Source organism: Microcoleus sp. T3_A4 (assembly GCF_036700465.1).
In the GTDB taxonomy this organism is placed as follows: domain Bacteria; phylum Cyanobacteriota; class Cyanobacteriia; order Cyanobacteriales; family Microcoleaceae; genus Microcoleus.
In genome coordinates, this window is record NZ_JAUBOY010000002.1 from 116,129 (window position 1) to 173,799 (window position 57,671).

Annotated in this window: 44 protein-coding genes and 1 pseudogene (2 of these 45 running past the window's edge); 17 read left to right on the forward strand and 28 right to left on the reverse strand. The window is 45.9% G+C overall.

All coding sequences use genetic code 11. From position 1 onward, the window contains the following. Nucleotides 1–3: the beginning of a pentapeptide repeat-containing protein gene (locus QUA07_RS01740; RefSeq protein ID WP_333322032.1), read on the reverse strand. It extends 522 nt beyond the left edge of the window; the window shows 3 of its 525 coding nt (coding positions 1–3); it begins with the start codon at nt 1–3; its stop codon lies beyond the left edge, outside the window. Between the two features lie 14 nt (nt 4–17). Between QUA07_RS01740 and QUA07_RS01745 the strand changes: the two genes are divergently transcribed. Beyond that, the gene (locus tag QUA07_RS01745; protein WP_333199168.1) at nt 18–647 is read left to right on the forward strand and encodes a YraN family protein; all 630 of its coding nucleotides are present in this window, start codon (nt 18–20) and stop codon (nt 645–647) included. Nucleotides 648–845: 198 nt separating this feature from the next. On the opposite strand, the gene QUA07_RS01750 is transcribed toward QUA07_RS01745, so the two are convergent. Next, nucleotides 846–1,235: a hypothetical protein gene (locus QUA07_RS01750; protein WP_333057186.1), complete on the reverse strand. Its 390-nt coding sequence runs from the start codon at nt 1,233–1,235 to the stop codon at nt 846–848. A 157-nt stretch (nt 1,236–1,392) separates the two neighbouring features. Between QUA07_RS01750 and queA the strand changes: the two genes are divergently transcribed. Continuing rightward, a complete protein-coding gene (queA, locus tag QUA07_RS01755) occupies nt 1,393–2,532 on the forward strand; it encodes a tRNA preQ1(34) S-adenosylmethionine ribosyltransferase-isomerase QueA (RefSeq protein ID WP_333322034.1) in 1,140 nt (379 codons plus the stop codon). A 42-nt stretch (nt 2,533–2,574) separates the two neighbouring features. Here queA and rpmF read toward each other — a convergent pair whose 3' ends face one another. After that, nucleotides 2,575–2,748: a 50S ribosomal protein L32 gene (gene rpmF / locus QUA07_RS01760; RefSeq protein ID WP_006632406.1), complete on the reverse strand. Its 174-nt coding sequence runs from the start codon at nt 2,746–2,748 to the stop codon at nt 2,575–2,577. 180 nt (nt 2,749–2,928) lie between these two features. Then, nucleotides 2,929–3,405 (reverse strand): TM2 domain-containing protein, encoded by a 477-nt coding sequence (locus QUA07_RS01765; protein WP_333322036.1) that lies wholly within the window; start codon nt 3,403–3,405, stop codon nt 2,929–2,931. A gap of 393 nt (nt 3,406–3,798) precedes the next feature. Here QUA07_RS01765 and acsF point away from each other — a divergent pair, with 393 nt between their 5' ends. Beyond that, nucleotides 3,799–4,875, forward strand: coding sequence for a magnesium-protoporphyrin IX monomethyl ester (oxidative) cyclase (gene acsF / locus QUA07_RS01770; protein WP_333322249.1), 1,077 nt, complete (start codon nt 3,799–3,801; stop codon nt 4,873–4,875). A gap of 273 nt (nt 4,876–5,148) precedes the next feature. Here acsF and QUA07_RS01775 read toward each other — a convergent pair whose 3' ends face one another. Then, a complete protein-coding gene (locus QUA07_RS01775; protein WP_333322038.1) occupies nt 5,149–8,775 on the reverse strand; it encodes a CHAT domain-containing protein in 3,627 nt (1,208 codons plus the stop codon). A 21-nt stretch (nt 8,776–8,796) separates the two neighbouring features. On the opposite strand from QUA07_RS01775, the gene QUA07_RS01780 reads away from it, so the two are divergent. The 3 genes from QUA07_RS01780 to QUA07_RS01790 all read left to right on the forward strand — a co-directional run bounded on the left by QUA07_RS01780 (nt 8,797) and on the right by QUA07_RS01790 (nt 11,098). Continuing rightward, entirely contained in the window at nt 8,797–9,060 is a 264-nt protein-coding gene (locus QUA07_RS01780; RefSeq protein WP_333322040.1) for a hypothetical protein, read from the forward strand. Nucleotides 9,061–9,083: 23 nt separating this feature from the next. Further along, nucleotides 9,084–10,598 (forward strand): phospholipid carrier-dependent glycosyltransferase, encoded by a 1,515-nt coding sequence (locus QUA07_RS01785; protein WP_333322042.1) that lies wholly within the window; start codon nt 9,084–9,086, stop codon nt 10,596–10,598. Nucleotides 10,599–10,711: 113 nt separating this feature from the next. After that, nucleotides 10,712–11,098 (forward strand): hypothetical protein, encoded by a 387-nt coding sequence (locus QUA07_RS01790; protein ID WP_333322044.1) that lies wholly within the window; start codon nt 10,712–10,714, stop codon nt 11,096–11,098. Here the strand turns inward: QUA07_RS01790 and trmB are convergent. The 3 genes from trmB to csaB form a co-directional block, all read right to left on the reverse strand. Next, on the reverse strand, nt 11,049–11,681 hold the full coding sequence (trmB, locus tag QUA07_RS01795; RefSeq protein ID WP_333322047.1) for a tRNA (guanosine(46)-N7)-methyltransferase TrmB: 633 nt from the start codon (nt 11,679–11,681) through the stop codon (nt 11,049–11,051). The genes QUA07_RS01790 and trmB overlap by 50 nt on opposite strands. A 159-nt stretch (nt 11,682–11,840) precedes the next feature. After that, on the reverse strand, nt 11,841–12,593 hold the full coding sequence (locus tag QUA07_RS01800) for a Uma2 family endonuclease (RefSeq protein WP_333322049.1): 753 nt from the start codon (nt 12,591–12,593) through the stop codon (nt 11,841–11,843). A 22-nt stretch (nt 12,594–12,615) separates the two neighbouring features. Further along, nucleotides 12,616–13,653, reverse strand: coding sequence for a polysaccharide pyruvyl transferase CsaB (gene csaB / locus QUA07_RS01805; RefSeq protein ID WP_333322051.1), 1,038 nt, complete (start codon nt 13,651–13,653; stop codon nt 12,616–12,618). Nucleotides 13,654–14,052: 399 nt separating this feature from the next. On the opposite strand from csaB, the gene QUA07_RS01810 reads away from it, so the two are divergent. After that, nucleotides 14,053–14,367: a DUF2499 domain-containing protein gene (locus tag QUA07_RS01810; RefSeq protein WP_242715849.1), complete on the forward strand. Its 315-nt coding sequence runs from the start codon at nt 14,053–14,055 to the stop codon at nt 14,365–14,367. Between the two features lie 16 nt (nt 14,368–14,383). Further along, on the forward strand, nt 14,384–14,803 hold the full coding sequence (locus QUA07_RS01815) for a lysozyme inhibitor LprI family protein (RefSeq protein ID WP_333322057.1): 420 nt from the start codon (nt 14,384–14,386) through the stop codon (nt 14,801–14,803). 73 nt (nt 14,804–14,876) lie between these two features. Here the strand turns inward: QUA07_RS01815 and QUA07_RS01820 are convergent, their stop codons facing one another. Further along, nucleotides 14,877–15,740: a DUF4037 domain-containing protein gene (locus QUA07_RS01820; protein ID WP_333322060.1), complete on the reverse strand. Its 864-nt coding sequence runs from the start codon at nt 15,738–15,740 to the stop codon at nt 14,877–14,879. A 260-nt stretch (nt 15,741–16,000) separates the two neighbouring features. On the opposite strand from QUA07_RS01820, the gene QUA07_RS01825 reads away from it, so the two are divergent. Next, on the forward strand, nt 16,001–19,900 hold the full coding sequence (locus tag QUA07_RS01825; RefSeq protein WP_333322063.1) for a DNA polymerase III subunit alpha: 3,900 nt from the start codon (nt 16,001–16,003) through the stop codon (nt 19,898–19,900). Here QUA07_RS01825 and QUA07_RS01830 read toward each other — a convergent pair. The 3 genes from QUA07_RS01830 to QUA07_RS01840 form a co-directional block, all read right to left on the reverse strand. Beyond that, nucleotides 19,877–21,961 carry a protein kinase domain-containing protein gene (locus tag QUA07_RS01830; RefSeq protein WP_333322067.1) on the reverse strand — a complete coding sequence of 695 codons (2,085 nt, stop codon included), beginning with the start codon at nt 21,959–21,961 and terminating at the stop codon, nt 19,877–19,879. The genes QUA07_RS01825 and QUA07_RS01830 overlap by 24 nt on opposite strands. A gap of 329 nt (nt 21,962–22,290) precedes the next feature. Beyond that, nucleotides 22,291–22,629 carry a DUF3593 domain-containing protein gene (locus QUA07_RS01835; protein WP_333322069.1) on the reverse strand — a complete coding sequence of 113 codons (339 nt, stop codon included), beginning with the start codon at nt 22,627–22,629 and terminating at the stop codon, nt 22,291–22,293. 297 nt (nt 22,630–22,926) lie between these two features. After that, on the reverse strand, nt 22,927–23,577 hold the full coding sequence (locus QUA07_RS01840) for an ATP-binding protein (RefSeq protein ID WP_333322071.1): 651 nt from the start codon (nt 23,575–23,577) through the stop codon (nt 22,927–22,929). A 170-nt stretch (nt 23,578–23,747) separates the two neighbouring features. On the opposite strand from QUA07_RS01840, the gene QUA07_RS01845 reads away from it, so the two are divergent. Both QUA07_RS01845 and QUA07_RS01850 read left to right on the forward strand, forming a co-directional pair. Next, the gene (locus QUA07_RS01845) at nt 23,748–23,957 is read left to right on the forward strand and encodes a hypothetical protein (RefSeq protein WP_333322074.1); all 210 of its coding nucleotides are present in this window, start codon (nt 23,748–23,750) and stop codon (nt 23,955–23,957) included. A 206-nt stretch (nt 23,958–24,163) separates the two neighbouring features. Beyond that, nucleotides 24,164–24,907 carry a pentapeptide repeat-containing protein gene (locus QUA07_RS01850; RefSeq protein WP_333322076.1) on the forward strand — a complete coding sequence of 248 codons (744 nt, stop codon included), beginning with the start codon at nt 24,164–24,166 and terminating at the stop codon, nt 24,905–24,907. Between the two features lie 102 nt (nt 24,908–25,009). On the opposite strand, the gene QUA07_RS01855 is transcribed toward QUA07_RS01850, so the two are convergent. Both QUA07_RS01855 and gatA read right to left on the reverse strand, forming a co-directional pair. Then, nucleotides 25,010–26,068, reverse strand: a complete 1,059-nt coding sequence (locus QUA07_RS01855; RefSeq protein WP_333322078.1) for an alpha/beta fold hydrolase — start codon at nt 26,066–26,068, stop codon at nt 25,010–25,012. Nucleotides 26,069–26,186: 118 nt separating this feature from the next. Then, nucleotides 26,187–27,647 carry an Asp-tRNA(Asn)/Glu-tRNA(Gln) amidotransferase subunit GatA gene (gatA, locus tag QUA07_RS01860; protein ID WP_333082744.1) on the reverse strand — a complete coding sequence of 487 codons (1,461 nt, stop codon included), beginning with the start codon at nt 27,645–27,647 and terminating at the stop codon, nt 26,187–26,189. 1,088 nt (nt 27,648–28,735) lie between these two features. On the opposite strand from gatA, the gene QUA07_RS01865 reads away from it, so the two are divergent. Beyond that, a complete protein-coding gene (locus QUA07_RS01865) occupies nt 28,736–29,191 on the forward strand; it encodes a helix-turn-helix domain-containing protein (protein ID WP_333082743.1) in 456 nt (151 codons plus the stop codon). A gap of 202 nt (nt 29,192–29,393) precedes the next feature. On the opposite strand, the pseudogene QUA07_RS01870 reads toward QUA07_RS01865, so the two are convergent. Together QUA07_RS01870 and tnpA are read right to left on the reverse strand one after the other, a co-directional pair. After that, nucleotides 29,394–30,242: pseudogene (locus QUA07_RS01870) on the reverse strand (IS630 family transposase). A gap of 90 nt (nt 30,243–30,332) precedes the next feature. Further along, nucleotides 30,333–30,731: an IS200/IS605 family transposase gene (gene tnpA / locus QUA07_RS01875; RefSeq protein ID WP_333322080.1), complete on the reverse strand. Its 399-nt coding sequence runs from the start codon at nt 30,729–30,731 to the stop codon at nt 30,333–30,335. A 105-nt stretch (nt 30,732–30,836) separates the two neighbouring features. On the opposite strand from tnpA, the gene QUA07_RS01880 reads away from it, so the two are divergent. The 3 genes from QUA07_RS01880 (at nt 30,837) to QUA07_RS01890 (ending at nt 34,230) form a co-directional block, all read left to right on the forward strand. After that, a complete protein-coding gene (locus tag QUA07_RS01880) occupies nt 30,837–31,925 on the forward strand; it encodes a transposase (RefSeq protein WP_333322082.1) in 1,089 nt (362 codons plus the stop codon). Nucleotides 31,926–32,035: 110 nt separating this feature from the next. Beyond that, nucleotides 32,036–33,337 carry a serine hydrolase gene (locus QUA07_RS01885; protein WP_333322084.1) on the forward strand — a complete coding sequence of 434 codons (1,302 nt, stop codon included), beginning with the start codon at nt 32,036–32,038 and terminating at the stop codon, nt 33,335–33,337. A gap of 56 nt (nt 33,338–33,393) precedes the next feature. Further along, nucleotides 33,394–34,230 (forward strand): alpha/beta hydrolase, encoded by an 837-nt coding sequence (locus QUA07_RS01890; RefSeq protein WP_333322086.1) that lies wholly within the window; start codon nt 33,394–33,396, stop codon nt 34,228–34,230. 128 nt (nt 34,231–34,358) lie between these two features. On the opposite strand, the gene QUA07_RS01895 is transcribed toward QUA07_RS01890, so the two are convergent. From QUA07_RS01895 to carA, 5 genes are all read right to left on the reverse strand, one after another. Next, a complete protein-coding gene (locus QUA07_RS01895; RefSeq protein ID WP_333322088.1) occupies nt 34,359–34,637 on the reverse strand; it encodes a DUF1816 domain-containing protein in 279 nt (92 codons plus the stop codon). A gap of 293 nt (nt 34,638–34,930) precedes the next feature. Further along, nucleotides 34,931–36,334: a 23S rRNA (guanosine(2251)-2'-O)-methyltransferase RlmB gene (gene rlmB, locus QUA07_RS01900; protein WP_333322091.1), complete on the reverse strand. Its 1,404-nt coding sequence runs from the start codon at nt 36,332–36,334 to the stop codon at nt 34,931–34,933. Between the two features lie 263 nt (nt 36,335–36,597). Beyond that, a complete protein-coding gene (locus tag QUA07_RS01905) occupies nt 36,598–37,044 on the reverse strand; it encodes a ribonuclease III domain-containing protein (RefSeq protein WP_333322093.1) in 447 nt (148 codons plus the stop codon). 383 nt (nt 37,045–37,427) lie between these two features. Further along, entirely contained in the window at nt 37,428–37,784 is a 357-nt protein-coding gene (locus QUA07_RS01910) for an STAS domain-containing protein (RefSeq protein ID WP_333037230.1), read from the reverse strand. A 181-nt stretch (nt 37,785–37,965) separates the two neighbouring features. Continuing rightward, nucleotides 37,966–39,123: a glutamine-hydrolyzing carbamoyl-phosphate synthase small subunit gene (gene carA, locus QUA07_RS01915; RefSeq protein ID WP_333322095.1), complete on the reverse strand. Its 1,158-nt coding sequence runs from the start codon at nt 39,121–39,123 to the stop codon at nt 37,966–37,968. Nucleotides 39,124–39,554: 431 nt separating this feature from the next. On the opposite strand from carA, the gene QUA07_RS01920 reads away from it, so the two are divergent. Next, nucleotides 39,555–40,199: a retropepsin-like aspartic protease gene (locus QUA07_RS01920; RefSeq protein ID WP_333322097.1), complete on the forward strand. Its 645-nt coding sequence runs from the start codon at nt 39,555–39,557 to the stop codon at nt 40,197–40,199. Between the two features lie 162 nt (nt 40,200–40,361). Here the strand turns inward: QUA07_RS01920 and trpD are convergent, their stop codons facing one another. Next, nucleotides 40,362–41,477, reverse strand: a complete 1,116-nt coding sequence (gene trpD / locus QUA07_RS01925; RefSeq protein ID WP_333322099.1) for an anthranilate phosphoribosyltransferase — start codon at nt 41,475–41,477, stop codon at nt 40,362–40,364. Between the two features lie 875 nt (nt 41,478–42,352). Between trpD and QUA07_RS01930 the strand changes: the two genes are divergently transcribed. Next, the gene (locus QUA07_RS01930; protein ID WP_333322101.1) at nt 42,353–45,334 is read left to right on the forward strand and encodes a PAS domain S-box protein; all 2,982 of its coding nucleotides are present in this window, start codon (nt 42,353–42,355) and stop codon (nt 45,332–45,334) included. Nucleotides 45,335–45,519: 185 nt separating this feature from the next. Here the strand turns inward: QUA07_RS01930 and QUA07_RS01935 are convergent, their stop codons facing one another. The 6 genes from QUA07_RS01935 to QUA07_RS01960 form a co-directional block, all read right to left on the reverse strand. Beyond that, complete coding sequence (locus QUA07_RS01935) at nt 45,520–47,289, reverse strand: adenylate/guanylate cyclase domain-containing protein (RefSeq protein ID WP_333322103.1); 1,770 nt, start codon at nt 47,287–47,289, stop codon at nt 45,520–45,522. Continuing rightward, nucleotides 47,286–47,681, reverse strand: a complete 396-nt coding sequence (locus tag QUA07_RS01940; RefSeq protein WP_333322105.1) for a response regulator — start codon at nt 47,679–47,681, stop codon at nt 47,286–47,288. Before QUA07_RS01940 ends, QUA07_RS01935 begins: the two co-directional genes overlap by 4 nt. 627 nt (nt 47,682–48,308) lie before the next feature. Then, complete coding sequence (locus tag QUA07_RS01945) at nt 48,309–53,936, reverse strand: AAA family ATPase (RefSeq protein WP_333322107.1); 5,628 nt, start codon at nt 53,934–53,936, stop codon at nt 48,309–48,311. Between the two features lie 214 nt (nt 53,937–54,150). After that, entirely contained in the window at nt 54,151–54,837 is a 687-nt protein-coding gene (locus QUA07_RS01950) for a ribonuclease HII (RefSeq protein ID WP_333322109.1), read from the reverse strand. Nucleotides 54,838–54,839: 2 nt separating this feature from the next. Further along, nucleotides 54,840–57,194: an Rne/Rng family ribonuclease gene (locus tag QUA07_RS01955; protein ID WP_333322111.1), complete on the reverse strand. Its 2,355-nt coding sequence runs from the start codon at nt 57,192–57,194 to the stop codon at nt 54,840–54,842. A gap of 408 nt (nt 57,195–57,602) precedes the next feature. After that, on the reverse strand, nt 57,603–57,671 hold the 3' portion of the coding sequence (locus QUA07_RS01960; RefSeq protein ID WP_333082727.1) for a hypothetical protein. It continues 60 nt past the right edge of the window; 69 of the gene's 129 nt are visible here — the last part of the coding sequence; its start codon lies off the right edge, out of view; its stop codon occupies nt 57,603–57,605.

The window sequence follows — 57,671 nt, forward strand, 5'->3', positions numbered from 1 at the left end:
CATACAAGTTCAAGCTAATGGGCAGTCGTGACAGTTCAGAATTGAATTCTACCAGAAAGCGCGTCAAGCGTAGCTATCCCGTAGGGAATCGCCCGCTCGCCACGGCTGACTCCAATTCCCCCCAATCCCCAAACTCTAGGGATATCGGCACATTGGGAGAAAACTTAGTCGCCGAGTGGTTGCAGCAGCAAGGCTGGGAAATTTTGCACCGCCAGTGGCACTGTCGCTGGGGAGAGATTGACATCATCGCACTCGGAAGAGATGAAGAAAGCGAAATCAACAGAGGTAACGAAAATTCCCCATTCCCCATTCCCCATTCCCCATTCCCCATTCCCCATTCCCAAACATTAGCATTTGTAGAGGTAAAAACTCGCCGCCGGGGAAATTGGGATGCGGGTGGAATGTTGGCTATTAATACCACAAAACAAGCCAAACTTTGGCAAACAGCCGAAATATTTTTAAGCACTCATGCAGATTTAGCCAATAATTATTGTCGCTTTGATGTGGCTTTAGTCAGGTGCGAACCTTTACAACAAAACACTAAGCAAATATTACCACCATTAACTGCAGCGCATTCTCAATCCGCCGTTGCAGGTAACTACCGACTCACCCTGCAAGAATACATTCGCTCGGCTTTTAGCATTTAAAAATATATAATTAAAATTTAGAGGGTAAAATCTCAAACCAATGCCACTAGGTAATTTTTAATTGTTAACTTGCCTAGGCTGTCGCGCATTTCTCTCTTGAGCTTTAACGGAGCTGAAAAAAGCGTTAAATCTGCTCCCGCTTTCCCCTTCTCTCCCTCTCCGGTTCTGTCATCACAGTTAATGTATATGCGTAGCAATCTAGGCCAGAGTTTCCGGGCAATATCCCAGACCCTTGACAAACTGCTGGCGAAACGCTTCAATTTCTTTGCGGTCAGGGCAGCCGTGACAAACCACTGCCACCTGGTAGCGGCGCATCACGCTCAGTGGCGACTGTCCGGTTTCCAAGCTCCAAAGCGCCATTTGCAAGCGAATTTCAGGATCGTAAGGAATCCCGAGTTCGTTCATAAAAGCCCGAAAATCCCCGTGCATTTCGGGAGTTAAATATTGGCTCATTTTCACCTTTACCACCCATCCGTCAATTTGGTGAATAACAGTGATAAATTGCAAGGGAAGATGATGAGCCGTGCGTAGGTAATCCACGACTCTCAGAGTAAGGCTAGTATTGGCGATGTAGTAGAGGTATTCCATAACGATCCTTATGAGCCTTATGAGCAAAGCTGATGCTATACCTCTATCGTCGCGGACTCTACCCGCCACCACAAGGGGAAAAGCACCCGACTTTGAATGGGGGTTTTTACCCAATTTGTTACCCAGTTGACAGATCGATCGCACAGGAATTCACTCGATGACAGAGATGGACTGGTCTTTGGACGGCTACGACTACGAACTCCCGCCCTCGCGCATTGCCCAAAATCCCGTAGTGCCGAGGGACAGTTCTCGCTTGCTGGCTGTAGATTCTCCCAGCAGCCACCAACACCGGATTTTCCGGGATTTACCCGATTTGCTGCAACCAGGCGACTTGCTGGTACTCAACAACACCCGCGTGCTGCCAGCGAGGCTCTACGGGCACAAACCCAACGGCCCGGCTGTGGAGATATTGTTGATGGAAGAACGGCAGCACAACTGTTGGCTGGCTTTGGTTAAACCGGGGAAACGCTTAAAGTTGGGAGCAAAAATTGAGTTTGATCCCATCGCCCCTGCCTGTGAGGACTCTACCACAGCTCCTTGCTGTTGCCTTCCGGATGCCACGATGGCCGATCGTCGTCGATTGACTGCGACAGTTATAGAGAGGGACGACGCCACAGGGGGACGGCTGTTGGAGTTTGACATCCCCGCAGATGAGAATCTGGTGAAGTTTTTGGACGAATACGGCCACGTACCCTTGCCGCCCTACATAGACCATTCCCAAGCTTCAGCGGAACAGTACCAGACTGTTTATGCCGATCGGCTTGGGGCGGTGGCGGCCCCCACAGCAGGCCTGCACTTCACCGAAGAATTGTTCAGCCGCTTGGAACAGCGGGGAATCGAAAAAACTTTTGTCACCTTACACGTCGGAGTAGGGACGTTTCGCCCGGTGGAGGTGGCAGACGTGACGGCTCACAAAATGCACGGCGAATGGGTGGAAGTACCCCCCGCCACCGTTGAGAAAATCCGGGAAACTCAAGCCAGAGGCGGGCGGATCATTGCTGTGGGTACAACAGCAGTGCGAGCTTTAGAGGGAGCCGCCGCCGCGAGTGGCGATTTTTCCTTGCAACCTTTTTGCGGCCCGACCAATTTGTTTATCTACCCTGGTTACAGGTGGCGGGTTGTAGAGGGGATGATTACCAATTTTCACTTGCCCCGCTCTACTTTGATGATGATGATAAGTGCGATGATTGGAAGGCCTCGGCTGTTGGATTTGTACCGAGAAGCGATCGAGCAACAGTACCGCTTTTATTCCTTTGGCGATGCCATGCTGATTTTACCTGCGGCAAAAATCGATTGATCGATCGGGCATCGGGTTCGCCCCATGCCCGGTATTCTGTTTCTATTCTTCCTCCTCTTCTTCATTGCCGGGATACACGAAGCTGTTGGAACGCCCAGTCAGAACAGATTTGCCCAGAGACAGAGCTTTCTGAGCTGCCACGACAGCTTTGCGCTTCCATGTGGCCTTACGCATATTCTTCTTGGATTTGGAGGTTTTCTTCTTAGGGACTGCCATGACGCTAAATACTTTCTGCTTGCTTATATAGACAAACAAACATTCTAGCCGATTTTGCCGGTAATGCTTACTCGAAAAACGGCAACAACTGCTCGGTCAGCAATATCAAGTAGTAGGGTGCGTCAGCGATTAGCTTCTGGAAAAATAGACAAAATCCCCTAGGCAACGCACCCGCAGCAGCTAAAGTTCGTGAAAGTGGTAAATCACGACGCCCGTTACGGCATCGTTCTCGATACTCACATAACCGGTTTTCAGCATTGCTGTGAAAGCCTCTTCCACTTCGGCAAAAGTAGCGCCGGTTGCCATCACCCCTTGGGTGACAGATAATCTTCCGTTCTTGGTATAAGCTGCCTTCAGGAGTTTAACCCCTAACTGGTCTGGAGTTGGCTTGGGGTATGTCGCGGCGATCGCCCCGCTGCTGGGATATAGCGGTATACCTTCGCGAGATACGCCGAGTTTGCCCCTGAGAGTGGCATTATGTTCGTCCACCATGTTCGGCAGCAGCAGCAAGTCAAACAATTGCCCAAACCCAAACAAACCAAAGGTAAACAGCCACAGCAAACCACTACCAATCTTGCCGTTGTAGAGGCGGTGGAGTCCGAAGGGGCCGAAAAAACAAGCTGCCCATAAAAGGTAACTAACACCTAAATTGCTCATTTTCTGACCGTCCTGCCTGATTATTCTAAGAATTGGAGTCCCTTTATACATTTTGTACTTTCTATCTGCTGTTTAAACAGCTTGACATGGGAATTTATTTGTGTGGTAGCCTAATAAACTGACAAAAGGCAGTATTTGGTTTCCCCATACCTTCTGTCTCGAAGCCCATGAGTAATTTTGCGTAGCAATTCTTAACGCCAGCAACATATTTGGGCGGGCGAGAGCTTGGTAAACTGGAGGGCGTGGAAATTACAGCAGCTTAGAACTGGATTCCACACGGAGCGCCAAACCAAGCGCGCCGCCAGCGCTGGCCGGAGATACACGAGCGCGATCGCCCGCAGTACCCGACAATGGAAACAAGCAAGTAGTTATAAGCAGAAATCCAATAAAAATATGGTAGATTCCCTCAAAAAACCCACTTTTGAAGAACTGCGGCCGGGAGTGAAAGCCCCAGCCAAAGAAACTATTCTCACGCCGAGATTTTACACAACCGACTTTGACGAGATGGCCAAAATGGACATCTCGGTAAATGAAGCCGAACTAAAAGCAATTATTGAAGAGTTCCGCGTTGACTACAACCGCAACCACTTCGTGCGTGATGCCGAGTTCGATCAATCTTGGGAGCACATCGACGGCGAAAAGCGCCAGTTGTTCATTGAATTCCTGGAACGTTCCTGCACCGCAGAGTTTTCTGGATTCTTGCTTTACAAAGAGTTGGCACGCAAGCTCAAGGACAAAAATCCAGTGCTGGCCGAAGGTTTCTTGCTGATGTCGCGGGACGAAGCGCGGCACGCCGGATTCCTCAACAAAGCTCTCTCGGACTTTAATTTGTCGCTGGATTTGGGTTTCTTGACAAAGAGCCGCAGTTACACATTCTTTAAGCCGAAGTTTATTTTCTACGCGACTTACTTGTCTGAAAAGATCGGTTATTGGCGCTATATCACCATTTATCAGCACTTAAAAGCGCATCCTGAAGACCAGATTTATCCGATTTTCCGATTCTTTGAAAATTGGTGCCAGGATGAAAACCGCCACGGAGATTTCTTTGATGCGGTGATGAGAGCTCAGCCTCAGATGTTGAACGATTGGCGCGCTAAGCTGTGGTGCCGTTTCTTCTTGCTGTCAGTGTTCGCGACAATGTATCTCAATGATATCCAGCGCGCTGGTTTTTATCGATCGCTCGGTCTCGATGCTCGCGAATACGACATTGAAGTTATCAAAAAAACCAACGAAACAGCAGGCCGCGTATTCCCCGTAATGCTGGACGTGAACAATCCCGAGTTTTATGAACGGCTGGATGTTTGCCTCAAGAACAATCAGCAGTTGACTGCAATTGTTGCTTCTAATACTCCGAAATTCTTGCAATTCTTCCAAAAATTGCCTTTGTATTTGTCGAACGGATGGCAGTTGTTGAAGCTGTACTTCATGAAGACAATTGAATCACCTTCAGTTGAGGGTGCAGTCCGTTAATTTTTGATTTTTCATCCTCTGTGACGGCGGTTCTGCGACAAGCGGAGCCGCTTTTTTTTGGTATCCAGAGTCACCGCAAAAAGTTCTCGCCCGACTCAAGTCGGGCGCTACACAAACAAAGTCCCAGCAGAGGGGGACTGAAGATTGAAAAAAAACTTAGAGCAAATCCGGTGTTTAAGCATTATTTTATTTAGGCCGCGCAGGCGGACTTCGTTTGTGTAGTCGCGACTTACAGTCGCCCGGAATTGGAATTGATACTGTTTTGCCTAAATTTTATCGCCATTCCCCCTGAAGGGTAAAAGCCGCCCAATAATAAGGAGAACGCCACTCTTCCTGCTTCAACATTTCGAGTTGCGCCGCCCTCAATGCTGCCGCTGGCGTTAACCCTTTTTGCAGCATTCCCTGATAGAAACTCGACATTAAGTTAGCAGTTCCTTCATCATCCACATTCCATAAACTCACCACAACTCGCTTCGCCCCAGCATACATAAATCCCCGCGTTAATCCTACCATGCCCTCGCCTTGAATGTTCTGCCCTAATCCTGTTTGACAGGCACTTAACACTACTAAATCGGCTGCTAACTTCAGATTGAAAATATCAGTAAGTCGCAGGAATCCGTTTAAAGGGTTGCCCTTTTCATCTATCAGCGACAAGATGATTCCTGATAGTTCCGGGTTAGTGCTATTCGCTAAACCGTGAGTGGCAAAATGAATGATTTTATATTGGCTTAAGTTCTGACTGGTTGCTGCGGCGCGGCTGGCTGCAAAATCCAAGGATTGGGTGCGAGAATTAGCTGGTACTAACGCTTGAATGATTTGGGCTTCTTGGCGAGTGAATTTTAAACGGTCAAACTGTACGTTATTGTCCCCTCTGGAGCGGCTTAAACCGAGATTTACTGATTCTATTGCTTGGGGATTGGCGCTATTAGACGGGGTTCTGAGTCGTTCATCGTCACCGCTAAAAACTGGATCGGCGAGCATTGCTAAAGTCCGAGTTGGGGGTTGTCTGTCATTGTAGTTTTTTCTTAAGATTCCCAAGGTGGAAGCGGAAGGCAGCAGCACAATTTCATGGTCTACTATTAAAGGCGGATTCCGATTTTTACCGGGTGTTTCGGGGAGCGAGAGGGCGGAAAAGGGGAGGTAATTGAGAATGCCATCGCCAACAATCAGCAGGCGTTTTTGACCGAGTTGTGCTGCTACTGGCTGTAAAATAATTTGACTAAGCGTGTTGTTAGCTTCAGCAACTCGATCGGGAATGTTTCGGTAGCGCGGGTTAGTCACAGCATTGCGGAAATTGCGGGCGGCTTTTTCGATGTCAACCTGTTTGGGCAATTCATAACTGGTGATACTGGTTTTAGTCACAGCCCAGAGATAGCTACGATGTTTCCCTAAAGAATACTGGAGTAAAATGGTATTGTCATCGAGGATTTGTTGTTGAATCTGTGCCAGCGTTAGAGGTTGCGGTTGGGTGAGGGTGGCGTACCGGGGACTGGTGGAGCGGATTTGGGCTTGAATGTCCTGATATTGTCCTAGTAAAGTTTGCCGTTTTTGGTCTAATTCTACTTTTTCTGCGGGGGTATGATTGGGGCGGCTTAGAGTTTCGATTCGGCGTGTTTCTAAGGCATCGAGTTGCTGTTGTAAATTGCGTTCTTGCTGCAATAATTCCGGGGCTACACCTTGGCGAATATCGGCGTTTGCTTCTTGAAGAAGTTCGAGAAGGCTGCGGGCGCGGGAACTTTCGCTGGCTTCTAAGGCTTTGCGATCGTAACCAGAGTTGGGATTAGTTTTGTGCAGTTCCATTAACAGCTCAATGTATAACTGGTAATAGTGTTGTACGGTGGCAAAGTATGATATGCGGAGCTCGTGGTTGGTAATTTTGGTGCGGAGGTTTTCGATGATTTTGATGGAGGTTTCAAGGTCAGTGAGGGCTGCGATTAAATTGCCTCGATCGCCTTTGAGAATAGCCCTATTGTAGAGGGTGAGGGCTTCCCCAGGACGATCGCCCACAGTGCGAAACAGCGGCAGGGCTTGGTTGAAATATTCTTCTGCTTTCTCCAGTTTTCCCAATTCTGAGTAAGTATTACCTACATTGTTGAGGCTGTTGGCTTCTCCACGCCTATCGCCCGCTTTTTGTCTCAAATCGAGGGCTTGTTTGTAGTAGTCGAGGGCTGTTTGTTTTTCTCCCAAATCATAGTAGACTAAGCCAATATTGTTGAGGATAGTGGCTTCCTTAGTCCGATCGCCCATAGCCCGGAATAAGGGAAGGGCTTGGTTAAGATACTCTTTTGCTTTCTGTTTTTCTCCCAAATCGTTGTAGGCTAAGCCGATGTTGTTGAGTGTGGTGGCTTCCGCAGTGCGATCGCCCAAAGATGTATCGCTGTTTGCGGGTAGGTTCGAGATGTTGCTGAGGTTGATACTTGCTTCAGGGCGATCGCCCATTTCCCGAATTAAGGAAAGGACTTGGTTATAGTAGTCGATGGCTTGCTGTTTCTCTCCCAAAGCATAGTAGAAGGCGCCGATATTGTTGAGGATGAGGGCTTGCATCTGGCGATCGCCTACAGTCTGAGACCCAGAAAGGGCTTGCTTGTAGTAGTTCAGGGCTTGCTGTCTTTCTCCTAATCTATTACTAATCAAGCCCATTATATTCAGCGTCTCAGCTTCCTTGTCCCGATTTCTAAGCATTTGATAAAGCGAACGCGCTGCATCAAACTTTTGCAAGGCCTCCTGGTAAGATGCTGCTGTTTCCTGAGCCAATAGTCGCTTAGCTTCCTGAAGCAATCGCTCGGCTTCATCTGTTTTTTGATTTAATCGTTGTTTGTTTTTCTCAATTAATCGATCGGCTTCCCCATCCGGGATTTGATTTCTACTGAGATCGAGGGTGGTCAGATATACCAATCCCGCTAAAGGTGTGGCATCTGCGATTTGATTTCTACTGAGGTCTAGGTTAGTTAGATTTGTCAATCCCGCTAAAGGTGTGGCATCTGCGATTTGATTTCTACTGAGGTCTAGGGTGGGCAGATTTGTCAATCCCGCTAAAGGTTTGACATCTGCGATTTGATTTGATGCTAGGAAAAGCACTATCAGATTTGTCAATCCCGATAATGGTTTCACATCTGCAATTTTATTGCCACTCAAATAAAGAAAATTCAACTCCGTCATTGTCGATAAAGGTGTCACATCTACAATTTGATTAGATGCGAGGGACAGCCCTGTTAGATTAGTCAATCCCGCTAAAGGTTTTACATCTACGATTTGATTAGCTTCGAGGAAAAGCTCTGTCAGATTAGTCAGTCCCGATAATGGTTTCACGTCTGAGATTTGATTGAATTGGAGGACGAGGGATCTCAGATTAGTCAGTCCCGATAAGGGTTGCACATCTGTTATTTGATTTACACTGAGGTTGAGCCTTCTCAGATTGGTTAATTTTGATAATGGTTTGATATCGACTATTTGATTGCCAGCTAGGTCAAGTAGTGTGAGATTAGTCAGTCCAGATAATGGTTTCACGTCAGAGATTTGATTGGAAGTGAGGGTGAGAAATCTCAGATTAGTCAGTCCCGATAAGGGTTGCACATCTGTTATTTGATTTGAAATGAGGTTGAGCTCTCTCAGATTGGTGAATTTTGATAATGGTTTGATATCGACTATTTGATTGCGAATTAGGGAAAGTTCTGTGAGATTAGTCAGGGTTTTTTGAGCGCGATCGCACTCTTGTGTTTTTGCTTTTGATAGTAACACCTCCACCGTATGTCTGGTTTCAGGGGGCAAATTCTCTTTGTTTGTACAAAAATCAGCAAAAGTTTCAAATGTCTGGGGATTTGGCGCGGCGGCAGATCCCATCAGGATAGTCGCACCTACAGTTAACCCCCAACGCCCCCAAGTCGAAAGTATGGGATTCATAAGCACTCGCTCAAAAAAGACATGATTAGCTGCTATCATAATCTATCGCACCTTGTGATTCGCGCTTTTCCTTCCGGCTTGCTAATTAGATCGGGAGCATTTGGTGAAACAATAGTCCCTCCTGGTTTTCGCTGCACTCTCCAAGCATTATTAGAAACCGGGTTTAAGAAACTGAGTTTTTCCCAAAAACCCGGTTTCTCATCAAAAATTCGGTTGCTGCACAAGTCCTATTTTACGTTACTCTCAACTCAGGAATTTAAAATTAGCGATCGCCCTCAAATTTAGTATCTATTATTGGCTGCTGTTTTATGAAAATCAAGAAAAAACAATTAAACCAATCGAATGTTATTTTTTCCCTAGCAATGCTCGGTGTCTTCCTCTTTTCCTTAACTTTACGCTTTTGGGCACTAGAGCGATTTAACACTTTAGTATTTGACGAAGTTTATTACGCTAAATTTGCCAACAATTATCTCACAAAAACTCCTTTTTTCAACGCTCACCCGCCTCTGAGCCAGTACATAATTGCGATCGGAATTGCGATCGGCACTCATCTTCCCTTCGGCAAAACAGCCGTCAACAGTATGGCTGGCTCCCTGCTTTCCCCTTGGGATTACCGCTGGCTGAATGCTCTCACAGGTTCCTTTATTCCCCTAGTTGTGGGAGCACTAGCTTATCAGCTAGTTCGGCGCCGCAGTTACGCTTTTCTTGCTACTTTGTTTGCCGCCTGCGACGGTTTATTTTTAGTGGAGTCTCGCTACGCGCTGAACAACATTTATCTAATTTTGTTTGGAATTTTAGGTCAGTTATTTATTTTAAAAGCCGTCGAAGCCGAAGGCAAAAAGCGCTGGCTTTGGCTGGTACTAGCCGGGATAGGTTTCGGCGCATCTGCGGCTATCAAATGGAACGGATTATGGTTTCTTTTCGGTACTTATCTAATTTTAATCTGTGCTTGGGCAGTTCGTTTTATCCAGGGTAACAGAGGAAATGAAGAACAAAGCCGCGAGGTAGATTCACCTCTAATTCCTGCCGAAAGTCCAGTACAAAAACTGACTAAACTCAATTTTATAGAACTCTGCTTGAGTCTAGCTATTATTCCTATTCTAGTTTACAGCATCTCTTGGATTCCTCACCTGTACTTTAATCCAACTCCCAATTTCTGGCAGATGCAAACGGAAATTTTGACTTATCACCAGCGGATTAAAAGCGGGCCAGATGTACATCCTTACTGTTCCGCGTGGTACAGTTGGCCTTTGATGCTGCGCCCCATAGTTTACTTCTACAAAACTGCTAGCAGCAATGCCCAACCAGATCCGGTTTTGCCGCCTTTACCGGAAGGTGCAACTCAGGCAATTTTTGACGTTCACGCCATGGGAAATCCATTGCTTTGGTGGCTTTCAACCTTAGCTTTACTGCTAGTAATAGGAGTTTTAGTTCACCGGATTTGGGTGTGGCTGCAAACGCGCAGCGAGGCTTCTGTTGACACGATAGAACAGCAGCGGCCGATTTTGTTTCCGCCGACTGCTGAAATGTGGCTGGCGTTATATTTAATAGTTAATTGGGCCGCTAATTTGCTGCCTTGGGTGAAGGTGACTCGCTGCATATTTTTGTACCATTATATGGGCTGTTCTGTGTTTGCAGCTTTAGCACTTGCTTGGTGGGTTGACAGGTGGCTGCACAGCCCTCAAACTCGACTCCGAGGGATGGGGGTAACAATTATTTTTCTGGTTTTGGGTGCTTTTATTTTCTGGATGCCTATCTATTTGGGACTGCCTTTGTCGCAAATGGAATGGAAAATTAGGATGTGGCTGCCCTCTTGGGTTTAAGTTAGAAATAATTTTTTTATTAACGGGCTTTCCGGCCCGTTCCACAAGAAAATTAAGTTTTGTGGAACAGGCATCTTGCCTGTTCCTAAAGTTCCACAAGAAAATTAAGTTTTGTGGAACAGGCATCTTGCCTGTTCCTAACGTTCCACAAGAAAATTAAGTTTTGTGGAACAGGCATCTTGCCTGTTCCTAACGGGCTCTCCGGCCCGTTCCACAAGAAAATTAAGTTTTGTGGAACAGGCATCTTGCCTGTTCCTAACGGACAAGATGCCCGTTCCACAAGAAAAGTAAGTTTTGTGGAACAGGCATCTTGCCTGTTCCTAACGGGCTTTCCGGCCCGTTCCACAAGAAAATTAAGTTTTGTGGAACAGGCATCTTGCCTGTTCCTAACCAAGGTGCAAGATGTAAGTTATAACATTTATGACAAAGGTGAGTTTGCCAAAGCAAGCATTATTTTTGATACAGTGCTCGATAAACTGGTTCGCCCCGTTTCAGAGTAGCAATTTCTCTTTCTGTAGCCACAGGCAGGGGATTTTCTGCTAACCATTCGCCACCATTTTGACGTTTAAAACTGGGGTGAGATGAAAAGCGATCGCACATTTCGCTTTCTACTTCTTCAATATCTGACTGAATAAAAACTTCACCGCCAATTGCCAGATAAGTGGCCAATTCGTTGACTAATTCCTGCTGCACCACCCGTCGTTTGTGGTGCTTTTTCTTGAACCACGGATCGGGAAATTGAATGCTAACTCGCTGCAAAATACCTGCGGGTAAAGTTTCTAAAATTGGCTTTAGGGAACTATTAGCATTGCAAAACAAATAGTGCAAATTTCTCAAGGCTTTTTCGTCCCGCCAAAGATTCGCCTCCTCTACCAGAGGTTCCCGAATTTCTAATCCGAGAAAATTCCAGTCTGTTTGGATTTGCGCCATGTGCCACAAAAACCGTCCTCTGCCGCAGCCGATATCTAAATGCAGCGGTAAATTTAAGTCGGCATAGATTTTAGTCCAATCCGGGGGACTTGCAGATGCTTGATATCTAATTGATAGGGGATTGACGTGTTCCCGCACTCTTACTCTTGCCAATTTTGCTGTCTCCTGAATGTATTTTTTAACCGCAGATGAATGCAGATGAACGTGGATTAACGCAGATAAATATTGATTTTTGCGATGTTGTTCAATACTTTTTAATTAATGAGCAATCTTAAATTACAGAGAGACAATTTTAAACTGCTCATTATTGCATTAGGCCTCTGGTTCCATGCCTGCTGCTCTTAATTGGGCGGCTAGTCGATCGGCCCGTTCTCGTTCTTGTTCAGCTCGATGTTGAACAATTTCTATTTCTTGCCTTTCCCTTTCTACCATCTCTACTCCCCACAATAACATCTCTCCGCTCTCATCCCACCACCGCAACCAATATCCGGTTCTTTCGGCTTTTGTTCCCTGCCAAACACCCAGAAATAACCCAACTCCTGAAATCCAATAACGGCCGAAAGCATCGGGTGGTTGCACTTCATACTTTCCTGATGAATCCAAGTGGTAGACTTCTAACACTCCCGTGGCAGGTTCAAAAAGTGCATAGATTGGCACTCGCAATATTTGCTCGTAAAAATACCATTTTCCAGGCGGATAAGTTTGTTTACTAGAATATTCATCGTTGGGAGTAGCTGACAAAAATTCCATCACGATCGCCGGAATGTCTCCTTCTAAGTTGGGAGTGTAACTGCGGCGAATTTCTTGACTAGAAAGCGGTTGTACATTGCGGGCATAAAACCAATCTGGAGCTTTGATTACTAGCTTGCCGTTTAATGTAGCGCAAATTCCCATGTTTGGGGCAACTAATATTCCTGTTATAATTAGCCCTGCGATTTCTAAGATTTCCCGCAAGGCTGCAGCGAGCAAGGGTTGGTCGATATTTTCCACAGGTTCCTCGTCTAAAATGAAGTCGTCTGGCAATTTTTCCCAGGTAATTTTTAAGTCGGCTGTACTGATTGTCATTGTATTTCACCTCTAAATGAGATTACTGGAGTGCAGTTTGCAATACTTCGCGGTGAAAGAGCGATCGCCCTACTATAAATTTTATCCTGTCTGACGATAAGGCGTCGCCGTTAGCATAGTGTTCGATCCAGGTTTTGCTGATTAAATAAGGATCGTCTGGCAATTCTGATAATAAGTATCCCGGCATTTCTAGCTCTTCCATTAATTGGCTGACTTTCGGGTCGTAGCTGAGGGCAAAACAGCGGCATTCTTCCGATGCTGCCATAATTAAACTGTGGTAGCGCATCCCGATCGCCATTTCGACTCCCCGGAACACTCCTTTCAATTTTCTCGGATCGTCTAAACTGAGGATGCGACTCCTTTTCGGCAGGGCTTCGTGCAAATGTTGGGCAATTTCTAAGTCGTGAGACGCTTGAAAAGGCAGCAGCAAAATTAAGGTGCGAGTTGCTTTTTGAAAGTCAACTAAAGCTTGAGTTAAGATTGACAAACGGGCAGGAGTTAGTGTAGAATGAGAACGCAAACAAACAGCAACTCTGGGTGCTGGTAAATCCCACAAACCCGACACGGGAGAATTCTCCAAAGCCCACACAGGATCGGGCGCTAAAGTAAAGGGAATTTTCCAATCTGCAAGTAAAGTAGCTGAGCCTTTATCCCGCACGCTGACGGCGGTGCATCCAGCAAAACAGCGCTGAGATAACTTGCGAGTCATTTCGCGCTTCAAAGGGCCGATTCCCTGGGCCCAGGCAACAGTTTTTAAGCCCATCCGCTGCGCTAATCCCATCAAACCCCCATAATAGAAAGGGCTCGCTATGCTAGTAGCGTCTTGGATTAAACTACCGCCGCCCCAAATTAGCGCGTCGGATGTGCGGAGTGCTTCGAGAACTTGGAAGGCATTCATACGATCGCGCGCAGCTACCCCGTACCGCTGATTTGTCTCGACAGGATTGCCAGACAGGACGATCGGCGTCACGCCATCTGGTAACATTTGCAGTAGCGATGCCAACAGCGCCTCGTCGCCGCCGTTGCCTTTACCGTAATAGCCGCACAAAATTGCTCGCATTTCTACTCTTTTGTTTGTTTGTGATGGAGAATCTAAGTATTTTAGATTTTAGATTTTAGATTCTTTTGATATTTGAGATTTGATTTTACTACCAAAAAAATGCTACTGTCAGCAAGCTTCAAGGCTTTACGTCATCAGTCAGCTCAAATCGCAAATCTAATAAAATCTCGAATCGCTAATCTAAAATTGTATGACCAGCCCAAAAACAGGTCCAAGCCCCGACTTAAGTCGGGGATACTCCTAAAATTTTAGACCAAAGCTCAAGCTCCAAGATTCATCTGTGGAGTAAATCTACAATCTACAATCTAAAATCTAAAATCGACTGACTCATCATACTTTATATGACAGTTGCGTAAGTCCCGATCGATAAATCTTTCATCTTCGTTCACAATACAAAAAATGCACGCTTTGTCAATTCCCACCTGGATTATTCACGTCTCTAGCGTCGTCGAGTGGATTGCCGCCATCTGGTTAATTTGGACTTACGGCGAAGTCACTCAAAACCGAGCTTGGTGGGCCCTTTCCGCCGGAATGCTGCCCGCTCTCGTCAGCGCTATGTGTGCCTGTACGTGGCACTATTTTGACAACTCCCCAGCCCTAGAATGGATCGTTACCCTGCAAGCGGCGATGACTCTCTTCGGCAATTTTACTTTGTGGGCGGCGGCTTGGTGGATTTGGCGATCGGCTCAGCCAGCAGAGAAAATTAAAGATTAAAAAAGGGAGAAACTAAGTGAAAAATAGCACTATTTCGGTAAAAATTGTGGCAAGTTTTCTGTTGTTGACAGCCGGATTATTGCTTCCCAGCCAAGCCAGCAACATTCCCGTACAAGTCGCCCAACAGCCTAACTGCAAAAGTCCTCAAACCACTCTAGACATGAATGTCTGTTCCAGTCAAGAGTTTCAGGCAGCAGACAGAAAGCTCAATCAAGTATATCAGCAACTTCAGCCGAAACTCAACAGCAAACAAAAGCAAAGATTGATAGTAGCACAGCGTAGTTGGCTCAAGTTTAGAGATGAATCTTGCAATTATGAAATGGGGCAGTTTGAAGGTGGAACTTTGGCTGCTTCTACCTACGGTTATTGCAGAGCGAGGGTGACACAAGAACGAGTGAAAGACTTGGAGCGTTATTTGCAACAAGCAAGTTTGTAAAAGTTCGATCGCTATTTAGGGAGGTGCACACTGCTAACCCTAGGATATGAAACTATTGTTTTGTGGCACTTACCTAGTTAGCGAGAGAATTAGTAGCAATTAAACCTGCCTCAATCAACAATCGATCGAGACTGTCAACCAGTCCATCAAGACAATGTAAAATTTGGCGATCGCCTGCAGGTAACGAAACAGAATTAGTTAGACTATGAATTTGGCTTTCCAAATCTTCCGGCAATTTTGAACACAAAGCTTTTGCCCTTTCTACCAGACGCTTTTCGCCCGGATGAGGGATAGAATTAATAGCAAAAACAATATCAAAATAACTGCCTAAAAAAGCGGCTGTTCGATGGATAATACTTACTGAATCGCGGCGCAAAACCGCGGATTCTAGCTGGTGGCGAAATGAAAAAATCTGGTGGCGCAAAATCGGATAATTTTTGGCAATTATCGCTTGACGGAGTTGTTCGGGATAAGGTCGATCGACCTTGGCTTGCAATTGCTGAAACCAACCGTCTCTTTCATACAATGATACTGAGGTGAGAACGTTCCACCAAAAACAGGTTGAATAACCTACGGATGCTTGATGTTTGACCAGGACGCGATCGAGTTCTTCTTCGATCCATTCGGGCTGGCGGTACATAATATCTATACCGCAGCCAGTGTTAATATCTATCCACTCGTCCCCTGGTTCCCAAAATTGATTGTTGATGGCGATGCTATCGGAAAATTGTCTCGCTATCGCCTCCCGTATGTCAACAGGAATTTCCTCTTGAACATATACGTAAAAATCAAAATCCGACGACTCATCCGTAACTATAGTTGTTCGAGAACCTGCTAAAACTACGGCTACAACTTGAGGCAAACTGCTAAAATGCTCGCCAATAGTTTGAGCCAGCGGGGGCATTACTTCGAGAGCTAGTTGATAATTGTGCAGCATTTAATTACCTGGTTAGCTACTTAAAAAATAACAGCAAATGCTTAACTGTACCGCTCAAGATTTTAATCCATAACCTTGAACTCGTAACTCAACAATTGATAATTGTTAACAAATACGGCGGAGGCGAACTGATGCGCTGTGACATCAGACCCCCAACCCAAACCAGCTCAAAAGTGATATAAAATTTTGTTTTTTATTTTACCCTTTGACACGCCAATGGTGTAAAATCTAAATTCTCAAATCTTATATTTTAAATCCCTATGTCCTTCGTTGGTTTGCACATTCACAGCGATTATAGCTTACTAGATGGGGCTTCTCAGCTACAACAGCTCGCAGAACGGGCGGTGGAATTGGGGATGCCCGCGATCGCCCTTACAGACCACGGGGTGATGTACGGGGCGATCGAACTCATCAAAGTTTGCCGAAATAAAAATATTAAGCCGATTATTGGCAATGAAATGTATGTCGTCAACGGCGATATTGAAGTAAAAGTTCGAGGTAGAAGAAAATACCATCAAGTTGTTTTAGCTAAAAATACCCAAGGTTATAAAAACCTCGTCAAACTAACCACAATTTCCCACTTAAAGGGAATGCCAGAAAGAGGTATTTTTGCCCGCCCCTGCATCAACAAGGAACTGCTAAAACAATACTCCGAAGGTTTAATTGTCACCAGTGCTTGTTTGGGTGGCGAAGTTCCCCAAATGATTCTCCAAAACAAGCTAGATACTGCCCGTGAAGTAGCCAAATGGTATAAAGAAGTATTTGGGGAAGATTACTATATAGAAATTCAAGACCACGGTTCCCCGGAAGACCGGATTGTTAATGTTGAAATCGTTAAAATTGCCCGCGAACTCAAAATTAAAATAATTGCCACCAATGATTCTCACTATATTTCCTGCAACGACGTAGAAGCACACGATGCTTTACTGTGCATTAACACCAACAAACTGATTGAAGAAGACAAGCGGATGCGCTACAGCGGTACTGAATATCTTAAGTCCGCAGAGGAGATGGCGCAACTGTTTCGAGACCATTTGGATGATGAAACGATCAAAGAGGCGATCGAAAATACCCTAGAGGTCGCAAATAAAGTATCGAGATACGAGCTCACAGGAGAAGCTCGAATTCCCACAATTCCGATTCCCCCAGAACATACAGCCGATACTTATGTAGAAGAAATATCCTGGCTGGGACTGTTAGAACGCCTCAAGGCCCGCACCAGAAATGAAATCCCCCCAGTCTACAAACAGAGACTAGAATACGAACTGAAGATGCTTCAGCAGATGGGCTTTTCAGAATACTTTTTAGTAGTTTGGGACTACATAAAATATGCTAGAGATAACGATATTCCAGTAGGGCCAGGACGCGGTTCTGCGGCAGGTTCTCTAGTTGCCTACGTACTCAAAATTACCAATATAGACCCCGTACACCACGGACTACTATTCGAGCGATTTCTCAATCCCGAACGGAAATCTATGCCAGATATTGATAGCGATTTCTGCATAGAAAGGCGGGACGACATGATTAAATACGTTACTGAAAAATATGGTAGCGAGCGCGTAGCGCAAATTATTACTTTCAACAGAATGACATCAAAAGCTGTCTTGAAAGATGTTGCGAGAGTGTTAGGTATTCCCTACAAAAAAGCAGACGAAATGGCAAAAATGATTCCCGTGTCGCGGGGAAAACCGGAAAAACTTAAAGTGATGATTTCCGATGACACACCTGCACAGGAATTTAAAGACAACTATGAAAATACAATTTGCATAAATGCAGAAACTGGTACTGAAGTCCCCGTTCGTCAGTGGATTGACATGGCAATTCGCATTGAAGGAACCAACAAAACCTATGGGGTTCACGCGGCAGGTGTGGTAATTTCTTCAGAGCCGTTGGATGAAATTGTACCGCTACAGAAGAATAATGAGGGTGCTGTAATTACCCAATATTTCATGGAAGATTTGGAATTTTTGGGGCTGCTAAAAATGGACTTTTTGGGATTAAAAAATTTAACAACTCTCCAGAAAACTGTTGATTATATTAAGCAAACCCAAAATCTAATTGTCGATCCAGAAATGCTACCTTCTGATATAGAGCGCCGAGCTCAAGAGACTTTTGGCAGAATCAAAAAGTTACCCGATGATGTAGATAAAACATATAGACTTTTAGAAAGAGGAGATTTAGAAGGTATTTTTCAGTTAGAATCATCTGGAATGCTGGATGTAGTGAAAAAACTCAAACCTTCCTGTCTGGATGATATTTCTTCTATTTTGGCACTTTACCGACCTGGGCCGCTGGATGCAGGTTTGATTCCTCAGTTTATTGACTGCAAGCACGGTAAAACAGTTGAGTACGATCATCCGCTATTAGAACCGATTTTAAAAGAGACTTACGGAACGCTTTGCTTTCAAGAGCAAATTATGCGGATGGCTCAAGATTTGGCGGGCTATTCTTTGGGTCAAGCTGACTTGCTGCGGCGCGCAATGGGCAAGAAGAAAGCTGATGAAATGCAGAAGCAAAAAGAAACGTTTATCGACGGCGCAACTAAGAATGGAGTCAGTCAAAGAATTGCTGATAAACTGTTCGCGCAAATGCTACAATTCGCGGAATATTGTTTTAATAAATCCCATTCAATGGCCTATGCGTATATCACGTATCAAACGGCATATTTAAAGGCGAATTATCCTCTAGAATACATGGCTGCACTGCTGACTGCTAACAGGGGCGATCAGGATAAAGTACAGAAATATATTGCCAATTGTCTCAAGCTGGGTATTGAGGTTGAGCCGCCCGATGTTAATAGCTCTGAACTTACTTTTACACCGATGCCGAAACAGATGACTGGAGCTGCAAAGGATAAAATTTTGTTTGGAATTTCGGCTGTTAAAAATGTGGGAGAAGCGGCAATTGAAAATATTTTGGCGGCGCGCCAGGAAGGGGGTAAGTTTAAATCGCTCGCTGATTTGTGCGATCGCGTAAATCTCCATTCTGTCAACCGCCGCGCTTTAGAAGCATTAATTCAATGCGGTGCTTTTGATAAAATTGAACACAACCGCAATCAATTAGTACACGACCTCGAAGGGGTGATCAAATGGGCGCAAGATCGCAAAAGAGACCGAGAAAGTGGCCAAGGTAATCTTTTTGACTTGTTAGGTGCGAATAGCTTTGGCAAGTCGGTCAATACCTATGAGTCTGCGCCCAAATCTAAAGCGGTAAAAGATTTTGAAAAACAAGAGAAATTGCGTTTAGAAAAAGAACTGCTTGGCTTTTATGTGTCAGAACATCCCCTAAAGTTTCTCATGCAAGTAAACGAAGATCCCGATGTTGTGGCTCTCGAACAGTTAGCAAATAAAAAAGGGAAAGTATCAGTTATTGTCATGCTCAGCGCTATCAAAATGGTAGTGACAAAAAAAGGCGATTCGATGGCAATTTTGCAATTAGAAGATTTGACAGCTCAAATAAAAGCTGTGGTGTTCCCCAAGGCTTACGAACAAGTGAAACCTTACATTGTAGAGAATGCGATCTTACTGATTAGTGGAAAAATAGAGAAAGATGGCGAGGAAATTCAGATAATTGTAGACACTGCAAAGCCCGTTAAAACAGTACAGGTTGAAGAGGAATTCGAGAGGGTTCAACCGGAAACACAAAACTCTTGGGCGGCGCAACCGGAAACACAAAACTCTTGGGCGGCGCAACCGGAAACACAAAATTCTTGGGCGGCGGAACCAGTCAACGTTGTACGATCGACAAAACCTGTCGAAGTTTTAGAAATGGTGATTGTCAAGCTGACACCGCAGCAAGTACAAGACGGGAAAAAACTCAATTCTCTCAAAGCGATTTTACAAGAACTTTCCAATCGTGGAGAAGGTGCTAGCGTTTCGGTGGGCGGAATTGTTGTCGGTGAATATTCCTGTCAACCCCTTCGGATTAACCCTCAATTGTGGGTGCAAGATGGCGAGGGAACTGTTAGCCGTCTCAAGTCGGCTGGATTTGATGCTTGGGTTTTTCCTCTACACAATCGCGGGGATGCTGCGGTGTTTCGAGAAATGCGATCGCAACTTAATGTACATTCTTGGGCGAGTCGCTTACTTGACACTGACACCGATCGCCTTCACAAGTATGTCAATTATCTCGCCCAACTAAACAGACGCCCGCCAAATTAACACTTCGCCACCATCCCCACCGGTGACTAAAGTTTGACCGTCAGGACTAAAAGCCACCGGATTGCACCCAGCAAGAGAGGACAAACATTCTCCTGTTTCCAGGTTCCAGAGTTTAACCGTACCGTCTCGACTGCCGCTAGCCATAGTTTCGCGATCTGGACTAATCGCCACCGAAATTACCGCATCAGAATGCCCCCTCAAAGTATTAATCAATTCCCCTGTATCGGCATTCCACAATTTAACAGTAGCGTCGGCACTTCCACTGACAATCGTCTTTCCATCTTGACTAAATGCGATCGCATAAACCCAATCTGAATGACCCACAAAAGTCCGTACACTCTCCCCAACACCTACCAGCCACATCTTGATAGTTGTGTCAGCACTGCCGCTGGCCAGCATCATACTTTGAGGGCGAAAACTAACAGATAAAACCTTGTCAGAATGTCCCGAAAGCTTTTGAACTAATGCTCCGTTGCGCTGGTTCCACAATTTAATACTCTTGTCCCCACTGGCACTCGCAATTGCTCCAGAGTCGCAACTAAAAGCCACCGAGTACACGGACCCGTACCGATGACTGTACGGCGAACCAAAATCGCTGTAAAATTCGCGAATCATCGCCTTTTTATCCAGCTTCCACTCAATAACTTTTCTGTCAAAACTGCCGCTAACCATCATTCTTCCGTCTGGGCTGATTGCCACAGCATCAACCGTTGCGGAATGGCCGAAAAAAGTATGGATGAATTCACCTGTCTGCAGGTTCCACAGCTTAATTGTTTTATCGTCGCTGGCGCTAGCGAGAATATTGCCTTGAGGATTAATAACCACAGCATTAACCGGGGCTGAATGGCCTTGGAGAATGCGATCGCACCGCCAGTTATTAGAGGACAATAATCTCGGATCAGCGGATGGCACAACATGAATCTTCTGGGGCGGCGCGGCCGAGACGGCGGTTGCTGTATTTGGCTGCGAGTTAGTTACTGGCGAATTAATAGCTATTTTTGTTGGGGAATTATAACTGATTTGAGAGCGGGGATATTGCCCAACATTTACCAAGTCTTGCAACACTTCAGCAGCGGATTGATATCGCTCTCTTACCGAATCTTTGAGCAATTTATTCAAAATAGTTGCTAATTTTTGGCTGACTTTTATGCCTTTTTGCGCCAAGTGCGATCGCCAAATCCATTTGCATTCCAAAGCATCGAACAAATCCTTCAATACCGCCCCAGTTAGCAGGTGAATGCAGGTAACGCCCAAACTGTAAAGGTCGCTCGCCGGATACGCCTTGCCGCTGCGAATTTGTTCGATCGGCGCATAGCCAGCAGTTCCAGTTATCGTCCCAGTTTGCGCCTCAGAAAAGCCGGTAATGTGCTTAGCAACTCCAAAATCTACTAGCACAAACTGACCCCCTCTGGCCTTCCCCTGTACAGCAGGAGATTCAGCGACAATTATCCCTTTCATACCACCAGAAGATTGAGGTAAAGATGCCCCTCCTTTTCCTTTACCAGGAGTCGAGGGGCCATATCCCGCCGCCCACAAGGTTTGGGGAGTTCTCCGCACAATATTTTCCGGCTTAATATCCCGATGAATCACCTGCTGGTCGTGAACAAATTGCAAAACAGGCAACAAATTGATCAACAATTCCCAAATCTGTTCCTCGCTAAAAGCTCCCCGCTGCTGCAACTCCTGAAACAAATTATTTCCCTCGATTAACTCTTCCACAAGATAGAGACGTTTGGCTTGTTCAAAAGAAGCCAGCAAACTTGGAATCTGCGGGTGCTCTCCGAGTTCGTGCAGTCGGTGAGCTTCTTGTTTGAACAGTGCAGTTGCCTTTTCTAATTCAGCCTTTTCTTGAACTTGGGGGAAAAATTGTTTGATGGCGCAGGGAGTTTTCAACCTATCTTCATCGACAGCTAAAAAAGTTCTGCCAAATGTTCCTTCACCGATAGGTTGAATGGCGCGGTAACGCTCTTTCAGTAGCAATTTAGAGCCGCAGGCCAGACAAAAATTGGTTGAGTCAGCATTCTGCGGCTTTTGGCAATGGGGATTGAGGCAATAGCTCATCTTTTTTCCGACCTGGAGATTCCCACCACAGCTAAACTTAGCAACATGGTAGTCTGTTTCCACTCACGCCCAGAGCACCATTCTCGATAATACCTGAGAAACTCGCTTTCTTAACCAAAAATCTCGGCTCTCAACTTGATCCCGTGCCAAGAAACCAAGGTGAGGACACTAGAAGTGCTTGATGTGAGTTTCCATATATTCTAATGCTTTCCTAAAATTTTGCCGGTTGGCGGCTCACAAACTGGTATGTCAACAGTTAATTAACTGTTAACTACGGCTATTCTGGAGCATTTATTCGGAGAGTAAATACAAAACTGAGATGAGCTCGGCTATTCTCCCCCATCTAAAAGACACTCTGGCTCCTCGCCGCCCTTCTGTGAGGATGCTTTGGCTTTAATCACCGCTTCTCTAAAGCCTAAAACTAATAAAATATTGGCAAGTGTCAAGAATAGTTCCGCAGAACCGTGCAGCCAATCGACATTTGCTAGTGACTCGTTGTAGGCCACTTTTGCGTAAATTGCGGCGGGAATCGTCACCGCTACAAAAACGAGAGTGCCGTAAAATCCCATTAGAGCTAAACGGGGTGTTTTTCCCGATCGAGTCAAAAACCAGAGAAATCCCAAGTAGGGAAATAGAGACAGAACAAATAAAGTTTCTTTGGAAATCATTAGTAATTGGTGAGCGACCAGATACTATGATAAATTAAACTATCAAAAATTAGTGTTAATAATTTTTAACTTTTAATGTTGAGTTTTTAATATTTAATTAGACAGATGCACCCGTTTCTATCAAACCGCTATAGAATCACCCAAGACCATAGCTCTTAACCCAAGCCGCAGCAGGTTGGCAGTATTCAAACCCCCTTACCCACTCGGAGACAAAACCCGTTACTTTTCCCCTAACACCGTTTTTAGCATAACACATTTTTAACCGTGCCAGTCTGTTAATTGTCCCTCACTCCCAAGCTACCCAGCAATTAGAAATAGAGACTGTTCCACAGTTTTCTGTCTGGTAGGCATCAAGCAAGTATCGTTCACAACCTCTAAATCCAAGCCGTTATTTCTATCTGCTGCCAGAATTTCCTTCAGCTTAGCATTAAAATCAAAACACGGGCCGCAATCCCAAACTTTGAGTTCCAACCGTCCCTTAAATACCCTAATTTCCAGTTGAACAGGAGTTTCTACTGGCAGATTTTTGTGAGCGTGGCGAACTGCATTAGTGAAACCTTCAGCCAACGCCAACTGCAAGTTCCACCAAACTTCATTGGGGAGCGATATATCTTTCAACTGTTCAAACCACAACAAAACTTGGGTTAAAGCATTGACATCTGTGTTGACTTGCAGGCTAATATGTTGAATACAAGTTTCATTCAGCTCTTCTTCCTGCTGTTTTTCAGTCTGCCAATCCCAGGTGTTTAATAAATTCATTAACCCATCTAAAATGCTAGCTTTTTTTATATTTTGGGAGCGATCGCGATTTTCTACTTCGTAAGTTTTTCTTAGCGACAAACAGTTTCGATTGTCGAGAGTCCGGGTGTAACTGAGCTCGTCTGCAATCTGCCACATGAGTTTGATCCCCCTGCCGCCTTCTGCAAGTCGATCTATGCTGTGAGACATCTATTTTCCTCGTTTGAAAGTATTAGCTGTACCCTATTTTCCCGCCCGCCGAGACACCCGGTATCTTTTTTATACTTGCTGGCTCGGTATTATTTCGGGGATCACACAAAAATGCTATCTTTTTTATAGAAGGCAGCGCATCAGCAATATGTCTTAAGAGTCTAAGCCAATTGGCTTATTTATCGATCGCCTGTACGGAGAACGATCGCCCTCGGCAGCAAAATCCAACTGAATCGATTACAAATACTTATCCGTTGTCGGAATCGGCCACTTGTTCCAGCCGTCGCAAGCTCCCGAATCCCTGGTATTCAGGGCATCCGGCCGTTGGCCGCTCGCTGCAAAGAAGCCTTGAGGTGCGCGCTTTCATCCCCAACGTGTAAGTAATATCCGTGAGGGCGATCGAACCTTACACCGTCGAGTCGCGTCCATCCACTAGACTAGGACTTACGCAAACCACCCAGTTTCTGCTTAGAATATTGGGTTTGACAGCGAGGAATTAACGAGGAAACCGGTTTTTTTTGTCCCCCGCACGTAAGTCCAGCAGACAAATCGGTGATGAAAGGCAGTTACAGGACTTACCAAGACTATGACCAAAATCAAACTGAAAATTCTGACTGCTGCGATAATGCTACTCCCATTTTGCGCCGCACTTCCCTTACAAGCTCAAAATCTGTCTCTAGTCAAGCGGCTGCTAGAAACCAGAGGATGTCCCGGATGCGACTTATTTGGCGCTTCCTTGAGCCGTGCAGATTTGTTTGGCGCTTCCTTGAGCCGCGCCACTCTCAGCAGGGCCGACTTAGTTGATGCCGACTTGACTGCGGCTGACTTAATGGAAGCTAATTTAAACAACGCCAACATGAGAAACGCCTTTTTGGCTGACGCCGACCTCAGCAAAGCCGACATGAGCAGAGCCGACATCAGGGGAGCAAACTTAGAAAATGCTAACCTCAGCGAGAGTTTTCTGCGAGGCGCATCGCTCCAGTTGGCTAACTTAAAATGCAGTAATTTGAGCGCCGCTAAACTAAATAGAACCGACCTGAGAAATGCTGATTTAAGCGGTGCAAATCTCACCGGTGCAGACCTCAAAGAAGCCGATTTAAGCGGTGCAAATCTCAGCGGTGCCGACCTTAGATCGGCCGACTTGACGGATGCGAGATTGAACAAAGCTAATCTCACAGATGCCAATCTCTGTGGCGCCCGGATGCCGAACAGAAAAACCTCTCGGCGAGGCTGCGAAGTTAAGAAAGAACCAGCGCTCAGCACGAACAATTACTGTAATTACTGCTATGCCTTGAATGACTGGTGGCTAAATGTATTAAGGTTCTACTAAGCAGTATCATCGTCATCACTACTGTGTTTAATATGTACTGTTAGAAGTGCGAGCAGGCGGTACAGATATCAAACTTAACCTGTTACCGCCAATAGCTTTTATCTACTTTGAAGAACCTAAAAATTGGCTCAGTATTTGCAGATATTCTGCGCCCCCGATCTGTGCCACATTAGTGTGACCTCCATCAGGAACTATGTACAACTGTTTGGGCTCCGGTGCTGCCTCAAACATTTTTTTGCTCATTTCCACTGGAACTACATTGTCAGCAGTCCCGTGAATAAAGAGCACGGGCATTTGCAGGCGATCGACTTTTGAAAGAGAATCAAACCGCTGTGTCAGCAAAAAATCGATCGGAAACATCCAAAACAGCCCTTTTTGAAAATTCACCATCGCCCGCGTCGAAGTAAAAGAGCCTTCTACGATTAACCCCGCCGCCTCCGGGTGACGCACGGCTAGATCGATCGCGATCGCGCCTCCCAAAGAATGACCGTAGATATAAATTTGATTCGGGTTAATCCCCCGCTGTTTCACCAAATAATCCCAAGCAAGTTGAGCATCCTCATAAACCTGAGATTCACTCGGAAAATCGCCCTGGCTTTTTCCATAACCACGATAATCCATCACAAATACCGACAAACCTAATCGATGAAATCGATGAGCGTGTTCGACATTTGATCCCACATTTGAAGCATTGCCGTGCAGGTACAAAACTACCCCCCCTAACCCCCCCTTAACAAGGGGGGGAACCGGAGCGACTGCCGGTCTCTCACTTTGCGGGGACGTTCCGACTCCTCTAGCTCCTCCCCTTGGCAAGGGGGGGCTGGGGGGGCTATCCGAGTCTCCGGTGTTAACAGAGGGAACAGCCTCTCCCTTTCTTGCTCTCCCCCTTGCTAAGGGGGGGCTGGGGGGATTTTCCGAGGCAGGAATCCACCACCCGTGCACGCTGTCAACCGCGCCTGTTTTAGTTGAAATTGGCAGCCAGACATCTTGATATTTCAACTGAAAATCATCTGGCGTAGTTTCGATCGCCCGCGCAGGAAAAAAGATAAACTTACCTTGCGCTACAAATAGGAATACACAAGCAGCAGAATAAGCAACGGCCAAAACTATCCCAAAAGCTATTAGCGATTTAGACAAAAGGAATACTAGCAAATTGTTCATAGATAGAGCACGCGGGAAATTAGAGATCGCTCAAAAGCTAATGGCAAATTATTAATTCAGACAATTAGCCAAGATCGATTACTAACTTCCGCCACCGTATTCCGCCGATTTTCAAAAATTAATGCAATTCCGGGTGGTGTAAGTGCCAATTCGTAGACTGTTCGTAAGCGTGAGCCACTTGAAACAACCGAGATTCTTGCAAAACATTACTAATCAGTTGTATACCCACGGGCAGTCCTTTATCATCAAATCCGCAGGGCAAACTCAAAGCTGGCAAACCAGCAAGATTCACGGGAATAGTCATCAAATCTGACAAATACATACTCAGAGGGTCATTGAATTTTTCGCCTGCCTTAAATGCGGTAGTAGGAGCAGTGGGACAGACTAAAACATCAACTTGAGAAAAAGCTTTTTCAAAGTCTTCTTTAATCAAAGTCCGAACTTTTTGAGCTTTTAGATAATAGGCATCGTAATATCCAGCCGACAATACGTAAGTGCCGATCGCAATCCGGCGTTTAACTTCCGCACCGAACCCCTGAGAGCGGGTTTTGGCATACATATCCAAAAGATTATCGGAGTCTGGAGATCGGAAACCGTACTTCACTCCATCATATCGCGCCAAATTTGCCGAAGCTTCCGAGGGAGCAATGATGTAGTAAGTGGGCAAACCGTAGCGGAAGCGGGGACAAGAAATGACTTGAATTTCTGCGCCCAATTGTTGAAATTGCTCGATCGCCTTAGTAACAGCGTCTTTAACCCCCGAGTCCAGCCCTACACCAAAAGTTTCTTTAATTACACCAATTCTAATTTGACCCTTGGGTCGCAAACTGGGTCTTAAAGCTTGAGCGTAGTCAGGAATTGGGACATTAAGACTCGTGGAATCTCTCGGATCATAACCGGCGATCGCTCCCAACAAAATCGCCGTATCCTCAACAGTCCGGCCAAAGGGCCCGATTTGATCGAGAGAAGAAGCATAGGCCACCAAACCGTAGCGAGAAACCAACCCATAAGTTGGTTTCAGCCCCACCAACCCGCAAAAAGCAGCAGGTTGGCGGATTGAGCCCCCAGTATCCGAACCCAAACTCACGACGCATTCTCCAGCGGCTACCGCTGCGGCCGAACCGCCAGAAGACCCTCCGGGCACGCGCTCCAAGTCCCAAGGATTCGCGGTAACTTGATAGGCAGAAGTTTCCGTCGAGCTCCCCATTGCAAACTCGTCCATATTCGCCTTACCCACAATCACCGCACCGGCTGCTTGGAGTTTCGAGACGACGGTTGCATCGTAGGGAGGCACAAAATTCTCCAAAATCCGAGAGGCGCAGGTTGTGGGAACGCCCTCGGTGCACATATTATCTTTAACGGCGATCGGGATGCCGGCCAACAGGCCAATTTGCTCTCCGGCTGCGATTTGGGCATCCACTTTATGGGCCTGCGCCAGTGCGCTGTCTGCCGTCACGCACAGAAAGCTTTTCAACTTCGGCTCTAGCTGGGTAATTCGGTCTAATGCTTCTTGAGTAATTTCCACAGCAGAGCGTTCTTTATTGACCAGTTGTCGGTGCAACTCGCGGATGGATGCCATGCTCGTACCTTTATTATTTCTACTTTGAGACAATACAGTTAATATAACTGGCAATTGTACCTGCTTACAGCCCGAAGGCAAAGTCGGCTATTTTTGTGGCGAAAGTTCGAGCCTCAAAGAGGACTCCGCTAACGGGCGATAGGTCATTTTATCTACAATAGATTAAATTCCCCAAATCCCACCGAACACAAAATAGCGATCGAGTTTTTTACCTCATCTTTTAACAAACCAAGAATGCAACTGTATCAAAACTTATGCAACAAGTGGTTGGACGCACGAATTATGTGAGGAAGCGGTAATGTGTGCAATGAGACCCCTACATAATTAGGTTCTGCCTCCAAGAATGTGTATGCAAGATCACAATCATTAGGAAATTAGTCATTCCCAATTCTGCAATCTAAATTCTCAAACATTAGAACCTAGCTTCTCTTCGACGCCATCCAGTATTTAGGGAAGAAAAAGATGGCATATAAAATAAACCAATTCCCGATTGTGAATGGTTTACTCCGGGTAACTTTCAGAGTATTATAGTTCACAATACATATTTATTTATTAGGTTTAAGTTATTTTAAAGAGCATAACTAGCAGCGTTTAAAGCTGATTTTATAAAAAATGTATCTCCTGTAAATCCACAAAAAAATGAACTTAAAATAAAAAAATATGATAATAAAGATTAGATTATGGCGGTCTATAGCCTAATAATTAGTATCCGATTATGAAGAATACTTTTTTATTCAAAAATGACTAAAAGTTATCATTCAGCCGAGTGAATTAAGGGCCGCTGCCCGATCGAAGAAAATAGCGATCGACCTTTTCCGATCCACGCCCCTTGTGCCAGAGGTCAACAAGCCTGTCAGAAATCTGGGGTTCACAAAAAAGCTGGGAACGCTCACCGCCACGCCGTGGTCTCCTGTTGCGCGCACCTGCAAAAAAACAGCAGTCCTTCCTCAATTGCGACTAGCTGCGTGCATCTGCGGTAAAAAAAGCTACTTATTTGCCCGATCGATCCCCAGGAAAATAATTTCATCCGGAATTATCCCCAAAACCCAAGATATATGGTAAGAAGTTCCCGATGCCCCGTTGGAGGAATGCCACCTAAAGCTCACTTAGAATCCCACCTGACGGCAGAGGAACTCAAAATTCGCTACCGGCAGGCACAAAACACCACAGAGTCGCGCCGCTGGCACTTGCTGCTGTTAGTGTCCCGAAATTGGACTATCAAACAAGCAGCCCAAGTCGTAGGTCTCAACTACGACTACGCCAAAGAAATTGTCCAGCGCTACAACCGAGAAGGGCCTAACTCTGTGAGAAATCGCAGCGGAGACCGCCAGCCCCCTCCTGCAAAATCCTTGCTGAATCCTGAACAGCAAGAAGAACTGCGACAAGCGCTGCAAGGCCCTGCCCCCGACGGCGGAGACTGGACAGGCCCCAAAGTCGCTCGCTGGATTGCCGAAAAGATTGGTAGCGATCATGTCTGGCCCCAACGCGGCTGGGATTACCTCAAGCGGTTGGGTGCTGACTGGCGACGGCGGCGCAGAAAGTAGATAGTTCGCAATATTTAAAGGGGGTTGATTGCTTTGGTGCGATCGCTCCCTTTATTTTGGTTATTTTGCCACATTGGCGCGATCAAAACCATTTGAGATTTGAGATTTGAGATTTGTTCTTCAATCTACAATCTCCGATCTAAAATCTAAAACCGTTTGACAAAAAAAATGAGATATAGTCATTTCAAATAAAAAAGAGACACTATTGAGCGCAGTAGGCACAGATGAGTTGATCTAAAGATGTGCCCGGAGGAGCATACATTCTGGCTCGTTTTAAGGCACTAAAATCGTGTTCAATATCGTTCAGGTCGGGAGAATATTTTGGGAGAAAAAGAACTTGATGCTCCGTTTCCTCTACCAGTTCTCGAATGGCTGTTTTTCGATGAATCGGTGCATTATCCATGATTAAGATAGATGGCTCCGTCAGAGAGGGTAATAAATATAAAGATAACCACCCTTCAAAACCTTCTGCATTGAGGCTGCCCGTAAAAACCATTGGGGCAATTAAGTCCTTTTTTCCTTTCCTTCTTCCGGCTACTAGATTTTCTCTTTTCCCCCGTTTTCCTGACTTTTCACCCCAGATTTTTTTGCCTTTTTTTGACCAGCCTAATGCACAATCTTGAAACTCTTCAAATCCTGACTCATCAATAAAAACCAGACTTTGACTTCCCGATACTTTAATTAATTCTCGGAGCTCTCTGTAGTATTTCATTCTTTCTTCTCGGTTTCTCTCCTGATAACGAAGTTGTTTTTTTTTCGAGTAATTTTCATTTCTTTAAGAGCATAAGATATGGCACTTGGTCTGACCCCAAACTTCTTGGCTCTGTCGATTAATCTGGCATCTGGGTTCTCTTTTACATCGTTTTCTAAGGCTTTCCAATCTAGCTTTCTCTTACGTCTTTTTACCTTAGTGGCCAATACGGTCTGTCCGACCCAGCCACCGATATATCGTTGCCCTTCCTACCTGAAAAAGTCCGGTTGCTTGAGCGATACGACCGCCATTTTCTACATAATCCACTACTCTTTTTCTCAAATCAATACTGTAAGACATTTTCCTAGCGGGTTCACTATTTTTATTAATTTTACCTCATTTTTAAATAGTCTCATACTTATTTGAAATGACTATACAAGCCCCGTCCTTCTAGGACGGCTTTTCTTGGTTTCTAATATATTCCTTCAAAACTTCTAAAGGCGCACCTCCTACAGAAACAGCAAAATAACTAGGACTCCACAAAGCTTCTTTGTGGGGTTTTTCGTGTCCAGCCTGTCCGTACCGACGACTGGAAACGCCTTTTAATGCGTTAACAATTTGAGATGTCGATAATTTAGGCGGATACTCAATCAGCGCATGAACATGATTGCCTTCGCCATCGAACTCTAGCACTTGAAAGTTCATTTTTTGAGCTACCTCACGAAACGATTTTTCAATCAAATCAAGACTTTCGCTCGTAAATACAGACCGACGATACTTTGTTACGCAGACCAAGTGCATTTTAAGTTCTGTAACAGAATTGCGCTCATGGCGGTAAATAGTTGTCATTACTTGCAAACCAATATATAATCAAACCTACAGACCAATATTAGTATAAACATGAAGGCGAGGTTCAAGTACAGATTTTATCCAACGACAGAACAAAAGCAGAGCTTGGCTCGGCTATTTGGCTGCGTGAGGAAGGTCTGGAACGATAGCCTAGCTCTCTGCAAGCAGTCCGAGAAAAAGCCAAGTTCGGCCGAACTGCAAAAAATCGTGATCACCCAAGCGAAAAAGACCGAAGAAAGAGCTTGGCTAAGCGAAGTCTCCAATATTCCTCTACAGCAATCTGTAGCGGACTTGGAAACGGCTTTCAAGAACTTTTTCGACTCCTGCAAAGGAAAGCGAAAAGGTTGCAAGGTTGGTTATCCCAAGTTCAAAAAAAGAGCAAATAGCCAGTCGGCACGATTTAGGATTGGGGGTTTTTCTCTGAAAAATGGCGGTGTCTATTTAGCCAAGATAGGTGTTGTTAACCCTATATGGTCAAGAACACTGTCATCCGAACCTAGCTCTGTCACAGTAATCAAAGATTGTGGAAATCGTTATTTCCTGAGTTTTTTAGTAGAAATTCAACACATTCCATCTGAGGCGAAAAACCAAAGTATCGGAATCGATTTAGGAATCACAACTTTTGCAGTGATGAGTAACGGTGAGGAAGCCAAAAGCCCTAGCTATAAAAGTCTAGACCGCACAATCCGTAAACTTCAACGTAAATTAGCTCGCCAGCCGAAAGACTCTAAAAGGAGAAACATAACACGAATCAAGATTGCTAAATTGCACAACCGCATTGCCGACACCCGTAAAGATTTTCTGCACAAGTTGTCAACTAAAGTAGTTAACGAAAACCAAGTGATTATTTTGGAAGATTTAAATGTATCCGGGATGGTAAGAAACCGGAAGCTCTCAAGGGCAATTAGCCAGCAAGGGTGGAGAGAGTTTAGAACTCTCTGTGAATCCAAATCCGAAAAGTTTGGCAGAGAGTTTCAAGTAATTAGTAGGTGGGAACCTACTAGCCAAGTTTGTGCGGATTGTGGTTTCAAATGGGGTAAAATCGATTTGTCTGTTCGTTCAGTGCTTTGCCTGAGTTGTGGTACTAAACAAGATAGGGATCAAAACGCTTCTAGAATTATAGAGAAAGTCGGGATGGGGAATCGCCACGACTCAAAACGGGCGCAGAGGGATTGTCAGACTAGCAACGGTTAGCAAAACCCGATGAAGCGTCAAGAATCACCGCTCATAAGAGGCCGGTGAGTATTTCAATGATGTAACAATAGCTGCTTATATTGAATAGGGTTGTGTGGAGGATGTTAAATATGCCAGAAATCAGGGGTTTTTTGTCGATCGCCAACAAGATGGCGGCAGTAGTAGCCGGCATTGGACTGGTTCAGATGTTAACCATCGCAAGTTCATTCTCTCAATCATCTAACCCGCGTTCCCTCGACGAACTCTACAAAATTCGCGATGGGCTGATCACCGAATTAGAACAACCCTCATCTCCCTCCCCAGAACCAACCATCCTTTCCGGCTTAGTTCCCTTCGCAGCTAATCCTCAAGAACAACTGCTACAGCAGTTGCAAGCGGTGGAAGCTCAAATATTAGTAGAACAGAGGGCTAACGACAACTTACAGCAAGCAGTCCGTTTAGCCAACAGAGCCGTAGAAACTAAACGGCAGCCAAATAAGTCGATCGAATCTTCGCAGCAAACTCAATTTTTCTGGCATCAGGCGCTCAACAACTTGCAGGAAGTTCCTCAAAATTCATTTTTAGCTTCCGTCACTGCCTCAAAAACTCAAGAATACCGGGAAAATTTAACAGCAGCAACCTTTCAAGTGCAGCAAGCAAAATCTGATGTTTTGGGTGCGCTTGCCCGAGAAAGCGGTTTGTCGGCTCAAGCTTCGATCGGTATTTGCAACCTTTCTAGAGAATGCGTAAACCTCCGGGGCGATGTACCTCCTGTCAGTCCAGCCAGCTTAATTAAACTGCCGATTGCTGTCGCCCTGATGCAAAAAGTCGATAAAGAAAAAATTAGTCTGAACCAGGAAGTATTAGTCACTCGCGGTAATTTCACCGAAGACGCATCGGCAAAGATTAGGTCCAATCGCAATTACCCGCTACAGCTACTGTTAGAAGAAATGATCTATCGCAGCAGCAATATCGCCACCAATCAACTGATCGATTATTTAGGTTCGGATTACATCAATCAATATTTAGATAATAGCGGCTACGAAGTCACCCGCGTCAACTTCAAATTAATGGGGGAAAGAATTATGCCCTCCAACCCCGGTTCGGGTCGCAACCGCGTGACTGCTAACGAACTCACCGAAATGATGGTGCAAATTTACAACGGCGAAACACCCGGTGCTAAACTGTTAATAGAAACTCTCAACCGCCAGTACGATCACGCTCTGGGATTTGCTGCCTTGGAAGGAACTAAAGCTCAGTGGTTGGGGGAAAAAACTGGTCAAAATTCCTGGGTGCTCGGCACAACTTTAGCGATGAGCATTGACGACGAGGCCTATGTGATTACTGTGATTGACAGCCGCAGCGGCGAGCTACAAATGCGCCAGTCTATTTCTAAAATTGCAGATTACATGGTCCGAAACCCCAGCTTTTAATCGCTGGAATATACAATTTATAGCGGGGGAAAACGCACCGCCCAAACAGTTAAAAAATGCCGCATCAAAAACTCAGTGTTTCCGTCAAAGGCAAAGGATTTCCTATTCTCTGCTTGCACGGCCATCCAGGTTCCGGCGATTGTATGTCGGTATTCACAGAACACCTCTCAAAACGCTTCCAGACGATCGCCCCAGACTTGCGCGGCTACGGCAACAGTCGCACCTCAACTTTCTTTGAAATGACCGATCATCTGGTGGATTTAGAAGCACTATTAGACAGATTAGGAGTCGATCGCTGTTTGGTGATTGGATGGTCTTTGGGAGGGATTTTAGCCCTGGAATTAGCCATGAAATATCCCCAGCGAGTCACCGGTTTGATTCTCCTTGCATCCGCAGCCAAACCGCGAGGAAGTCACCCTCCCATCTCTTGGCAAGATAACCTTTACACCGGTTTAGCCGGAATTATCAATTGGGCCCTACCCGGTTGGCAGTGGAATATTGATACTTTTGCGAGGCGATCGCTCTTTCGCTACTTGATACAGCAGCATAACGCCACCCCTTACCGCTACTTAGCACAGGCAGGTACTCCCGCCTACCTCAAGACTTCCAACACGGCCACCAAGGCGTTAAATACCGCTCTGAGGGCTGGATACGATCGACTGCTGCACCTTGGCGACATTCAATGTCCCAGCTTGGTGTTGGCCGGAGAGGCCGATCGGCACATCACCTCGGCATCAAGTTTAGAAACTGCCCGCCACCTCCACAATTGTCAGTGGCAGTGCTATCCCAATACAGCCCATTTGTTCCCTTGGGAAATTCCCGATCGGGTACTCGCAGACATTGATTGCTGGATTGAGAGTCACCCCGAAGCAGTTGGCAATTGCGAGTGTTGAGTTTTGAGTTTGTCACAAGCAATTTATCACCCAACACTCAAGAGTTTTGAAGTTACAACTCACAACTCACAACCGCACAGAGTTGCGAGGGAAGCGTAGCCCTCTCAAAACTCAAAACTCCCCTGCTTCTACTGACCGCTCAAAACCGGCCACAGCCCTCCATCACCAAGCTTTCCCAAATCTTCTGCAACCGTCAAAGTAATTGGTTTGCAGCGGTGAATCGAAACACTAACACCTTCTGCCCCTTCATTTTCTATGTCTTCTACATATCCTGCTTTTGCAGTTTCCGCCTCTCCCTGGGTTAAGAACGGGCCAAAATAGTAAATGCACCGCGGCGCTGAAGTTTTAACTTCAACCCACCAAGCCAATCCGAAAAAGTTGAGCAAGCTAATCAAGAATTCTTTCATCTGCTTTTCTAATGTATTTGACGGTGTTTTCAGGGTGCTGCGAACACGCCTAGGCTTTTGTTATTTACACGTGGCTGACTGCTGCCAAGAACCGATCCAAACCTATTTAAATATATCTAAATAGATTTGTGTCGAATTCCTGTTTGAATGTAGGGGCAAGACCCCTTCTACTTTCGCCTGAACAAGTAATGACAGTCGATCGGCTATCCTTACTTGTTCAAGGTGTGGTGCCACTCCATTCTGGGCGGCATTCACAATAAGCTACTCTGTTGTGCTCTTTTTTTCAACCACCTTTACGATCCGTGTACGTGAAACTTTTTGGGCCCGCGCTGGCGGTAAATTTCGTATAAAGCCATCCCCGTTGCTACCGAGACATTCAGGCTAGGAGTATGGCCTCTTAAAGGAATTGAAACTAATCCGTCACATCCGCGCTGTATCAAAAGGCTCAAACCGTCAGCTTCACCACCCACCACTAAAACAGTGGGCCCGGAGAACTTGACTGTCTCTATAGATTGACCGACGCCTGCTGCAGTGCCATAAATCCAGAATCCAGCCTCTTTCAGTTCTTCCAGCGCCCGGTTAAGATTGACAACCCTTGCCACGGGCAGGCTTTCCAATGCCCCTGCTGCCACTTTTCTCACTGCCGAGGTAATCCCAACAGCCCGCCGCTGCGGAATCACCATCCCCTGAGATCCCAATGCTTCTGCAGTGCGAATAATCGCCCCTAGATTGTGCGGGTCGTTGAGTCCTTCTGCCACCACAATTACTGGATCTTCGCAAGCCGACTTAGCCTTTGCGATCAGTTCGCTCAAATCCAGGTATTCGTAGGCTGATACTTGAGCCGCTACGCCTTGGTGGTTTGCTTTGCGCGTGATGTAGTCGAGGCGCAAATCGTCAACTTCGTCAATGATGCTGCCGTTGGCCTTGGCTTCGGTTAGCAAGCTGTGAAAGCGGGGATCGTAGCGCAGGTGGGGGACAACCCAAATCCGGTTGAGGACTTGGTTTGTTTCTAAAGCCGCTTGCACCGCATGGCGGCCGTAAATCATGTCGTCTGTGTCTGCGTCTGGTTGCACGACTGTATTTGAGGCACTGTCAACAGGGCGAGTGTCTCTGTCTTTGTCTCTGTCTCTGAAATGGTTGCCCCGGAATTCCTGCGGGCTCTTGTCTTTGTCTCTGTCTTTGTAATAATTGCCCCTGGATTCCTGCGGGCTGCTGTCTCTGTCTCTGTCTCGGAAATTGTTGCGGGCCGGCTGCGGGCTGCTGTCTCTGTCTCTGTCTCGGAAATTGTTGCGGGCTGGCTGCGGGCTGCTGTCTCTGTCTCTGTCTCTGTCTCTGTCTCTATCTCGGAAATTGTTGCGGGCCGGCTGCGGGCTGCTATCTCTGTCTCTGTCTTGGTAATAATTGCCCCTGGATTCCTGCGGGCTGCTGTCTCTGTCTTTAAAATGATTATTTCTGCGAATTTCCGGTTGGCCGTCGGCATCGACTCTCCGTTTGAAAATTGCTCTCACGGGCATTTCTCGCGATTGCGGGGCGAAGGTCGATCGCTTTTGAGGCGCGTCTACTCCGCGAGTATCGGGACGGGGTTTGCGTTCAAAGCGGGGAGAGGATGGTTGTGAGTCCTGACGGCGGCCTTCGCTTTTGAATGGCTTGCTGTCGGAATTCGATCGCGAAAAGTTTGGTTTGGTAAATTTTCTCATTGGTTTCTTGTGGTCAAAACGTTTGGGCTGAATGCTAATCGATTGTAGATTGTAGATTTGAGATTCTTGATTGAGGGAGCAATCTTTTGGCTTTGAGATTTGAGATAGTCTAGCGAGGGAGCAAGGATTTTGCTGTGTTCAAATTGCTAGTTAATAACTGATAAATCCTGTTTTGCCGATCGAGATTTTTGCGGTTTTATGTTAGCCGTGCCAGGATGGTTAATTAATCCCTCCCCATTCCCAACTCTTAACTGCTAAATCCTTTAAGTCTCAAGATCTAAAAGTGCCAGAAGTTCGGTCAATCTTTCGGGATCGGTGAGATACAAATATCCGATCAAAGTTTCTAAGCTGCTGGCTTGTTGGTATATCTCTGGATCTGCTCGCTTAGAACGGCCCGCTGCAGCATTGCGGCCGCGCTTGACAATTGCTAATTCTGTACTGTTCAAGTAAGGAGAGAGCGATCGCAAATGACGCGCTTGAGTTTCGGCTCGTACTTGCCCCACCACTAATTCGTGATAAGCTTGCAATCTTCTGGGTGGCACTAAGTACGAACTCCGAACGTAGAGTTCGTACACTGCATCTCCCAAATATGCCCAGGCTGCGGGCGAAATTCTTTCTATTTCTGCTGGTGTAGCCCTCGCAGGATGCACTCGATTTAAACTGATATCCGTCAGACTCAGTTTGAGTCCGTCATCTGCGATCGGCGACATACTTTTTTAAATAAAACTTCCGCACAGCTTGGTTTTTCTAGTCACTTAGTTATTTCGTCTTTCGTTACTTCAGCAATTATAGCTTTCACAGGAGTGTTCGCTGTCCGATCGCGAAGCGAGATATATAGGCAAAGGTTGGCGTGACGATCGCACTCCTAAAAAAGGCTTTTTACCAAATCGGGATGCTCTCAGTTTTATACCATTTTTTCGCGTGTTTGCCACACATATTTTACTGCCCATCCACCGAAACTCTCAGCATCGGGGAAATAGCGGCTGGCGCGTGTCGCAGCTTCTGGGAAAATCGGTATTGTTTTACCCGCAAAAAAATAAAAATTTGCTATCCAGCGTTGAGAACCGGATAGCTAATTTAATCCACTTTGGCGTCAAGCATCCTTGACGTTTTTTACCGCCTCATCAACCGAAGGCTGCAAAGACAAAAATTTCTCTAAGCGAACCAGTTTAACAGTCTGAGTTACGCGGGGATTTGAGACAATTTGCAATGTCCCCTCCAAGGTTTGGGCTTTTTTGACAAGTTGCACAAGTGCGCCCAAGCCTGAACTATCCACAAAGTCTATCTGAGACAAGTCCAAAATTACGTGTTTTGGGCCCTCGTCAATACATTTGCTTATTACCTTCCGAAAAGTTGCCTCAGAAAAAGCGTCCAGCAGGCCAGTCAGGCGAAATAACTGATAGTTATTCTTGACTTCGCGAGTGCCTCTGAGGCTAACGGTCAGGGTCAATGACTCAGGAATGACACCCTCCTAGCTAGATATGGCTTAAAGTCGAGGCTTCATTATAGGAGTTTTTTGGTCTTTTGTCTACAGTTTTTTAGTTATTAGTCATTAGTCATTAGTCATTAGTCAGAAGCGATCGACACAAACAGCCTCTGATGACTACTGACTAATGACTGCTGACTAAGGACTACTTTCTGCTGGCTACTTTCTGATTGTCTCGCATTGACTGCACGAATCGATCGAATAAATAGTCGGCGTCGTGCGGGCCCGGACTGGCTTCTGGGTGGTACTGCACTGAGAACAGTGGCAGAGTTTTATGCTTCAATCCGGCTACGGTGCGATCGTTCAAATTGAGATGAGTAATCTCTACTTCGGGGGCTAGGGAATCGGGGTCGATCGCAAAACCATGATTTTGGCTAGTAATTTCTATTTGCTCAGTTAAACCCGCTGGATGATTCAATCCCCGATGGCCGAACTTAAGTTTAAAAGTTTCTGCACCCAAGGAAAGTCCCAAAATTTGGTGTCCCATGCAGATGCCGAATACGGGTTTGTCCGACTTTAACAAAGCTTTCGCAGTCGCGATCCCTTCCGTTACCGCCGCCGGATCTCCAGGGCCGTTGGACAGAAAAATGCCGTCCGGGTTGTATTTGAGGATTTCCTCCGGCGACGTGTCAGCGGGGACAACGATGACCCGACACCCGTAACTCGCCAGACGCCGCAGGATGTTGCGCTTGATCCCAAAGTCTAGCGCTACCACCGTCCACATTTTGCCGTTAGCAGGTTTGACTGTAGGACTGAACTCCCAAACCGAGTCCGTGGCTTCAGACCACTCGTAAACCTCGCGAGTGGTGACTTCCTGGACTAGATTCAGCCCGTCCATGCTGGGGGCATCTTGCACTTGCTCCAAAAGTTCCGCCTGGTCGAGAATCGTGGTGGAAATGCCGCCATTGATCGCTCCCACCGTGCGAATTTTGCGAGTGAGGGCGCGGGTGTCGATCCCGTAAATGCCGGGGATATCGTACTGTTTTAGGTAGTCTTGCAGAGATTGCGAGCAGCGCCAGTTGCTGGGGCGGCTGCAGACGTTGCGGGCGATCGCACCCCGAATTTGCGGGCGCGAGGATTCTTCGTCTTCGAGATTTACCCCGGTATTGCCCAATTCTGGATAAGTAAAAGTTACAATTTGACCGCAATAGCTGGGATCGGTCAATACTTCTTGGTAGCCCGTCATTCCCGTATTAAATACTACCTCGCCAACGACGGTGGCGTCAGCGCCAAACGACCAGCCGCGGTAAGCAGTACCGTCAGCCAGGACTAGGAGAGCGGGTTGTGCAGTTGAAAGTGACATGGCATCCTTAATTACTTTCGTTTGGTTTCATTCTTACCACTGCCAGGGATTTGATGCTAGTCGGCAATATACAGATATTATTTTAATTTGTGCAAGGGTTCGGAAAAGCAAGGCACTTATGCCGCAGGTAATCAAAAAGCAGCAATACAGCAGTTCTCAATCTTGGTGAGGTATGCCCTATGCCTTATGCCCTATGCCCTATGCCCTATGCCCTATGCCCTATGCCCTATGCCCTATGTCCTATGCCCTATGCCCGCTTATAAAGCGTGTACCTCATGTTACTGAGAAAGGCTATAAGTGCGTGCAAATTTTCCATCTCCCCCGCGCCAGCAATTTATCTGCAAGCAGCTTAGGAGGCGGGCGGAAATTCTATATCTATACCAAAAGGCAGTTGTCGCTGTTACGATCGAGCTACAGCGTTTAACGAAACTATGGCTAGTAAATCACCCTTGCCTTTACTCTCAAACTCAAAAAAGCCTCTACCGATCCCTCAAAACCTGCGCCAACCTTTACTGGTTTTAGCAGGGGTTATTTCTCTGAGCAGTTCAATTTTAGTAGGGAGTGTTGCCAACTCCTCGCCAGCAGTGGCTCAAGAAAGTGAGGGATGCTTCATGCGGAGCTCGTCAGGCCGAACCGTCAACCTCAGCCAATCAGTCTGCGGTTTTCTCCCCAAAGAATTGACTCCCCCCACTTCGGCGGCGGCAAAGTCGGGAGTGTTTCAGGCAAAAATCAAACGCCGAGAGGCTAATATCCCCGTCATAGAAGTCACGTTTAACGGCAAACAAAAGTTCGAGATGATGGTAGATTCTGGAGCTAGTGGCACAGTAATTACACCAGCAATGGCTAAAGCCTTGGGCGTTGTTCTCCAGGGAACAGTGCAAGCACAAACTCCCAACGGAGTGGCTACTTTTCCCCTCGGTCGCCTGAGCTCTATGGAAGCAGGTGGTCTGGCAGTTAACAATGTAGTTGTCGCAGTCTCGCCGTCGCTAGATATCGGACTGTTGGGTCACGACTTTTTTGGTAATAAAGATGTGACTATTAAGCAAGATGTCATTGAATTTCGAGCGCGCTCTTAACAAGAACGAAGGAGGGAGAGGGAAGAAGTAAAGAAAAATGGAAAATTAAATAATTTTTCTTGTGGGTTAGTTAAAACAAAAAATTCCTTCTTCCTTCTTCCTTCTTCCTTCTTCCTTCCGTTACATCCGTTGCAAAATCCGTTGGCGAACTTCCTTCTTCCTTCATTTCAAAAACTCAATCAACTGCTGCAACTTCAACCAAGATTCGCCGCTCCATAAAATCTCCTTAGCCAGAGAAACTCCTGCTGCGTGAGAACCCATAGGAATTGCACCTCCCACCTGAAAAGCTAAAGACGCATTCAAAGCTACAACATCCATTTGCGCGCGCGTACCTTTCCCTTGCAAAATGTTCCGCAAAATCTCGGCGTTTTCCTCAACATTTCCGCCTTTTAATGAGCCGATCGCACTTGGTGTCAATCCTACCTTTTCCGGGTCTAAAGTAGTGAGTTCCACTTTGCCATCAGACAAAACCGCCAAATCAGTCACATCACCCAAACCCGCCTCGTCCAATTTTTCTCTGCCGTGAACGACTAAAGCTAACTCAGTCCCCAACTCGCCCAAAGCTTGAGCAATAGTTGATACCAGAGTAGGATCGAACACCCCGATTATCTGCCCTGTAGGGCGCATAGGATTGACAAGGGGCCCTAATAGGTTAAAAATAGTCCGCACCTTCAAAGTTCGCCGGAGCGGCGCTACAGCCTTAAGTGCGGGATGCCACCCAGGGGCAAATAAAAAGGTGATGCCCACAGAGTCTACCGCAGATCTTACCTTCGCGGGATCGGCGTTGAGGTTGACTCCGAGTGCTTCCAACACGTCAGCAGAACCCACTTTGCTCGATGCGGAGCGATTTCCGTGTTTGGCGACTCGAACTTTGCCGGCGGCGGCCACAAAAGCTACAGCAGTGGAAATGTTAAACGTGGAAGCGCCGTCGCCACCTGTGCCGCAAGTATCAATTAATTTGAGATTGGAGATTGAGGATTTGGGATTGAAAATGCTCTCTGATTCACCTGCAAGCGACTGAGAATGCAATACCTGAGCCATTCCTGCCAATTCTTGGGCTGAGATGCCTTTGGCTTGGATGGCCGCTAAAATGGCTCCTGAGAGGACGGGGGGAATAGCTTCGGCTAGCCATCCCTGCATCAAGTCGGCTGCTTGGGTGCGTGAGAGAGATTGTCTGTCTAATAGTTGTTGCAGGAGGGCTGGCCACACAGGAGAATCCGGCGTCTGGGTTGAAGCAGGGGATAACTCTGGCGTTGCTAGTAGAGGAGAATTTGTCATTTATTAGTTTTTAGTCAAATTTAGCTTGATCGAGCTTTGTGGCCAAACCGAGAATCGATCGGGATTTTACCAGACTTGCCGACCACATTTTGCGCGATCGGGCCCCGATTTTTGCTCAAATGCCAGCACCGCTACAGAATTTTTCCGCCCGCAGTAGCAGAATATGAATTTTTTGATACAACAATTACCCTATTGTTGTGCCAACTTTACATAGAAACCCCAAATCGTACAACTGCTAGCAGTCTGCTGTATTATCTATCAGCAATAATACTTAACACTAACTCAGAGCAGCCAAAGACCGATAAAAGTTTCCGAGAGGAGTTCTGGAGACCAAAAAATTTTAGACATTAGGGAGCCCAAGATTCATCTGTGGAGTCAATTCTTTAATCTAAAATCTAAAATCTCAAATCGATTGACAGCAAGGACAGCGAGCGTTTAGCTCTTGCAGGCGGGTTTGTGGCATTGGGCAAGAGTCGATCGTCGTACTCTCACCCAAATCCTAAAAATAGGATCTTGCGGTTGTAGAAGTCGCTGCCTTTTATTGTAAGAACATCCTTGCTACTAACTTATTTCAGGGTATTCAACTGCTAATATATTCAGGGAGATTTCAAGGAGCGGGTTTTGCTCGAACACCTGCACCGCAAGCCGATCGATGTGCCAATGCGATCGTGACAGCCAGTCAAGCATCAAATAAATACGGGATTAGCTAAACTTTCCGCAACTATCACTAATAACTAACAGTCCAGTAGGACAGATGAATAAACACACTCGTCTCCGGCTGCGATACACCATCTTTCAGCCTAAATAACGGCTCAAATTTAACAGGCGGTAGACCAAAAATATTCAACTCACACACAAGAGCAGGGTATTCACAAGTGGGAAATCAAAAATTAGGAAATAAAGCGATAGAATGCCTGAATGTCGCGGAGGCACTGCACCAAATGGAAGCAAAATATTATAGTATGTTTGAAAATGCTGTGTCGGGTATTTTTCAAACAAGCCAATCCGGTCGCTACATCAGCGCTAACCCAGCTTTGGCTCGCATCTACGGATATAATTCCGCCGAAGAATTAATGGGCTGTCTGACTGATATCAGCGATCAGCTTTATGTCAATCCCGATCGGCGCGATCAGTTTGTTTCTGCTTTGCAAGAACAGGGCATCGTATCGGATTTTGAGTCGCAGATTTATCGGCGGGACGGAACAATAATTTGGATCGCTGAGAATGCGCGCGCTGTCTGCGATGAAGCAGGAAAATTGCTCTACTACGAAGGTTTTGTAGAAGATATTACCCAGCGAAAGCAAGCAGAATCTGCACTTCGAGAAAGCGAAGAACGCCTGCGCTTAATAATTGAAGGCGTTAAGGATTACGCTATATTCATGTTAGATCCTGAGGGGTATGTAGCTAGCTGGAATTCTGGTGCAGAACGCATTTTGGGATACAGATCTCATGAAATAGTCGGCAATAATTCGGAGTGTTTTTTCACTAAAGAAGATCTTGAAATCGGCAAGCACAAAGAAAAATTAATCCTGGCGGTGGCAGAAGGTCGATACGAAAATGAAGGCTGGCGGCTTCGCAAAGACGGATCGCGATTTTGGGCGAATATTATTGTTACTCCTTTGCGCGATGAAAGGGGAAAGTTGCAGGGCTTTTCTCAAGTAATGCAGGATATTACTGAGCAAAAGCGGGCGGCTGAGGAAAAGATGCAGTTGATTGCTTCTTTGCAGGCGTCGGAAAAAAAGTTTCGCACTTTGTACGAATCGACGACTGATGCGGTAATGCTGCTAGATGAAGAGGGTTTTTTGGATTGCAATCCGGCTACTTTAAACTTATTTGGATGCAGCACTGAGTCGGAGTTTTGCGGCAAGCATCCTTCGGAGTTCAGCCCGCCGTTGCAACCGGATGGACAAGATTCTAGGAGTCTTTCTCAAGAGCGAATTAATACGGCTCTGCGATCGGGAAATTGCCGTTTTGACTGGCGGCACCGTCGTTTGGATGGTTCTGAGTTTCCGGCGGAAGTGCTGCTAACTTCTATGGATATCGGCGGCAAAATAGGGCTGCAAGGCGTGGTGCGCGATATCACTTATCGGGTGCAGGCTGAGGAAGCCCTGAAGCAGGCTAATGAGGTATTGGAATGCCGGGTTAAAGAGCGGACAAGTCAGTTGGAAGAGGCTATTAAAAAGTTGAGTTTATCGGAAGAAAAGTTTTCTAAGGCTTTTCGATCGAGCCCAGATCCGATGATTATTACTACTTTTGCTGAGGGTCGTTTTATTGAAGTTAATGATAGTTTTCTGTCGATGACTGGTTACGATTTAGAAGAAACGACCTGGAATACAGTACCGGGGTTAAATATTTGGGTAAGGCCTGAAGACAGACTTAATTTTAGGCGAAGTTTGCACGAACAAGGTGTTGTTCGCAATCAGGAATGCGAGTTTCGGATGAAGTCGGGATCTGTGGTGGTATGTTTGCTGTCAGCAGAGTTGATTAATTTGGACGGCGAACTCTGTATGCTGGCGGTGATGACGGATATTACCGATCGCAAACACGCCGAAGAAGCCCTACGGGAAAGCCAGCGGGCCTTGGCGACGCTGATGAGCAATTTGCCGGGAATGGCCTACCGTTTTCGCAACGATGCCGATCGCAGTATGGAGTTTGTCAGCGAAGGTTGCTATCAGTTAGCCGGCTATTCTCCTGAAGAATTTATCGGCACTCGGCAAGTTTCTATATCGGAATTGACTCACCCGGACGATCGTGAGAATTTGTGGAATGCCGTGCAAGTTGCTTTGCAAGAAAATCGACCCTATCAGCTAAATTACCGAATTACTGCTAAAAATGGCGAATTAAAATGGGTTTGGGAGCAAGGTTTGGGAGTGTTTTCCGACTCGGGAGAATTGATAGCTTTGGAAGGGTTAATTACTGACATTTCCGAGCAGAAACGCAGTGAAGAAGCTTTGCGGCGATCACAAACAGAGTTAACCCAACAAAAACTTCAACTCGAAAATACTTTGCACGAATTGCAGCAAACTCAAGCTCAATTGATTCACACTGAAAAAATGTCTACTCTCGGTCAAATGGTAGCCGGTGTTGCTCACGAAATTAACAATCCCGTTAGCAGCGTTTGCGGCAATCTCGTTCACGTTGGCCACTACACGGAAGATTTGCTGAATTTGCTCGATATGTACCAGCAGCACTGCCCGCAGCCGCCGGCAGCAATTCAAAATAAAATTAAGGATATCGAATTAGAGTTTCTGCTAGAAGATTTGCCGAAAGCGATGTCTTCGATGCAGGTTGGGGCCGATCGCATTCGGGAAATCGTGCGATCGCTCAGAAATTTCTCCCGCAAAGATGATTCTCAAATGAGCAAAGTTAACCTGCACGAAGGGATTGAAGGAACGTTGCTGATCCTGCAAAGCCGCCTGAAAGCCAGAGGCAACTATCCCGAAATTGCAGTAATTAAGGACTATGGAAATTTGCCTTTGGTTGAGTGTTATGCTGGGAAAATCAATCAGGTATTTATGAATTTGATCGGAAATGCGATCGACGCGATCGAGGAATACAACGAAGGGCGTTCAGTTGCCGAAGTCAAAGCTAACCGCAGCAAGATTAAAATTAGGACAGAAGTCCAAAACTCCCATGCTGTAATTAGGATTTCTGACAACGGGCCCGGTATGCCCGAAGAAGTTTCCCAGCAGTTATTCGAGGCTTTTTTTACCACCAAACCCGCCGACAAAGGCACCGGTTTAGGCCTGTCAATTTCCTACAAAGTTGTCCAAGAACACGGTGGCAAACTTAGCTGCGTGTCCGCACTCGGCCACGGAGCCGAGTTTATCATAGAATTGCCGATCGAACAACCGTAGTCAGCAGTCATTAGTCATTGGTTATTGGTTATTTGTGACTGTTGGCTGTTGACTGATGACTGTTGACTGATGACGCTCGATCCCTAACCAATGACTAATAACTAATGACTAATGACTAATAACTAATAACTAATAACAACTGACAAATGCCAACTGCCAACTAACAACTACCAACTGCCAACTAACTACTGACACCTTTCCCAATAAATTCGAGCCACCTTATCCCCCGGATTTGGCCCCAAACAATCCGCAAAAAGTCCCGCAGCTTCCCTAAAATTATTCATATTGTACAAAGACAAAGCCTCAGTAAATAGTTGCAGAGTCGCTAACTTCCCCGCTTTAACTTCCGGCAAATCCGCATCGAAAACTTCATAAACAGTCACCCATTCAGACTTACCCTTAACCTGAACTTTATCAATTACCCTAATTCCGTAATCAGCAGGATTTGTCAAGCGATCGAAAGTCTGCTGAGTAATTAACAGCGACACCCCGTAATTCTTCGTCAAACTTTCTATCCGAGAAGCCAAATTAACCGCATCGCTAATCACAGTACCCTCCATGCGGCTTTTTCCGCCCACTATACCCAGAATCAAAGAACCAGTATTGATTCCCACCCCAATCTCAACTGGCACATAACCCACAGAAGCGCGATCTCGATTGTATTCAGCCAGAGTATGCAGCATCGCAATTCCGGCTTTCACAGCATCATCCGCCCCCTCACTAAACAAAGCCATAATTGCATCGCCAATATACTTATCAATAAACCCCTGATTTTCCACAATCAGCGGTTCCATTCGACTCAGATAAGAATTGATAAATTTGAAATTCTCTTCCGGTGTCATCTTTTCCGAGAGAGTAGTGAAATCGCGGATGTCAGAAAACAAAACTGACATTTCCAACTCCACCGCTTCTCCCAATTTAATATCAACAATACTATCACATCCCAAAAAAGCTAAAAACTCATTGGGTACAAAGCGACTTGTCGCCTCCGCAATTTCTAATTCTGCATCCAGTGAAAGTTCCAAATTGCAATTGACCTCAAAGAGATCCTCAATGAACTTTTTGCGTTCTGCCTCAGCTTCTTGGCGTTCCGTGATATCTTGAAAAGTGTTGATAGCATAAACAATATTTCCTTGTTGATCGTAGATTGGAGTAGCGAATATCTCTAAGGGAATAATCTTATCGCCTTGATGAACTTCTGCATCGTCAGCCGTAGCACTTTCCCCCTTCAATGCGCGCACGATGGGCAAATTCTCCGTAGGATACTTTTGATTTGTGCCTGCTTGATAGAGTTGATAAACCTCTGACAATTCCTTGAAACTGGTATCCGGCACAACTCCTTTACCCAATATCTCTTTTGCTTTCCGATTAATGTAGTAAGGTTGGCCGTCCGCATCTAGGACACCCACACCAATCGGCATTGCTTCCAAAAACTGCGTCAACCGATTTTCATCTTCGTGTAGTTTAGCAATGAGTAGGGTTTGCTGGCTGTTTAACTCGGCAAACTCCTGATTTATTTGCTGGAGTTGGGCATATTGTTGTGCGAGTTGCTGATGTTGAAGATAACTATTTAGCGCTTCTCTAACCGTCAATTTCAAGTCTTCAGCTTGCCAAGGTTTAGTAATATAACGATATAAGTTGGCAGAGTTAATAGCATTGGCGATCGCCCCAATATCTGCTTGTCCTGTCAGCATAATTTTTATAGTTTTAGGCGAAATTATATGAGCCTGTTTTAACAGCTCATCTCCCTTCATTTCAGGCATAATGTGGTCGGAAATAATTAAAGGAATTTCATCCCCATCCTCTAGCAATTCTTCAATTAACTCTAATGCCTCTTGCCCACCTTCAGCAATTTCGATTATATAATCATTGCCAACAGCCTCTTGCAGTTCTGCTTTAAGACTCCTGAGTACAGTTTTTTCATCATCAACACAGATAATTACCTGTTGGCTCATAGTTTAGATAAACCAGATTTAATCGTTTCTAGTAAATCGGATTCCAACCAAGGTTTAGATAAGCAACAATGAAGGTTAGCCAGTTTTTTTGCTCGATCAATTGCTACTTCATCCGCTTGACCAGTCAGCATTATTTTAATAATATGCGGGTGTTTATTGTGAATGCGAATTAGTAGATCATCTCCCTTAATACCGGGCATTAACCAATCCGAAATAATCAGAATCACGTGGGTTTGTTCGTCAGAAAGTTCGCTGATTACATCTAAAGCCTCCTCAGCATCTTCGGCTGCTTCGTAGGTGTAGGCATTGCCAAATTCTGCTGCTAGCTGCGTCCTGAGACTGTCTAATACCATTCTCTCATCGTCAACGCACAAAATAACTGGTTTAGACATCTATTTTTTCTCCTTTTTACTTGTTATTAGTAGCAAAAGCAAAAGTAGTCACAGTAGTAAAGTGTATTAGTCGACCCCATCTTATCTTAAGATGTCACAAGTCAACGGCTCGCCAAATCCTCTCCCCCTCCCCAGTCGCCGAAACCAAGCAATTTATATGCGTAAGCATAACGCATTGTAGTGCTGTTTTACATCCGTTTCCTGTGGAATCCAACTTATTGGCATCATAACGCTTTAACTTTTAAAATCCTCCCAGTTGGGTAGATTGCAGGTTGGGTGTAACTGACATCTTGCACCATTCTCAAGAACAGGCTTTTCGGCCTGTTCCACGAGAGATAATTTTTTGTGTGGAACAGACCGGAAAGCCTGTTCATAAAAGGTTTATTGACAATGGTGCAAGATGTGAGGTGTAACCAAGTAAAATCCGACCTACTTACTGCTTTACATCATTGGCGAGATCCTTCACCTGCTTATACCAATTTAATGTGAAATTACATATATTTCGATCCCCCTCGCATCCCCCTTAATAAGGGGAGTAGGGGTTGACTTTGACCAAGCTCTTGTCCCCCCCTTATTAAGGGGGGTTAGGGGGGATCAGATTCTATGCAGCCTCATATAAAATTGGTATTATACACCGCTCATTGGCAGGAAAACATTAAATGTAGTTTTGTCCGGAATTGATTCGACTTCAATTTTTCCCTGATGCTTGTCAACAATCTTCTTCACAATATCTAGTCCCAATCCGCTGCCTTCTCCTGCGGGCTTAGTAGTAAAAAATGGGTCAAATATTTTCCCTTTTATTTCTTCGGGTATCCCCTGGCCGCTGTCGCTAATGCTAATCTTAGCCTGGTCATCTTGAGCAGTTAACTCAATTGTTAACGTGCCTCGATAATCCATGGCTTGCAAAGCATTGTGAATTAAATTCGTCCAAACTTGATTGAGTTCGTCGGGATAGCACAGTATCGGCGGGATTTCGGCATAGTTTTTGATGACCTCAACTCCCTGTTTCAGTAGATTCTGATAGAGGGTTAAGATTGTTTCAATACCTTCTCTGATACTGGCTGCTGTTTTTTCGCCAGACTGTTCGTAGCGGGCATAAGTCTTCAATGCAAAAACTACTTTTGATGCTCTATCTGTAGCTGTGCTGATAGTAGCAATACCTCTTTTTAATTCAGAAATTTTGTAGGCGATTTCTAGGATATGTAAACTATCCGATCTTTGCAATAAAGGGACAAAGGTATCAATTTCATTATAAACCCCCATGATCACTAGGCGATCGGCTACGGTATCGGCACTGTCAATTCCTAATTCTTCCAGTTGGCTTCTCAAAGCTCTCTTCAATTTGCGTTCTTCTTTGGTTGATAAGCTTGCTTCTTGTTGGAGGGAACGCTGAAGTAAACTCAAAAAATTCTGTGCTTCTTCTGGAGAGAGAGATTGAAAAAGTGCGGGCAACTGTTCTAAAGTTTGATTCAAGAACTTAGAAACATTTCCTGCCGACGAGCGAATTGCACCCAGGGGAGTGTTAACTTCGTGGGCAACTCCTGCCACAAGTTGTCCTAAAGCTGCCATTTTTTCTGATTGAATCAATCCTTCTTGGGTGGCTTCGAGATTGCTTAAAGCTTGCGATAATTCTTGGGTGCGTTCTTCTACTTTTGCTTCTAAGTTGGCATACAGTTGGGCATTTTCTATGGAGATGGCAGCTTGGGAGGCTAAGATATTTAAGACTGCCAACCGATCGGGAGTAAAGGCATTTGTAACGAGATTATTTTCTAAGTAAAGAATGGCGATCACCTTTCCTTGATGTTGAATCGGCAGACACAAAACCGACTTGGGTTGATGCTGGATGATATAAGAGTCAGCAGCAAAGGTAGCCTCAATCGTCGCATCATTAATTACCAAAGTTTCTTGGGTGCGCGAGACATAGTTAATAATCGCGATCGGAATTTCGTTAGAGTCAGCAACGGGAGTTGAGTGCAGGTTGCACGATTTACCGATCGCACATTGAGCCGCGACGAAGAAAGAATCTTTTTCTCTCAAAATCATAGCTCCTTTTTCTGCTCCCGCATTCTCAATCATCACTTGCATCAAAGTGGAGAGCAACTTATCGAGGTTGATTTCTCCTGAAAGTGATTGAGATGCTTTAATTACTGTTGCCAAGTCCAGAATTTGTGACACACCTGAACTGGTACTAGCAACAGTTTCCGTCATCATTTTGGCAAGTGTCTGACCTCTTTTTAAGCTCATTGTAGGGTGAAAAATAGGCGTCAGTAATTGGAGATAGCGCTTTTCTAAATCCTCAACTTTTGCCTGGGCGCCCCAGCGTGCATAGGCGTAGTAAGCATCAGTTAGGTAGACTTGGGCAATTTTTTCTTTTCCGCAGGCTAAATAGAATTTGGCTGCCATCTCATTGCTAAGTGCTTCTTCGTTAATGTACTGATTTTCTTGAGCGAGTTTAATGGCGCGATCGTAATCATCCATCGCCTCCATATTTTGACCTAAAACTCGATGTCGTTGGGCCTCTACTAAATACCATTTATGCAAATAATTCATGGGAGCATTTTGCGCCCACTGATGCAGCGTGCTTTGATGGGTTTCCACCTGGGCGAGAATTTCAGCTTGCTCGCTTTCTGGCTGTGTGGGAAAAAGTGCCAGGTGGGTGAGGGCGGCATAAAAATGAAAAATGGGAACAAAAACCGATCCCGATACTCCCATCAAATACTGTTTGACTTGGGTAATGTTTTCTAGGGCAGCCGTGTAATTCCCATAGCAGTAAGCAAGCAGCAGTTTGAAGATGCAGGCACAGGCGATCGCCGTAAATTCATTATCCTGATAGTGCTTGGGAATCATCACCGTTTCATCGTAGGCGGAGCCTATTAACAAATCCGGCCGCCTATGGGTTTCCCTCAAGTTTTGCACCGTCTGCTGAACCATATCCAAATAAATCTGAGCAGAATATTGTTTCAACTGCGCCATAACAGCCCTGTAACCTGCTATTTCTGGTTCCCAAGTGTCTAGTTCTACCCCAGCGAATAAATGCGTATAAAAATAAATATATATGTTGTAGCCAGCGTCTACAAAGTCGCCAGTTTCCATGCCAGCCGTAAAGCCATCTTTCAGCGTCGGTATTGTTGCCAAAAGAGATTCTTGGCGATGCTGAATCCAGCCACCAAACAAAAGTAGAACTGTGGACTTGAGTTCCCGTACATTCAACCTATCGAGCAATGAGAGTGCCAATTGCCCAAAGCCATAGCCCGTTTCCACCTCTTGTAAAAAGGCACACAACACCATCCCGTGCATCGCATACCCCACCGTGGATGCGGGTGCATTCCCAAAGGAGAGCGATAAACTCACCATCGTGGAGCTCAGCAGGGGCAGCAAACCGGGCATTCCCTGGAAAATGGGTGGAAACAACATACCAGACAGTTGCATAGCTGCCTGAGTCTGTGGATTTGTCATCACAGGTAGGTCAACCAATTCCTCAATCTTTCTGCCGGTTAGTTGGGGCGCAAGGGCTTGTAACGCTTTGCCAATCTTGGCTTCATCAGGTTCGGCAGGGAGTTCAATTCCCAATTGTAAGAGTGCCTCTCTTGCTACGGCGATCGTTTCTAACACCTTGCTCTGGGCGGTCTGAGCGGCAATTTTAATTTCGTAAATTTTAACTCGATCTAAAATTGTTTGGGCTTCTTGCAAAACCAGTGCTGCCATCTGTTCCATACCATCAAAGTCAGCATTCAAATAGGCAGCTTCAGCGGCAGCAATATAGAGATTCAGGGTCAATTCATACTGAAGAAGCCAGCAGTTGGTCCTCAAGAGTTCAATCCCTGTTTGCAGATAGATATTTGCCGCAGCATAAGCAGTTGAAGCTTTAGCTTTACGTCCGGCCATTAAATTTAATTGAGCTAGTCGATCTCGCTCAGTCTGATACTCAATTAACTCCACCCCCATATTCAACTGGTTGACAATATCAAAAATTTTATCTTGTATTTCTGCTTCAGGAGTATTCCTCAATAGCAGTTGCCCAATTTCGAGATGGGTTGACTGTTTCTGGGATTCGGGAATCAGAAAATATGCTGCTTGCTGCACTCGGTCATGTAAAAACTTGTAGGGAACCGATAACTCCGACGCTTGTGCAACTTCAACTGATTCCGAGTCGTGAAAAAACTTGTAAACTTCAGTAATCGGAATAACTAACCCTTCTTGCAACGCTTTCCACACATGGGCCGCTGTCTCACTCTGAGATTTTTTATGAACAATCGCCAGGGTTGCTAAGTCAAATTGGTTGCCAATACAAGCTGCAAGTTTCAGAACATTCTGGGTATCTATGGGCAATTTTTGCAACTGAATCGCCATAAACTCAACCACATCATCCGTAAAAGCTAGCGTCCTAACTTGGGAAATATCGCATTGCCAACCCCCGCTTGCTTCCCTTTGCCAAGGGGGGGGTAGGGGGGTGAAATCAAACTTAATTAACCCATCTTTATGAAGAAAATTAAGAAATTGAGTAGCAAAAAAAGGATTGCCTTTGGTTTTTGTAAAAATTAGTAGGGTCAGAGGAATTGCCCTTTCTGGTGGACAGGAAAGAGTATCGGCAATCAGGCAATTTAGAGAAGTTTGGTCTAGGGGTGCTAAAGTAATTTGGTTGACTGTTGCCGAGTTTTTGCGAATCTCATCCAAGGTCAGGATCAGTGGGTGTGCTGGAAAAACTTCATTATCGCGATACGCTCCCATTAACAACAGATAGCGGGTATTCGTCTCGCTCATCAACAATTGCATGAGCTTCAATGAAGCTGAGTCTGCCCACTGCAAATCATCTAAGAAAATTACTAAAGGATGCTCTTTTGTCGCTAAGACTCGGATGAAATTTTGCAATAATAAATTGAAGCGATTTTGAGCGGCAGTTCCCTCTAGTTCTGGCACTTCTGGCTGCTTGCCAATTAGTCGTTCTAATTCGGGAATGACATCGATAATGACTCGAGCATTCTCACCCAACGCCTCTAATATTGTGACCTGCAATTTCTGCACCTCTGCAGCACTTTCGGTAAGTAATTGTCGGATTAAATTCTGGAATGCTTGCACCCATGCCCAGAAGGGTATATCGCGCTTGAATTGGTCGAATTTACCTTTAATGAAGTAACCCCGTTGGCGGACAATGGGTTTGTGAACTTCGTTGACGACGGCAGTTTTACCAATGCCGGAAAAGCCTGCCACCAGCATGATTTCGCAAGTGCCTTCGCTGACGCGATCGAATGCTTCTAGTAGCGCCTTAATTTCAGTTTCTCTACCGTAGAGTTTTTCGGGAATGACGAAGCGATCGCAAATATCCCTATTCGCCAAGGCAAACGGGCTAATCTTCCCATTCTCTTGCCATTGCTGCCAGCAATTTTCTAAGTCGTACCGCAGTCCAAAAGCACTTTGATAGCGCGATTCTGGAGTTTTTACCATCATTTTCATAATGATGTTATTCAACACTGCCGGGATAGCTGGAATCAGATCGATCGGGGGTGTTGGCATCCTAGCAATATGGCAGTGAACTAGCTCCATCGGATCGGTAGACTTAAAGGGTAATTGCCCTGTCAGTAGTTCGTAAAACGTGACTCCCAGCGAGTAAAAATCGGTGCGGTAGTCAATCCCTCGATTCATCCTTCCGGTTTGTTCCGGGGACATATAAGCTAGTGTTCCTTCTAAGACGTTTGGATTTTGGATTTGTTGGTTTTCTCTGGGTAAAAGAGAGGAAATGCTGAAATCAATTAATTTAACTTCTTTAGTTTTAGGGTGAATGATAATATTCTGGGGCTTGATATCTTTGTGAATAATTTGGTTGTGATATAGTCCTTCTAGGGTTTGGACAATCTGAATCGCGATGGGCATAAATTCATCGAGGGGTAGGGGCGAAGTATGGGGGGAGGAAACCTCAGAATTACTTGATAGGCGATCGCCCAAATTCTTCGCTTCAGGATTAGCAGTATACTCAGCAAGGGAAACACCCCCAACATCCTCCATTACCAGAGCAAAAGCATTGCGGTAGTTTAAGAGTGAAATGGGTTTGACTATTCCGGGAAGGTCAAGATTTTTGGTAATGGTGTACTGATTCCGCAACTGCACGAGTTCGCTAAAAGTGGGGTACTCGCTCAATAGCAGTTTGATAATTACTTTTTGGTTTGACTCAGAAAGTCCTCGATAAACCTGTGTTCTAGAGCCATTGTAGATTTGCTCAATGATGCGATAGCCGGGAATTGTTAACAAATTATCAGTCATGCTGAAGAGGTTAAATAAAGATTCTATAGATGCTACCGGAGCCTGAAAATGATAAATTTGGGAATAGATTAAGACAGCTCTATTGCTTGCTCGTTTCTCTAACAGGTGATAGACATTTTTCAGCCTGTACTAGCTGAATTTTTTAAGCGGAAATTCTTGGTTTTTCAAATTTTATATAATTGCGCTCAAATTAGCTAAGTTTTTCACCGTTATTTTAAGATTTTCGACAAGGACTAAAAGACACTCGGTGAAAAGCGGATCGCCCGCAGCGTTCCAAAGCCAATTTATGTTTTGCTGTTCCATATCCCTTGTTATTTGTCAAGTCATATTCAGGATAGTTAACAGCCAAACGTACTATTAATTCATCGCGCCAAACTTTCGCCACAATACTAGCAGCAGCAATCTGAATCGATCGCGCATCACCCTTGATCATCGTCTCTTGCTCGATCGCCAAATTGGGAATCCTTTGATTCCCATCAACCAAACACAAATCCGGCGTCACCTTCAACTTCAAAATCGCCCGCTTCATCGCCAACAAAGAAGCCTGCAAAATATTGAGGCGATCGATCTCCCGCACCGAAGCCACACCAATTTGACAGTCAACAGCCACAGCCCGGATTTTCACAGCTAACCGACTCCGGGCTGCGGCACTCAACTGCTTGCTGTCGCGCACCCCGCAACTTGCTAATTCATCGAGAACTTCGTCGGGCAAAATGCAGGCAGCAGCCACCACCGGCCCGAACAAAGCTCCTCGTCCAACTTCATCCACACCCGCAATTACCAGAGCGCTCGAGGGAGAGGGGGAAAGGGGAAGATGGAAAGATGGGAAGAGAGTAAAAATTTCTACTTCTTCCTTCTTCCTTCTTCTTTCTTCCCTCTTCTCTCTTCCCTCTTCCTTCATAACTATTCATCCAAAAGGGCAGATGAGCGGCGGCGGCGGCGGCGGTTGATAGCAGGTTCCTCCGGTTCGCTCGATTCGATCGGCTCCTGGGATTCGATCGGCTCCTGGGATTGGATCGGCTCCTGGGATTCGATCGGCTCCTGGGATTCGATCGGCTCCTGGGATTCGATCGGCTCCTGGGATTGGATCGGCTCCTGGGATTCGATCGGATCATAGGATTCGTCCATCACATCGCTGGGTTCCTCCATCCCATCAAAATCATCAGTTTCGTCGATCAAACTCTCGCCATAAATTTGGACATCATCATCATCATCATCATCCTCAGAAAAAACAGGCTCAACTACCGACCTTTCTGGATAATAATCCCGTTCATCATCCTCAACATTCTGTGGAGGCGTCGTCGCTTCAAATTCAAATTCGAGCTGCTCGAAAGGCGGCTTGTTCGGTGCCGCTCCGGGGAGAGTCACCGAAACGATCGCATTCTTAGGATTTTTCACACTGCGATCAGTAAGCACCAAAGGAGAAACCCCCATCAGAGCATAAACATCCTGCTCCTCCGCCGTCATTTCCACCGAAATCACCTCTGGAGGCTCCACCATCGGCTTCATCAACTCAGACTTAGCCGGACGCACACGCTCGAAATCCTCGCGCCTGCCAACAGTCGCCATATTCACCAGCCCGAAGCCCTCCGAAGCCGCCCGGATGCCGGGGGGTGCCAGATACTCAGAGCGCGTATCCGCGACGGGGGCGCTCGAAGTATTCGGCAGCCGCAACTTGCTACGTACAGGTTCCTCCTCCGCCGGGAGAGCAAAAGGCTCTTCGCCAATCCGGCGGCGGCGGCGGCGTCTGGTTCCGTTCCCCAAATCCTGATAGCTGGGATGGTTGAGCAAGTCCAAAGGCGATGCGTTGCTGCCGGTCTCAAAATCCAAACTTTCGCTTTGAGGCTCCCAAGCAGCCCGAGCAGGTTCGGGGGGGCGTTCTTCCCGCACGGGGGCAGGAGTTGCAGCCGCCACAGGCGTCAAGCTGCGGCGTTCCAATCCTTCGGGCAAATTCAACAAAACGCGGTTCGACGTAGCAACGGTGCGATCGCCCGATTCCCGCACCGCTGCGGCGAAGTCTTCTTCCCCAGGCAAGTGCACCAGATGACCCAACCCGCTGCAAGTCGGACAACTGTGGCCGAACAACTCGTAAATATTTTGACCTTGGCGCTTGCGAGTCAGTTCTACCAGTCCCAATTCCGACAGTTGAGCGATTTGCGGCCGAGCTTTGTCAGCTTTGAGAGCTTTATTGAAATGTTCCAGCACCTGCAACTGATCGCGGCGGGATTCCATGTCAATAAAGTCAACAATAATCACCCCGGCAATATTGCGTAACCGCAGTTGTCTAGCAATTTCCGTTGCTGCTTCGCAATTTGTCCAGAGTACAGTTTCTCGAGCCGTGGCCGATCGAGTAAACGAGCCAGAGTTGACATCGATCACCGTCAGCGCCTCAGTCGGCTCGATAATCACATAACCACCCGAAGGCAAATCAACCCTTGGTCTGAGGGCTTCTCGAATCGCAGCGTTAACCCGGAAAAATTCTAAAATCGAGGCGCGCTCTCGGTGGTGGTCGATCAAAACTCCCGCAGGAAGTTTACCGCCGTTCCAGCTCATCAACTGCTGCTTCACCCGCTTAATTCCATTTTGCGAGTCCACCACAATCCGATTCACGTCACCGCTGAACATATCTCGCAGCACCCGCTGGATAAAATCGTCATCCCGGTTGAGTAGTGCCGGCGCCCGCGAAGTACCGCCTTCGAGTTGAACGGCTTCCCACTGTTTTTGGAGGACTTCCAAATCTTCCATGATCGCTTCTTCGGTCATCCCTTCAGCTTCAGTGCGTACCAGCAGCCCCATCCCGGCCGGTTTCACCAAAATAGCCAGGGCTCTGAGGCGGTTGCGCTCGGCTTCCGACTTGATCCGCCGTGAAAGATTGACTCCCCTGCCGTAGGGCATCAGTACCAAATAGCGGCCTGGCAGGGTAATGTTGCCTGTCAGCCGGGGGCCTTTGCTGCCCGTCGGTTCTTTCATTACCTGTACCACCACTTTCTGCTGGGGGGTCAGGAGTTCTGTAATTGCTCCTGCCGAGCGTTTAAGGCGCAGCGGGCCGAGGTCTGTGACGTGCATAAACCCGTTACGTTCTGGATCGCCAATATTAACGAAGGCCGCATCTATCCCAGGGAGTACATTTTCAACAATTCCCAAGTAAATGTCACTGACTTGATGGCTGCCTGTGGCTACCACAAGTTCTTGGATTTGATCTTCTGAAAAGACGGCAGCAATGCGATGCTGCTCTGCTATAACTATCTGCTTTGTCATTCAATTTCCTCAAAAAACTGGCAGCAAGTTAGAGACACTTACGCACTCATAGTGCCTCTGACTTAGACTGTAATTAGTAGTAGCTTGAAGAGTTATTAGCTGTGAGTTGGTGCAGGGTGGAAGGAAAGTTAACTGTTGACCGTTCACTGTTAACTGTTAACTGTTGATTGTTCACTGTTAACTGTTACAGATAAAGTAGTTAAACCCGCCCGTACAGAGTTATGAGTTATGCTCAGCAGATAAATCTGAGAGATAGAAATAAGGAGGCTTTTATCGAGTTAGCAATATTGAGATTTGAGTTGACAATTGCGAAATCAATACTCAAAATTCAACACTTACAACTCTTCCTTTGAACTCAGCGAATAAATTCATTGACACCGTACCAATTTCTTAACACACAACTTAACACTACGAACTGATAACTCCGCTTGCGTGGTGGTTGAGGGCTGGTTTTGAGCGAAAGTAGGTAGGAGTGAA

What these genes read in the sequence shown, in the direction of transcription:
- QUA07_RS01745 (WP_333199168.1), top strand. Translation starts at nt 18, where the DNA reads ATGGGCAGTCGTGACAGTTCAGAATTGAATTCTACCAGAAAGCGCGTC.
- QUA07_RS01750 (WP_333057186.1), bottom strand. Translation starts at nt 1,235, where the DNA reads ATGGAATACCTCTACTACATCGCCAATACTAGCCTTACTCTGAGAGTC.
- queA (WP_333322034.1), top strand. Translation starts at nt 1,393, where the DNA reads ATGACAGAGATGGACTGGTCTTTGGACGGCTACGACTACGAACTCCCG.
- rpmF (WP_006632406.1), bottom strand. Translation starts at nt 2,748, where the DNA reads ATGGCAGTCCCTAAGAAGAAAACCTCCAAATCCAAGAAGAATATGCGT.
- QUA07_RS01765 (WP_333322036.1), bottom strand. Translation starts at nt 3,405, where the DNA reads ATGAGCAATTTAGGTGTTAGTTACCTTTTATGGGCAGCTTGTTTTTTC.
- acsF (WP_333322249.1), top strand. Translation starts at nt 3,799, where the DNA reads ATGGTAGATTCCCTCAAAAAACCCACTTTTGAAGAACTGCGGCCGGGA.
- QUA07_RS01775 (WP_333322038.1), bottom strand. Translation starts at nt 8,775, where the DNA reads ATGAATCCCATACTTTCGACTTGGGGGCGTTGGGGGTTAACTGTAGGT.
- QUA07_RS01780 (WP_333322040.1), top strand. Translation starts at nt 8,797, where the DNA reads ATGATTAGCTGCTATCATAATCTATCGCACCTTGTGATTCGCGCTTTT.
- QUA07_RS01785 (WP_333322042.1), top strand. Translation starts at nt 9,084, where the DNA reads ATGAAAATCAAGAAAAAACAATTAAACCAATCGAATGTTATTTTTTCC.
- QUA07_RS01800 (WP_333322049.1), bottom strand. Translation starts at nt 12,593, where the DNA reads ATGACAATCAGTACAGCCGACTTAAAAATTACCTGGGAAAAATTGCCA.
- csaB (WP_333322051.1), bottom strand. Translation starts at nt 13,653, where the DNA reads ATGCGAGCAATTTTGTGCGGCTATTACGGTAAAGGCAACGGCGGCGAC.
- QUA07_RS01810 (WP_242715849.1), top strand. Translation starts at nt 14,053, where the DNA reads ATGCACGCTTTGTCAATTCCCACCTGGATTATTCACGTCTCTAGCGTC.
- QUA07_RS01820 (WP_333322060.1), bottom strand. Translation starts at nt 15,740, where the DNA reads ATGCTGCACAATTATCAACTAGCTCTCGAAGTAATGCCCCCGCTGGCT.
- QUA07_RS01825 (WP_333322063.1), top strand. Translation starts at nt 16,001, where the DNA reads ATGTCCTTCGTTGGTTTGCACATTCACAGCGATTATAGCTTACTAGAT.
- QUA07_RS01830 (WP_333322067.1), bottom strand. Translation starts at nt 21,961, where the DNA reads ATGAGCTATTGCCTCAATCCCCATTGCCAAAAGCCGCAGAATGCTGAC.
- QUA07_RS01835 (WP_333322069.1), bottom strand. Translation starts at nt 22,629, where the DNA reads ATGATTTCCAAAGAAACTTTATTTGTTCTGTCTCTATTTCCCTACTTG.
- QUA07_RS01840 (WP_333322071.1), bottom strand. Translation starts at nt 23,577, where the DNA reads ATGTCTCACAGCATAGATCGACTTGCAGAAGGCGGCAGGGGGATCAAA.
- QUA07_RS01850 (WP_333322076.1), top strand. Translation starts at nt 24,164, where the DNA reads ATGACCAAAATCAAACTGAAAATTCTGACTGCTGCGATAATGCTACTC.
- QUA07_RS01855 (WP_333322078.1), bottom strand. Translation starts at nt 26,068, where the DNA reads ATGAACAATTTGCTAGTATTCCTTTTGTCTAAATCGCTAATAGCTTTT.
- gatA (WP_333082744.1), bottom strand. Translation starts at nt 27,647, where the DNA reads ATGGCATCCATCCGCGAGTTGCACCGACAACTGGTCAATAAAGAACGC.
- QUA07_RS01865 (WP_333082743.1), top strand. Translation starts at nt 28,736, where the DNA reads ATGCCACCTAAAGCTCACTTAGAATCCCACCTGACGGCAGAGGAACTC.
- tnpA (WP_333322080.1), bottom strand. Translation starts at nt 30,731, where the DNA reads ATGACAACTATTTACCGCCATGAGCGCAATTCTGTTACAGAACTTAAA.
- QUA07_RS01885 (WP_333322084.1), top strand. Translation starts at nt 32,036, where the DNA reads ATGCCAGAAATCAGGGGTTTTTTGTCGATCGCCAACAAGATGGCGGCA.
- QUA07_RS01890 (WP_333322086.1), top strand. Translation starts at nt 33,394, where the DNA reads ATGCCGCATCAAAAACTCAGTGTTTCCGTCAAAGGCAAAGGATTTCCT.
- QUA07_RS01895 (WP_333322088.1), bottom strand. Translation starts at nt 34,637, where the DNA reads ATGAAAGAATTCTTGATTAGCTTGCTCAACTTTTTCGGATTGGCTTGG.
- rlmB (WP_333322091.1), bottom strand. Translation starts at nt 36,334, where the DNA reads ATGAGAAAATTTACCAAACCAAACTTTTCGCGATCGAATTCCGACAGC.
- QUA07_RS01905 (WP_333322093.1), bottom strand. Translation starts at nt 37,044, where the DNA reads ATGTCGCCGATCGCAGATGACGGACTCAAACTGAGTCTGACGGATATC.
- carA (WP_333322095.1), bottom strand. Translation starts at nt 39,123, where the DNA reads ATGTCACTTTCAACTGCACAACCCGCTCTCCTAGTCCTGGCTGACGGT.
- QUA07_RS01920 (WP_333322097.1), top strand. Translation starts at nt 39,555, where the DNA reads ATGGCTAGTAAATCACCCTTGCCTTTACTCTCAAACTCAAAAAAGCCT.
- trpD (WP_333322099.1), bottom strand. Translation starts at nt 41,477, where the DNA reads ATGACAAATTCTCCTCTACTAGCAACGCCAGAGTTATCCCCTGCTTCA.
- QUA07_RS01935 (WP_333322103.1), bottom strand. Translation starts at nt 47,289, where the DNA reads ATGAGCCAACAGGTAATTATCTGTGTTGATGATGAAAAAACTGTACTC.
- QUA07_RS01940 (WP_333322105.1), bottom strand. Translation starts at nt 47,681, where the DNA reads ATGTCTAAACCAGTTATTTTGTGCGTTGACGATGAGAGAATGGTATTA.
- QUA07_RS01945 (WP_333322107.1), bottom strand. Translation starts at nt 53,936, where the DNA reads ATGACTGATAATTTGTTAACAATTCCCGGCTATCGCATCATTGAGCAA.
- QUA07_RS01950 (WP_333322109.1), bottom strand. Translation starts at nt 54,837, where the DNA reads ATGAAGGAAGAGGGAAGAGAGAAGAGGGAAGAAAGAAGAAGGAAGAAG.
- QUA07_RS01955 (WP_333322111.1), bottom strand. Translation starts at nt 57,194, where the DNA reads ATGACAAAGCAGATAGTTATAGCAGAGCAGCATCGCATTGCTGCCGTC.